A 56,655-nucleotide genomic window follows, 5' to 3' on the forward strand; every position below is an offset into this window, starting at 1 on the left:
ATCGCGCTTTATTTTGTGTCGAAAATCGCGAGCGAATACGTCAAAGTGGTTCTTTCGGGCGAAGGCTCGGACGAGCTGTTCGGCGGCTACAACATCTACCACGAGCCGGACGATCTGGCGGCTTATCGCCGTTTGCCGCTCGGGCTGAGGAAGGCGCTCGCCTCATTTGTACAAAAGCTGCCGTTTTCTTTTAAGGGAAAGAATTTTCTGATCCGCGGCTCTAAAACCACCGAGGAAACCTTTATCGGCAACAACAGCCTGTTCACCATGGCGGAAAAGCGCCGGCTGCTGAAGGACGGCATTCCCGCGACCCGCCCGCAGAAGCTGACCCGCCCGTGGTACGACCGGGTGCAGGGCAAGGATGATGTGACGAAGATGCAGTATCTGGACATCAACGTCTGGATGGTCGGGGACATCCTGTTAAAGGCCGACCGCATGAGCATGGCGAACTCCCTTGAGCTGCGCGTGCCGTTTCTGGACCGCAAGGTCTTCGCCGTCGCCTCCCGCGTTCCGCGCAGGCTGAAGGTTAACCCGCAGAATACCAAATACGCTCTGCGCAAAGCAGCGCTGCGCCATCTGCCGGAAGCGACCGCCCAAAAGAAAAAGCTCGGTTTCCCGGTGCCGATCCGCGTTTGGCTGCGGGAGGAAAAGTACGGCGGGATCGTGCGGCAGGCATTTACCTCCGAAACGGCGGGGAAGTTTTTCAATACCGACTTTCTGACCGGCCTGCTTGACAGCCACATGCAGGGCAAGTGCGACAACAGCCGCAAAATCTGGACGGTTTTTATCTTTCTTGTCTGGTACGATATTTATTTTAACGGAGCGTCCCATGAGCCGGGCGAGCTGCCGGTCGTAAAATAGATCGATTTTGGACTCTTCGGAACTTCCGGAGAGTCTTGTTTTTTTCATCGGGGCGGGATATAATAAAACAAGAATTGTTATTATATATTAGAAAGAGAGGGATTTTCATGAATTTATTCGATCTGACCGGGAAGATCGCCGTCGTCACGGGGGCTTCCAGCGGGCTGGGGGCCGACGCGGCGAGAGCTTACGCCGCGCAGGGCGCCGATGTCGCGCTGCTGGCCCGGCGCAAGGAAAAGCTGGACGCCGTGGTGAAGGAAATCGAGGCAACGGGCCGGAAGGCGCTCGCGGTGCCGTGCGACGTTTCCAAAGAAGACAGCGTCAGGGCCGCCGTGGAGCAGGTGCTCGGCGCGTTCGGGAAAATCGATATTCTTTTGAACGACGCGGGAATCGCGCAGGGCGGGTCCGTCGAAACGCTGACCGAAGACCAGTGGGACCGCTCCATGGATGTCAATGTGAAGGGCATCTATCTGATGTGCAAATATGTGGTTCCCGGCATGAGGGAGCGCAAATACGGCAGAATCGTCAATATCGCCTCCGTCAACGCGATTCTCGCGGATAAGGCGGACGCGCTGGTCCGCCATGTTTACAACACCTCGAAAGCCGCGGTGCTCGGCCTGACCAAAGGAATGGCGGCAAGCTACGCCAGGGACGGAATCACGGTCAACGCGCTCGGGCCCGGGCTGTTCGAGTCCGAAATGACCGAAAACACGCTGTTTAAGCACGAGGCGTTCATGAACATGTACAATTCCCTCTGCCCGGCTTCCCGGCCGGGAGCAAGGGGCGAGCTGAACGGGCCGGTGCTGTTCTTTTCCTCCGATGCGTGCAGCTACACAACGGGCCAGTTTATTGTGGTGGACGGCGGATTTTCCATCACATAATGAATGCGCAAACACAAAAACGGCGGCTTCGAAAAGCCGTCGTTTTTGTTTGCCGGTTTTGCGGAAAGTCCGCGCGGTTTTTCTGAAAAGACCCTTTTTACAAAGGTCTGCAAGACCGTCCCGGTCCATCGGCACGCCGGGGGCAATCGGTGCGCTTGGCGAGGGAAGAGTCCCCGGAGCCGCTTTGAAAGGCTAAATCAGCTCCAGATGTTTTAAACCCCGCTCGATTCCGTCCTCAAAAATCGGGGAGGTCACATAATCGGCCTTTTCCTTGACCTCGGCGACGGCGTTGCCCATCGCGACGGCGCAGCCGACCGCGCCCATCATCGTGATGTCGTTGTAGCCGTCCCCGAACGCGACCGTGTCCTTTTTCGGAATGCCGGCGTGGGAAAGAAACGCTTCGATCCCGTTCGCCTTGTCCCATTCCGGAAAGCTCAGGTCGCTGGTCAGCCCGCCCGGGTGCCGGTTTACAATCATGCCGCCGGTGAACGCGCCGGCGCACCGTTCAAAGTCCTCGTCCGTTTCGAAGATGAAGTCCATCATACCCGCTTCCACCTGCTCGGGTTCCCAGTCCGCAACCAGAAAATCGGGCAGGCCGTAAATCTCTTCCATCCGGCTGAAAAATCTGTTTGGCACATTGCGCGCCCAGCCGTGGTGCTTGCCGACGAAAACGTAGCTGCACCCGAACGAGTCAAAATGGGAGATCAGGCCGCGGATTCGCTCGGTCGGCAGCAGACGGTCCACTACGGTTTCGCCGTCAAAGACCACATGCGCTCCGTTTTGCGCGACATAGCTTTGAAACAGACCGGGGAAAAATTTGTGGATAAATGCCTCCTGCCGGCCGGAGCAAATCGCGATGCGGTGACCGTTTTTACGAAGCGCGTCCAGGGCGCGCAGGGCGCTTTCCGGAACCTGAAAACGCCGGCCGTTTCTGTCTCCGAGCAGAGTGCCGTCAATATCGAAAAACACGGTTTTTTTGTTCATTTTTTCCTCCTGATATGTATACAATCCGCGCCGCGGGCGAAACTAGACCCGAGGTGTTTTTCAATGGATTTTGTTTGGGCGTTTCTCATCGGCGGCGCGATTTGCGTCGTGGGGCAGATTCTGATTGATTTTACCAAAATGACGCCGGCGAGGATTCTGGTCACGTTCGTGACCGCGGGCGTCGTGCTGGGCGCGCTGGGCGTCTATGAGCCTCTGGTGGATTTCGCCGGCTGCGGGGCGAGTGTTCCACTGACAGGCTTTGGGTATCTGATGGCGAAAGGCACGCTGGAAGCCGTCAGGGAACACGGCCTGTTGGGCGCGTTCTCCGGCGGAGTGACGGCGGGGGCGGCCGGAATCGCGGCCGCGGTGTTCTTCGGCTATCTGGCCGCTTTGTTTTCAAAATCGGGGGATAAAAGCTAGCCCCGCGTTCCAGTACGCGAAGGCGGGGTACCGCTACGCGAGCCTTGCGTGGAGGATTTTCCGGGTCGTCAGCGGAAGCTTTTTGTTTACCGTTCTTTGGCAAACGGCAAAATATGTGTACCGCCTTGTCAAACGATATGCACAACGGAAAAGAAAAAGGCGGGCGCGGATGCAGCAGGCCGGCAGGCGGCCGTAAAACGCAAAACGGACAGGCCTCTAAAACCTGTCCGCATGAACGCAGTGCCGCACCGGATTCTTACTGGATGGAACAGTCAAGATAATGCTCAAGCTCTTCCTCGTCTTTCTTTTTCTTTTCGAAAAAAAGAACGACGGCAACCGCCACGGCGACCATTGCGGCGATCGAGGACAAAATGGTAAGCAGCAGATTCAGCTTTCCTGTATTCTTCAAAACGAGCACCTCCGTATGCACGATGGCTTTCAAATCCGTCCGTATTCATGATAATCAAAAACCGGGAAAATGTCAACTTGTCCGGCAGGGAAACGAACGGATAATAAAAAAGCAGGGCATGCCGCTCTGCTTTTGCTTTACGCGATGGGAAAGGCTTATGCCTTCGCCGCGTTCAGTTTGCCGGCAAGCGCCGATTTCTTCCTTGCCGCGCTGTTTTTGTGCAGAATTCCCTTGGCCACGGCCTTGTCGATCTTTTTCACAGCGACTTTCACCGCTTCCGCACTGTTTGCGTCGCCGTTTTCCACAGCGAGAACGGCCTTCTTTATATCCGTCTTCAGTTCCGCGGTCGCGGACTTGTTAATCAGAGTTTTTGTGGCGATGACTCTCACACGCTTTTTGGCTGATTTGATATTTGGCATCGTTCTACCTCCTTTGTGCATAGTTTTACAATTCATCTTATCATTGATACAAAGAAAAAGCAAGTAATTTTTTGAAAGAAGGGAAGATTGGAATGAACTTCCGCACAGACCTTGCTCTGGAATCCACAGAACCCGCAAAACAGGTAAGAACGGAACAGGACGGCTGCGTCCTGACCCGGATCGACGAAGACGGGGGCACTTATGTCACGATGGAGGTCCAGGCGATCTCCGACCACATCGATTCCAACGACTCGCTGCTGAAGCTGGTTGCCTCCGAGCTGGAGGCGCTTCTGCCAAAGGAGGGGATGATCCTTGCGGCGGGGCTCGGCAACCGCAGCGTGACGCCGGATGCGCTCGGTCCGCTCGTCGCGGAGGAGGTGCTCGCAACGCGCTATATTAAAGGCGAGCTGGCCCGCGTCACGGGGCTGGAAGGACTGCGGCCGGTCGCGGTCATCAGCCCGGGGGTGCTCGGCTGTACCGGCATGGAGGCGTTTGAGGTGCTGCGGGCCGTCGTCGGGGAAATCAAGCCTGCGGCGGTCGTCGCGGTTGACGCTCTTGCCGCGCGCAGCCCGTCGCGCCTGGGGTGCACGGTGCAGCTCAGCTCCGCCGGAATCTCGCCCGGCTCCGGGGTCGGAAACTCCCGCCCGCGCATCGACAGGAAGACGCTGGGCGTCCCGGTCGTCAGCATGGGCATTCCGACCGTGGTGGACGCCGCGACCCTCGCGGCGGACCTGCTGGGCCGGGAGGGCCCGCAGGACAAAATCGCCCCGCGCGGCGCGTCCATGATGGTGACCCCGCGCGAAGTCGACCTGATCATCAAGCGGGGCGCGCGGCTGATCGCCATGGGAATCAACCGCGCGGTGAATCCTTCGCTGAGCGTGGAGGAGTTTGAAGAGCTGACCTAGGCAGGCTGAGCCTGCACGCAAGCCCCGCCGTTTTGCCCGGCTTTTATTCGCGCCTTTGTTAGGCGGGAGAGAGGTTGGCAGCTCCCGAAGTCCGCACGCAAACCGGAGGAAAAAGCGTCTTGCCCGCAGCCGGCGCAAACGCTTTGCGTCCGTCCAGCGCGGAGGTCTGAATCCGGCGTTCGCCGCATAAAAATGATTGATAACATGCGGAGGACGAATATGAAAAAGGGTAAAGAAAAATTAATGGGAATGGCGTCGGTGCTGCTGGCCGCCCTGGCGGTCGCGTGCGTGGCCGTGCGCCTTCCCAGCGGATTCGGTCAAAACACGGCGGTTGCGGCGGCGGGCTTCATTCTGCCCTACGGCGCGGCGGATGGCTACCGGAGCGCGGACGAGACGGACGACACCGTCCCGTCCTCCGCCGAGCCTTCCTCGAAAGAATCAACCCCGCCGCCGTCGTCCGTCCCTTCGTCCTCGTACCCGGGCTCCTCTTCATCGGGAAAGGAAAGCGCCGCGCCGTCAGGAACGGATTCGGTCGAAAGCGGCGTTGAGGAGATGTGCATCAACACCGGAGGCAGCAAATATGAAAACTTTTATGTGAAGAATTCGAATCAGCATCATTCGATCGACATCGGCGAAGAACTGAAAAAACAGCCGGACGTTAAAATTAAGAAAAACGCCGGGCCGCAGGTGCTGATTTACCACACGCACACGACCGAAGCCTTTGACGGAGTGACGAGGTCGACGGATAAATCGCTGAGCGTCTGCGCCGTGGGAGACGCGATTGCGAAACAGCTGGAGGACGCGGGAATCGGCGTGATTCACGACACGACCTATCACGATTATCCGGCCTACAACGGTTCCTACGGCCGGTCGATCGTCACCATGGAGAACGACCTGAAAAAATACCCGAGCATTCAGGTGACGCTGGATATTCACCGCGACGCGATGACCCGTTCCGACGGGACGCGGTTAAAACCGACGGCGATTGTGAACGGGAAAAAAGCCGCGCAGGTGATGATTATCTCCGGCTGCGACGACACCGGCGACCTTGGCTTCCCGGACTGGGAGTACAATATGAGGCTTGCCGTCAGGCTCCAGAAATCCATGGCGGATCTGTATCCGAATCTGGCGCGCCCGCTGAATTTCTGTGCGCGGCGGTACAACGAAAACGTGACCCACGGATCCCTGCTGGTTGAAATCGGCACGGACGCGAACAAGCTGGACGAAGCGGTCTACGGCGGAGAACTGTTTGGCAAAGCGCTTGCCGCGACTTTGTCCCAACTGACCTAGGCAGCGTACCGCTGCATCCACGCCCCGCCGTTTCGCACAGAGTGAATCGGGCGCTGAGCTTGGCGGGAGAGAGGAAAAAATCTCCCGAAAACGTACCGCTGCATCCACGCCCCGCCGTTTCGCACAGAGTGAATCGGGCGCTGAGCTTGGCGGGAGAGAGGAAAAAATCTCCCGAAAACGTACCGCTGCATCCTCGCCCCGCCGTTTCGCACGGAGTGAATCGGGCGCTGAGCTTGGCGGGAGAGAGGAAAAAATCTCCCGAAAACGTACCGCTGCATCCACGCCCCGCCGTCTAGCGCAGAGCGGATTGGGCGCTGGGTTTGGCGGGAGAGAGGAAAAAATCTCCCGAAAACGTACCGCTGCATCCTCGCACCGCCGTTTCGCACGGAGTGAATCGGGCGCTGGGTTTGGCGGGAGAGAGGGAAGAATCTCCCGAAAACGTACCGCTGCATCCTCGCCCCGCCGTTTCGCACAGAGTGAATCGGGCGCTGAGCTTGGCGGGAGAGAGGGAAGAATCTCCCGGTGGTTGCATGCCGCGGGCGCAAAAGCGCGGCTTTGTCAGACGGGAGAGAGAAAAGCGGCTCCCTGTGAAAGACTGGGCCGGTTCCCTTGGGTTTTGCCGGAAAGAGTAAGGAATGAAAAAGGACGAAAGGAAAAAGCAGGAATGAGGCATAACCGCAATCTCAGGATTTTCATGGCTTCCATGCTTGGCACGCTCTGCGTAATCGGGCTTTTGCTGGGCTTGGCGGAGGTGGACACGCAGTGCCGCAGAATCGGATTCGGCGACAGTAAAACCCTGATTTATCAAATTACCGGCAAAAATCTGAACCTTACTTGCATTAACGGTCAGATATGCTATAATGTTTCCGTATAAAGCAAATTAATTGTGATGTATCAGTGGAGGACTTTTGATGAGCCGACAGGAGAAAGTACTGTCCATTTTTATCATATTGACGATGTTGACCCTTTGGAGCTCGCTGAGCGTGTTTGCCCAGTCGGGCCAGAGCGAGCCGTATTTCCCGGACCTGGATTCCTCGCAGGCGGAGTCCGTTCCGCCCTCCAGCGCGGCTCCTCCGTCCTCCAAACCCTCCGCGCCGGAGTCAAAAGCGCCCGGCTCTTCGATGGCTTCTTCTTCAAAACCCGTGAAACAAACCGGGAAGCGGGCGTCGTCCTCCGCGTCTTTCTCCTCCGGCGCGTCGTCCGGCCCTGCGTCGGGCGTGGATTCGGGAGACGCGCTGGGCGGAATTTCCAGTCTGCCGGTTTCCAGTGAAATTTCGCTGCCGAGCGTGGGCAGCGTTTCGGAAAACGATCCGCTGAATTCGGTCGTGACGAACACGGAATCTTCCCGCAGGCTGAACTGGATCGGCATCCTGTCCTGGGCCTGCATCGCGCTCGGCGTTCTTGTCGTCCTGATTGTTGTGTTCAGCAACCGGCGCCCGCCGCGCGGAATGGGACGCAAGCGTTACCGCAGACCGAAGCGCTCCCGCAAAAAAAGACTGTTAAACGACAAATATTACCGGCATATCAATCGATATTGAAAGCGGTTCAGGGAAGACGAAGGTCTTCCCTTTTTTGTTATCAGCCGGACCGTTTGCTCCGGCTGACAGCCGACGAAAGGAGAAATCAAAATGACGGACTGGAATTCTTCACAGTATTTGAAATTCAGCGCGGAGCGGACGCAGCCGGCAATCGATCTGGCAAACCGGATCCGCGTGGAAACGCCGGGAAAAATCGCAGACATTGGCTGCGGGCCCGGAAACAGCACCGAAGTTCTGCTTCGGCGCTTTCCGGGCGCGGAGGTTCTGGGCGCGGACAGTTCGCAGGAAATGATCGAGGCGGCGAAACGGAACCTTCCGGGCCTTGAGTTCCGGCTGTGCGACGCGGGGAGGGAGCTTTCGGCGCTGGGCGGAGATTTCGGCATCGTGTTCTCCAACGCCTGTATTCAGTGGATCCCCAATCATCAAAAGCTGCTGCGCGGCATGATGAATCTGCTTCGGCCCGGAGGGGTTCTGGCGGTCCAGACGCCGATGAATCAGGAGGAGCCGATCCATCGGATTATCGGCGAGGTTGTAGGGAGCGAAAAATGGACGTCCCGTTTCCCGAATCCGCGAATCTTCCATAACCTGACGCAGGGGGAATACTTCGATCTGCTCAGCGAGTTGTCGTCCGATTTCACAATGTGGCAGACAACGTATTTCCACAGGCTGAAAAGCCTTCGGGATATTATGGAATGGTACCGCGGCACGGGACTGCGCCCCTATCTGGCGGCGCTGCCCGAAGCGGAACGGGCGGAATTTGAACGGGATGTTTTCGAACGCCTGGAGGCGAGCTATCCCGAACAGAAAAACGGAGAAATTATTTTCCGGTTTCCGCGCTTCTTCTTTTTGGCGGTAAAATAACCCCCGCGGCTTTCGCCGGCGGGGGTTATTTTACCGGCCGCCTTCCCCGGGATTCTTATGCTTGCTTTTCCGGAGCGCGGGGGCTGCTTTTGACACGGTAGATTACAAAGTGAAAGATCAGCGCGAGGGTCATCATTCCGCCGCCGACCAGACAGACGCCGTTCCAGCCCATCCATCCCCAGAAGAGAGAGGAAAGGGACGACCCGGCGGCTCCGCCTAAAAAGAAGGACACCATGAAAACCGTGTTGATCCGGCTTCTCATTTCATCGGAGAGCGCCTGAATCCTCGCCTGGTTGGAGACCTGCCCGGACTGGTTGCCGAGGTCCAGCAGAATCACGCCGGCAATCAGTCCGGCCAGCGTTTTGCCGGCGAGAAGGAAAATCAGGTAGGAGGAGAAAGAGAGCAGAACGCCGATGCCGACGGAAAAACGCGCCCCTTTCCGGTCGGCAAGCCGGCCGACGGCGGGGGCGATCAGCGCGCCGCCGGCCCCGGCCAGACCAAACAGCCCGGCTTCGCGGCTGCCCATTCCGAAGACGGGCGTGCTGAGAAGAAACACCAGGCTGGTCCAGAACGCGCTGAACGCCCCGAACATCAGAAATCCGTTCACGGCGGCTTCCCGCAGCACGGGCTGGGTTTTAAAAAGAGGCCAAAGGGAGGCCAGCAGCTTTCGGTAAGGCTCCCGCGTCCGGGCGGGCGAAACGGGCAGCAGGGCGCGAAGCAGAATCGCCAGCCCCAGCATGAGCGCCGCGGTCAGGCGGAATACAAACCGCCACCCGAACGCTTCCCCCAAAAACCCGCTGAGCGTGCGGGAGAGCAAAATCCCGATCAGCAGCCCGCTCATCACGGTGCCGATGTTCCCGCCGCGGTCCTGAGGCGCGGAAATGTGGGCGGTCAGCGGAACGATCAGCTGCGGCACGACGGTTGCAGCGCCGAGAGCGCAGCAGACAACGAGAAGCACCGGCAGGTTGGGGGAAAATCCGACCGCCAGCAGGAACAGGCCGGATAAAACGGTCATCTTTACAATCAGGCCCCGCTGTTCGGTCCGGTCGCCCAGCGGGACAAAAAAGAACAGCCCCAGCGCGTAGCCGAGCTGTGTGGCCGTCGCGGCAATGCCCGCTTTCGCGTCAGGGATGCCGAAGTCAGCCGCCACTTGAGAAAGCAGCGGCTGAATGTAATACAGGTTGGCGACGGTCGCGGCGCAGGCCGCGGCCAGCAGAAACAGCAGCGGCCTGGTCGCTTTCAGTTCCTTTTCGTCGGCCCCCGGTTGATTCTCCATTTTGTGATGACTCCTTTTGTATAGATACTAAACATAAATACGGATCTATTCCGATCCGGCGATGAAAGCGCGGCTCAAAGAAGATTTTTTCGCAGCTGTTCCAGAAACCCCTGCAGAAAATCCAGCCGTGGTTCATCCTCGTTTTCCAGAATACCGGCGATCAGCTGCTCGTACCGCCGATGCTGCTCTTCATGATTCCCGCACGCGGTAAGGCCCTTCTCCGTCAGGGAGAGCAGCACGCAGCGGCAGCACTCCGGGTCCTGCCGTTTCCGGATAAACCCCTTGGCTTCCAGCCGCGCCAGCGTTTGAGAAACCGCCCCGCGCGTCAGGCTCAGCGACCGCGCGATTTCCGCCGGGTGAAAGTCGGGGTGGTCTTTGAGAAACGCGAGCAGGTGGATTTCCGAATGGTATAGCAGGGTATCCGTGCCGAACCGGCGCGACTGCGCGTCCCGCTCGTTAAACTCCGTCATCAGGTTCAAAAGCTGTTTTGCGATTGTCTCGCGTTCCGTCTTCATAGCATAATTGTATAGTATCTATACAATTCTGTCAACAATATTTTTTTGTAATTTTGCGTTTCTTTTCATATTAATTTCTAAGAAGAATGACCGATCTTAGAATTAGAAGATAAAGATAGAGGGCGTTGCCATTGCAGAATATTCTTTGGCGAATACTTGAAAATTCTGCGAAACAGGAAAGGATGCTAAAAGTATGAAGAGACTTTGGGGCATAGCGGCTTTTATTTGTCCTCCTGATAAAAATATCGCTGAAGCAAATCAAAGGATATCTACAAAATTAAAATTCTCTCCTGCCAGAAGCTAAAGTGGAATGGAGCTGTTGCAAAACAGCCTCACCGTAAAAGAATGCACAAAAAATGCGCTTTGACGGGGTTTCTAAAGCCGTTTCAAGACGCATTTTTTTGCTTTCAGGGCTGTCTGTTTGTACAGTTTGCTATCGCAAATTCATTTTGCAACAGCCCCATTCCTGATTTATAAATGGATGATAAGAAAGGTGAAAAAACGACAAGTATACGCTCGGCATTTCAGGGGCCGGGGTGCTTTCGGCAAAAACAGCGTACGGTGGGAAAACGCACCGGCGCTGTTGTTTTCTTTTCGGCTTTCCTATGATATAATACGATACAGATTCGTATCAGAAGGCAGAGCGGCCCCGGGTTCGGGAAAAAGATACGACAGAAAAGTCAGGAACGGTGATTGGATTGGCAATTCCACGCGACAGAATTCGAAATTTCTGCATTATCGCTCATATCGACCACGGCAAAAGCACCCTGGCCGACCGCATCCTCGAGCAGACACAATCCGTGGCGCTGCGCGAGATGGAGGACCAGATTCTTGACGATATGGATCTGGAACGCGAGCGCGGCATTACGATTAAGGCTCACGCCGTCACGCTTGTTTACAACGCGGAGGATGGGCAGGACTATGTTTTTAACCTGATCGACACGCCCGGCCACGTCGATTTCAACTATGAGGTTTCCCGTTCGCTTGCCGCGTGCGAGGGGGCCGTGCTGGTCGTCGACGCTTCGCAGGGCATCGAGGCGCAGACGCTGGCGAACACCTACCTTGCGGTGGACGCGGGGCTGGAAATCATCCCGGTTATCAACAAGATCGACCTGCCCTCCGCGCGACCGGAAGAAGTCCGGAAAGAAATTGAGGACGTGATCGGCATTCCCGCCGATGAAGCGCCGTGCATCTCCGCGAAGATGGGCACGAATATTCAGGCGGTCATGGAACAGATCGTCAAAAACGTGCCGCCGCCCGGCGGCGACGAGAACGCCCCGCTGCGCGCGCTGATCTTCGATTCCTACTACGACCCGTACAAGGGCGTGGTTGTGCATGTGCGGATCAAGGACGGGCAGGTGAAACCGGGCGACGTGATCCGGATGATGTCGGTCGGCAGCGAATTCACCGTTGTGGACTGCGGCTATATGCGCGCCACAAAATTCGAATCGAGCGACTGCCTGAAAGCCGGGGAGGTCGGGGTCATTTCCGCTTCGATTAAAGCGGTGCGCGAAGCGCGCGTCGGCGACACCGTCACGCTGGCCGACCGGCCCGCAAAGGAACCGCTGCCCGGTTATCATCCGGTGCAGCCGATGGTGTTCTGCGGCGTGTACCCCGCCGACGGCGCGAAGTATCCGGATCTACGCGACGCGCTGGAAAAGCTGCGGCTGAACGACGCGGCGCTCTCGTTTGAGCCGGAAACCTCCGCCGCGCTGGGCTTTGGGTTCCGCTGCGGATTTCTGGGCCTTTTGCATATGGAAATCATTCAGGAGCGGCTCGAGCGCGAGTATGATCTGGATTTGATCACCACCGCGCCGAGCGTCGTTTACCATATTGTGAAAACCGGAGGCGAAATGATCTCGATCGACAATCCGACCAATTATCCGGACCCCGCGCTGATTGCGGAAGCGCAGGAGCCGATTACCAACGCGCATATCTACACGCCGAAGGAATACGTCGGGAATATCATGGATTTGTGCCAGGAGCGCCGCGGCGTCTTCATCGACATGAAGTATGTGGACGCGGACCGCGTGGATATCCACTACGAGCTGCCGCTCAACGAGATCATCTACGACTTTTTCGACGCGCTGAAGAGCCGCACCCGCGGGTACGCGTCGTTCGATTACGAGGTAAAGGGATATCGGAAGAGCAGGTTGGTCAAGCTGGACATCATGCTCAACGGCGAAACCGTCGACGCGCTTTCGTTTATTATTCACGAGGACAAGGCGTACACCCGCGCGCGCAAAATGGCGGAAAAGCTCAAGGACAAAATCCCGCGCCAAATGTTCGAGGTGCCGATCCAGGCGTGCATCGGCGGCAGGATCATCGCGCGCGAAACGGTCAAGGCGCTGCGCAAGGACGTTCTGGCCAAGTGCTACGGCGGCGACATCTCGCGGAAGAAGAAACTTCTGGAAAAACAGAAGGAAGGCAAAAAGCGCATGCGTCAGCTCGGCACGGTCGAGGTGCCGCAGGAAGCGTTTATGAGCGTCCTCAAGCTGGACGAATAGGCAGCGTGCCGCCGCATCTGCGCCCCGCCGTATAGCGCGGAGCTAACCGTGAGCAGAGTTTGGCGGGAGTGTTTAGAGAATCTCCCGCGGCGTGCCGCGCCTGTGCACCAGCTGCCCGTTTCCTGAGAAAGGGTAAACATGCAAAAACCGATCGGATTATACGTTCACGTCCCGTTCTGCGACGGGAAATGCCCTTACTGCGATTTTTATTCGATCCGGGGAACCGGAGTACGAATGGATGAATATACAGATTGTATCATTGATAATATAAAATACGAATCGGAGCGAACTGGCCGAACAGCGGACACGCTGTATTTCGGCGGCGGAACGCCGAGCCTGCTCGGCGCGAAGCGGATCATCCGGATCGTGGAAGCCGCGCGTGCAGGGTTTGGGCTGGAGCGCGCGGAAATCACCGTGGAAGCGAATCCGGGAGAAGAGCTCTCCGGCTTTTTCAGGGAAATCCGCGCGGCGGGCGTGAACCGCCTGTCGCTGGGGCTCCAGTCGGCGGATGACGGGGAGCTTCGGCTGTTGGGGCGTCGGCACACGGCGGAGCAGGCAGCCCGCTGTGCTGCGGATGCGCGGGAAGCCGGATTAGAGAACATCTCGCTTGACCTGATGCTCGCGGTACAGGGGCAGACGGAAGAAAGCCTGCGCCGGTCGGTGGAGTTCTGCGCCCGCGCGGGGGCGCGGCACGTTTCGGCGTATCTATTGAAAATCGAGCCGGGAACGGCTTACTATAAAGACAAAGAAAATTTGAAGCTTCCGGATGAAGATGCGACAGCCGAGCTCTATCTTTCAGCGTGTGAAATATTGGAACAAAGCGGATACCATCAATATGAAATTTCAAATTTTGCGAAGAACGGAATGAAAAGCCGCCATAATCTGAAATACTGGCACTGCGAGGAATATCTGGGATTCGGCCCCGCCGCGCATTCGTTTCTGGACGGAAAAAGGTTCTCGGTTCCGAGGAGCATCGGCGCGTTTCTGCGGGGCGAACCGGCGGAGCCGCAGGGGGACGGCGGCGAGTTTGAGGAATTCGCCATGCTGGCCCTGCGCCTGACGGAGGGCCTGACCGACGAGCGGTGCATGGAGCGCTTCGGATTTTCGGTTCCGCACCGGATGAAGGACGCCGCCCGGCGATTTCAGCCCGGAGGACTGACCGTTTGCGGCGAGAGCGGATTTCATTTTACGCCGAGGGGGTTTCTGCTTTCCAATCCGCTGACGGTGGAAATTTTATCTGTTTAAACGAGAGCAGGCCGTCCGGGAATCATTCCCGGACGGCCTGCTCTCGGCTGGCCCATCTCTGTAACGGCTGGGCTGTCTTTGGTCGGTCTGGCTGCTACTTCTTTTCACGCTTGCTTTGCACTCAAACCCATTTGGAAAGAGAATGGGCGCCGTCGACGCTTGGCGGAGCCTTCGACCGTCAAACGGTCGTAAGGCATCCCCCCGGCACGTGCGGGCACAAAAAAGCGCCGGCCCGGAATGTTCCATTCCATACACCGGCGCGCGTGAAAAGCAGGAACCTTTCCCCCGCTCCCCTGTACAAGAAGAGACGGAAGGAGTATAATATTTCCAGCAATGCGCGGGTTTCCGCTGTGTATGGAGGGGTGTTCTCCGTATGCAGGGGGCGGGGTGTTGGCGCGCCCTGTCCCTGCTTTGCACTTTTTATTGTGCCTACTCTTACAGTATAAGCCGGTTGCTTTCAAAATTCAACCATTTTTTACAGGCTGAACCTTTTTGAGCGGGTCGATGGCGACGCCCGCGCGGGAAGAAAAGCGGAATTTATTTTTTAAAAAGAACAAATTTTTTAAATGGAAAAAGAATATTGCAGGGAAGCGAACGCAAACTGATTAATGCCGCGCACGCCCGGAAAACGGCCTGATTTCATAATTAGTTTACAATTAACATATTGACAACGGGGTAAACTAATGGTACTCTATTACATAGAGTTAGCACTCTGACACACCGAGTGCTAAACGCCTTGAGAAACGGGGGGAAAGGGATGGAACTGACACAGAGACAGCAGAAAATACTGGCGGCTGTGATTGAACTGTATATCGCGACCGGCGAACCCGTCGGTTCCAAATCGCTGTGCGAAACCCTTGACTTCAACGTTTCTTCCGCGACGGTTCGCAATGAGATGAGCAATTTAAGCGAAATGGGGCTTCTGGAACAGCCCCATACCTCCGCGGGACGCATTCCGACCGAAAAGGGCTACCGGGTGTATATCGACCGGCTGATGAAGCGGCCCGGAATCACGGGCGACGAAAAGAGATATATCGACAGCCTGATTCTGCCGAGCGCCTACGACCCGGAAAAGCTGCTGGACGGCGTCGCGAAAATCCTCGCGTCCATGACGAAATTCGCGGCGGTTTCCACAACGCCGAGCGGCGAATCCGCCGTCATCCGCGCGGTGCAGCTGGTGCAGACCAGCCGCCGCACGGCGATGGTGATCCTGATGACCTCCGCCGGGACGATGAAAAGCCGCGTGTTCCACTGCGACTTCGACATCACGCCGGAAATTCTGCGGGTCTTCTTCCGCATGCTGAACGAAAAGCTGATCGGCGTTCCGGTTTCCAGCGTGACGCCGGCATATATCCAGTCGCTGGCGGCTTCCATGGGCGACATGGCGATGATGATCAGCTCCGCTTTAATGGCGGTCGCGGACGCGGCGCAGGAATCCATGCAGTCGGAGGTTTGCCTGAACGGCGAAATCAATCTGCTGTTTTACCCGGAATTCGGCCAGGAGGAAATTCGGCGCATTATGGACTTCCTGTCCCGCCCGGCGGACCTGTGCCGGCTTCTTTCAAAGCAGAAGGACGACGTGAGGGTCATCATCGGGCAGGAGAGCCGCCGCCCGGAGCTGAGCGACTCGAGCGTGATCGTCTCCCGCTACAATGTGGGCGGCAGGGACGCGGGCGCCATTGCCATTATCGGGCCGATGCGGATGAATTACGGCAGAATTATCTCAAGTGTTGAATACCTTTCCGGTTCGGTCGGCAGGATGCTGACGGAACTGATGGATTTGGAATAAAGAAAGGGGCGCCAGTTTTGGAGAAAAAAGAAAGTCAGCGGCAGACAGCCGAAGCCGAGGAGAAGGATCCAAAGACCGCCGGGGAACCGTCCCCGCAGACACAGGAGCAGGGCGGCCAGGCCGAGAAAATCGAAAGTGAAACGCCGAAGCCCGGCGAGGAGCTGCAAAAAAAGCTGGAGGAAACAAGCCGGGAGCTGGAAAAGCAGAAGGATCTTCTGTTGAGAACCGCGGCGGAATACGATAATTTCCGCAAGCGCACGGCGCGGGAAAAGGCCTCCCTTTACAGCGAGGCCACGGCGGCGGCCGTACTGGAAATTCTGACGGTGGCTGACAGCCTGGAACGCGCGCTGGAGCAGCCCGACTGCACCGCGGAAGACATGCGCAAGGGCGTCGAGCTGGTGCAGAGGCAGATGAAGTCGGCTCTTGAAAAACTCGGCGTGGAAGAAATGGGAGCGCAGGGCGATCCTTTCGACCCGGAGCTGCACAACGCGATTTCCCATGTGGAAGACGGGGAAAGCGGAGACAATACCGTAGTCAAGGTGTTCCAAAAGGGGTATAAGATTGGCGACCGGGTGATCCGGCATGCGATGGTGCAGGTAGCCAACTAACCTTTTTCTTCATATAGAGTATAAATTAAAATTGATCAAACGTATTGGAGGTAAATCAATATGTCAAAAACCATAGGCATTGACCTTGGCACCACCAATTCCTGCGTCGCGGTGATCGAAGGCGGCAAACCCGTAGTAATCCCGAACGCGGAGGGCGAACGAACAACTCCGTCCGTGGTTGCGTTTAAAAAGACGGGCGAGCGCATTGTGGGCCAGCTGGCGAAGCGCCAGGCCATCACCAACCCGGACCGTACCATCAGCTCGATTAAAAGGGAAATGGGCAGCGATTATAAAGTTAAGATAGATGACAAGAACTACACCCCGCAGGAGATTTCGGCCATGATTCTGCAAAAGCTGAAGGGGGACGCGGAAGCGTACCTCGGCGAGGCGGTTCATTCGGCGGTTATCACCGTTCCGGCCTATTTCACCGACGCCCAGCGCCAGGCGACCAAGGACGCCGGCAAAATCGCGGGGCTCGACGTCAAGCGCATCATCAACGAGCCGACGGCGGCGGCGCTGTCCTATGGCATCGACAAGGATAAGGAACAGAAAATCATGGTTTATGACCTCGGCGGCGGCACATTCGACGTTTCCATCATCGAAATGGGCGACGGCGTGCAGGAGGTCCTCGCCACGGCGGGCAACAACCGCCTGGGCGGCGACGACTTCGACAAGCGCGTCATGGACTGGATGGTTTCCGAATTCACAAAGGAGACGGGAATCGATCTTTCCGGCGACAAGGCAACCATGCAGCGCCTCAAGGACGCGGCGGAAAAGGCGAAGATCGAGCTTTCCGGCGTGACCTCCACCAATATCAACCTGCCGTTCATCACGGCGGACGCGAACGGCCCGAAGCACCTCGACATGACCCTGACCCGCGCGAAATACGACGAGCTGACCGCCGACCTGGTGGAAAAGACCGTCGGCCCGGTGAAACAGGCTCTGTCCGACGCGTCCCTTTCATGGAACGAGATTTCAAAGGTTCTGCTGGTCGGCGGTTCCACCCGCATGCTCTCCGTACAGGATAAGGTCAAACAGCTCTCCGGAAAGGATCCGTTCAAGGGTATCAACCCGGATGAATGCGTCGCGATCGGCGCTTCGCTGCAGGCCGGAGTTCTGGGCGGCGAGGTCGAAGGTCTTCTGCTGCTCGACGTCACCCCGCTTTCGCTCGGCGTTGAAACCATGGGCGGCGTGATGACGAAAATCATCGAGCGCAACACCACCATTCCGACCAAAAAGAGCCAGATCTTCTCCACGGCGGCGGACGGTCAGACCCAGGTGGAAGTCAACGTGCTGCAGGGCGAGCGCGAATTTGCCCGCGACAACAAGCAGCTCGGCCTGTTCCGTCTGGACGGCATCGCGCCGGCTCCGCGCGGAATTCCCCAGATCGAGGTTACGTTCGACATCGACGCCAACGGCATCGTGAACGTTTCCGCAAAGGATATGGGAACCGGGAAAGAACAGAAGATCACAATTACCTCCAGCTCCAACATGAGCAAGGACGATATCGACAAGGCAGTGAAGGACGCTGAAAAATTCGAAGCGGAGGATAAAAAGCGCCGCGAGGAAATCGACCGGAAGAACGAGGCCGAAAACCTTTGCTATTCCGTTGAAAAGCTGATTAAGGACGGCGGAGACAAGATCCCGCAGTCCGATCAAGACGATCTGAACGCAAAAGTGGCGGCGCTGCGCAGCGAAATTTCCGCGAACAACGCCGACGGCATCAAAGAAAAGAGCGAAGAGCTGCAAAAGGCCATGTACGCGGCAAGCGAGAAGCTTTACAAGAACGCCGCGCCCCAGCAGAGTGCCGGCGGCCCGGTCCCGCCCACGCAGGACGGCGGCGCCGCGCCGCAGGGCGGAGACGGCGGCAATGTTTACAACGCGGAATACAGGGATGTCGATGACAAGGATCAGAAATAATTTCAAATCCGACCGCAGGCCGCCGCAAGAAAGAGAAAACCGGCGGCGCGCGGCGTTGACATAAACTGCGGGTCAGGGCAGCCCTATTCGGCTGCCCTCAACGCGTATTCTCGGGAGTGATTCAGTTTGGCTGAAAAAAGGGATTATTATGAGGTGATGGGCGTCCCCAAAAACGCCACGGATGCCGAAATCAAACAGGCGTACCGCAAACTCGCGAAAAAGTACCACCCGGACCTGAACCCCGGCGACAAGGAAGCCGAGGCAAAGTTCAAGGAGGTCAACGAGGCTTACGAGGTGCTGTCCGACAAGGATAAAAAGGCCCGCTACGACCAGTTCGGCCAGGCGGGGGTGGACCCCAGCTTCGGCGGCGGGGCGGCGGGCGGCAGCCCGTTCACCGGCGGAATCAATATAGACGATATTTTCAACAGCGTGTTCGACGGCTTTGATTTCGGCGGTTTCGGGTTCGGCGGCGGGCGCAGGGCCAACCCGAATACTCCGCGCCGCGGCGGCGACAGCGAAGCCACGGTGAGCATCGGCTTTGAAGAGGCCGCGAAAGGCTGCAAAAAAACCGTCAATTATCAGAAAGTGGACGCCTGCCCGGACTGTCACGGAACAGGTGCTAAAAACGGCACCGAACCGAAGACCTGCCCGCAGTGCGGCGGCAGCGGCCAGGTGCGCGTCAGCCAGCGCACGCCGTTCGGCGTGGTGCAGACGGCGCGCACCTGCGACCGCTGCGGCGGGACCGGCAAGGTAATCGACGACCCTTGCCGCACCTGCAATGGCTCCGGCCGCGTGAAGCGGGAAAAAACGATTGAAATCAGCATCCCGGCGGGCATCGACAACGAGCAGGTCCTCAATGTGGGCGGCCGAGGCAACGCGGGGGTCAACGGCGGGCCGAGCGGGGACCTGCACGTTTATGTCAGCGTGCGGCCCCACCCGATCTTTGAACGCCGCGGAAACGACGTCTGGTGTGAAATGCCGATCACCTTTCCGCAGGCTGCTCTGGGCGCGGAGGTCGTTGTGCCGACGATCGACGGAAAAGTCGAATATCAGGTTCATGCCGGAACCCAGCCGGGAGACGTGTTTAAGCTGAAGGGGAAGGGAATCCCCAAGCTGGGCGGGCGCGGGCGCGGCGACCAGTATGTGCGCATGACGATCGAGGTGCCGAAGAACCTGTCGCAGAGACAGAAGGATCTTCTGACGGAGTTCGATTCCGGAGCGGATGACAAAAATTACCAAAAGCGCAAAACTTTCTTTGATAAAATCAAAGATATGTTTGGCGAGTAGCAGACTGAACCTGCATTTTTTCAGAAAGCAGAGAGCCCTGTTTACGGGGGCTCTCTTTTTGTTTGCCGCAGGTATTGTTGACGGGATCGGAAAACTGCACTATAATAAATAATACAATTAATACGGACAGGGCAGGACTCCTTGAATAGAAGCGACGTGAAACAGAACGCCGATAGAATTGCAAAACTTCGTGCGTATAGAAAAGGGGACAACTTTCGTGAAATTTCCGCTGTTCCGCGAGGAGGATTAACATCGTGAAAACCTATCAATATGGCGATGCAAACGACAGCTACGGGTATGACGACGAATATGAATATGAATTCGATAACGGGTATGACGAGAAACCCCGCAGAAAAAGAAGGCGGAGGAAAAGGCGTCATCCGCTGCGGTGGCTGATTCTGATTGTGCTTGCGGCGGTGTGCGTCTGGAAGCTCCCCTTTTTCAAACAGGGGATTCGGAGCCTGACGGCTCCGGCGTCCGGAATCTACGAACAGCACGGCGACAGCGCGACCGCCGATGACGGGCTGAAAAGCGGTACGGTGTCCGCCGACACGGCGGAAGCTTTGGAGGCTATGGCAGAAGCGGACCCGAAGGCGCTGCCCATTGTGCAAAACCCGGGACAGTACCCGCAGCGCCTGCTGGAATCCCTGGGGAGAAATTCCGAATTGCTGGATTTTACGCTGGATTACCCGAAAAAGAAGGGAACCTATTCTAAGAACATCGATCTTTCAAAGCAATCTGAAAAGGGACAAGTCCCTCTGTTCATCCAGTGGGATGAACAATGGGGGTATGCGCCTTACGGCGACGGAATCATCGCGCTGGACGGCTGCGGCCCGACCTGCCTTTCCATGGTTGCCGTCAACCTGACGGGCGACACGTCGAAAAATCCGAAAGCAGTCGCCGATTACAGCGCGAAAAACGGTTATCTGGACCGGAAAAGCAACAGCACGCTCTGGACTCTGATGTCGGACGGGGCGGAAAATCTGGGGCTGAGCTCCCGGGAAATTCCGCTGAGCGAAAGCAGGATCACGGAAGAACTGTCGCAGGGAAGGCCGATTATCTGCTGCATGGGACCGGGGGATTTCACCACGCAGGGGCATTTCATTGTGCTTTGCGGGGTTCAAAGCGGAAAATTTACCGTACACGACCCGAACAGCAGGAAGCGGAGCGAAGAAACCTGGAGTTATGACACGCTGAAACCTCAGATTCGCAATTTGTGGGCGTTTTCGGCTCCGCGCTGATTTTTCGCGAACGGTGCCGATCAAAACAGAATTATTTCACGCCGGAAGAGAGCTGCATCCGTCTTCCGGCCTTTTTCATTTGAAGCTTTGCATTCCGGCTTTCCCGTGCTAAAATAAGGAAAAAGGGATGGAAAGCGGATGAAAACCATGAAAATCATCATTACCGCCGGCGGGATATCCGAGAAAATCGACGGGGTCCGTAAAATCACAAATTCGGGCACCGGCAGACTCGGCAGCCTGACGGCGGAAGAACTGGTCCGCCGGGGCGGGGACCGCATTGAAAAAATCTATTATGTCTGCGCGCCGGGCTCCGCCGTTCCGAGGGCCGATGCGGAAGTGATCCCCGTGCAGGGCGCGGAGGAGGCGAATACCGTTTTGGAAAGGCTGCTGACGCGGGAAAACATCGGCGCCGTCATCCATTCCATGGCGGTCAGCGACTACGCGGTCGACCGCGTGACGACGGCGGAAAATTTGGCAGGGTTTCTCGCGGACAGGCTGTCTTCCGCTGACCGGCAGGAATTCCGGAGCACGCGGGCGCTGGCTGAATTTCTGCTCGAATGCATCAATCGGAACGACCGGCTGCTGGACCGGAGCCGGAAGGTAAGCTCCGAGCTGGATCATATGCTGCTGATGATGAGGCGGACGCCAAAGCTGATCGGGCTGGTCAAGACCCTGCGTCCTTCAGCCGTTCTGGTCGGATTCAAGCTGCTGAAGGGCGTCGACCGACAGACGCTGCTCAACGCCGGACATGAGGTAATGAAAAAGAATTCCTGCGATCTGGTGCTCGCCAACGACCAGACCGAAATCAGCGGCGACCGGCACGTGGGATATCTGCTCTCCCCGGACGGAAGCTTTGAGCGCTATGAAACGAAAGCGGAGATTTCGGCGGGCATCGCGGGCAGGGTGCTGAGCTTGTTGGAGAAGAGGGAAAGACAGTGAAAAACATTCTTTTGGGCGTGACGGGAAGCATCGCCGCGTATAAGGGGGCCGATCTCGCGAGTATCCTGACCGCGCAGGGATACCGGGTCGACGTGATTATGACAAAGGGTGCGTCGGCGTTCATTACGCCGCTGACGCTTCAGGCCCTTTCGAAAAACAGGGTTTACACGGATGTGTTTCAGGAAGAGGACCCAAGTGAGATCAAGCATATTTCGCTTGCGAAAAAAGCCGACCTGCTGCTTGTGGCGCCGGCTTCCGCGGACGTGATCGGGAAAATGGCAAACGGGCTCGCGGACGACATGCTGACCGCCGCGGTGCTGGCGGTCCGGGGAATTCCGCGCTGCGTTGCGCCCGCAATGAACACCAGGATGTACGAAAACCCGATTGTTCAGGAAAACCTTGAAAAGCTTCGCCGGCACGGCTTTGAAATCATCCCGCCGAAAGAAGCCGTTCTCGCGTGCGGCGAGGTCGGCAGGGGGGCTTTGGCCGACGTCGGCACGATCGTGAAGAAAGTGAAGGAATTCCTTCGGGAGGATGGGGGGATTTCATGAAACAGGCGGAGTTCTGCGAAATCGAAGGAATGAAAGTCGGGCACGCGCAGGATTTTAAGGCCGCGACGGGGTGTACGGTGGTGCTCTGCGAGGAAGGGGCCGTCGCCGGGGTCGACGTGCGCGGCGGGTCCCCCGGAACAAGGGAAACGGACGCGCTGAATCCGGTGAACCTGAGGGCCGCGATTCACGCCGTTCTGCTTGCGGGCGGCAGCGCGTTCGGGCTGGACGCGGCCGCCGGCGTGATGCAATATCTGGAGGAACGCGGGGTCGGCCGGGATGTGAAGGTTGCGAAAATCCCCATCGTCTGCGGCGCGATTCTTTTTGATTTAAAATGCGGGGATTCCGGGGTAAGGCCGGACAAAAAAATGGGATACGAGGCTTGCCGAAACGCTTCCGCGGGGCCGGTTCCCGTCGGCAGCGTCGGCGCCGGCACGGGGGCGACGATCGGGAAGGTCCGGGGCCCCGGCCACGCGATGAAGGGGGGAATCGGCTCGTTCTGCCTTCAGGCGGGGGACCTGAAGGTCGGCGCCGTCATGGCGGTAAACTGCGTGGGCGACATTTTCGACGAGCGGGAGAACGGACTCATAGCGGGCGTACTGAACGACGACCGGACGGTCGGAGACAGCGAAGCGCTGATGCTCGAAAATTATCGGGACGACACCGACATTTTCAGCGGAAACACCGTGATCGGCGTCGTTGCCACCAACGCGGACTTCACGAAAGCCCAGGCAAACAAGCTTGCGTCCGTTTCACAGAACGGGATTGCCCGAACCGTCCGGCCCGCGCACACGACTTTCGACGGAGACACAATCTTCACGATGGCGACCGGCCGGGTAAAGGCCGACCCCAACGCGGCCGGCATTTTGGCGGTCCGCGCGGTTGAAAACGCCATCCTGCGCGCGGTAAAAAGCGCGGAATCGCTGGGCGGCTATCCCGCGTACCGCGATTTGATCAAGTGACCGGAGGTTCGGGCAGGGAATCGGCGATAAAATGCTGAAAATGAGGGGGCATTCATTTGCAAAACGCGGAGAAACTGCGGCGGCTTCGAATTCCGGCTATGCTGCTGGCAGCATTAGCCGTGGGGGCGGCTCTCGGAATTTGTTTCGAGCAGAATGTCGGCGTGAGCCTTTCCGACCGGCTGGCGCGCCGCATCGGGACGGCGAACGCGCAGGTCGTTTCGTGCGCGCGGTCGGGTTCTGCGATGACGCTCACGCTGGACCTCGGCAACGCTCCGCAGGAACAGGAATCCGCTTCGGCGGCTTCCTTTCCTGCGTTCCAGCAGGGAATGGATTTGGCGAACTACCGCACGGTCATCGGGGCCGTTCAGGAAGAACTGACTTCCAATCCGCTGGAACGCGGCGTTGAACGCGTGACCGTCGTCTGCCGATACCAGGGGAAAACGGCGGTGACTCTAACGGGAGACCGCGCGCCAAAGAATGTCGGCGCAAGAGACGGGTCCGGAAAAACAGTTTCACCGGCGCCGTTTTCGAGCTTTGAAGCGTGTTACGCGGACGGGTCCACGGCGGGCATTTCCTTAATGGAGAGCGATTCCTCTGCGTCCGCGCCGTAAAATGGGCCGCGGGCTACCGGGGAATTATTTTCGCCCGGTTCATAAAATCACACGTCCTTAAAGAGATTCTTGGGGGTGTTGCAAAACGAAAATTTTGCAGCACCCCCCCTTTTTTATTTTCTTTCACAGGCAAAAAGCCGGAGCTGCCAATACCTTTTCGTATGGTTGCTCCGACTCTTTTTCGGGCCGCTTGCAACGGCCCCTTTTTATTTTTCAATGGTATACGACATTCCGGCGCCAAACTGGTCGGACGGGTGTCGAACAAATCCCTGCTTTTCGTAGAAAGGTTCCCGGCCGACCGCGGCCATCAGGTTGACGCGAACCATTTCACCGTCTTCCAGCATGGCGCGCACCTGCGCCAGAATCATCGAAACCATCGTCTTGCCGACACCGCCGCCCTGATACGCCGGGTCGACCATCACGTCCGCGATGTAAAATACGGTGCCGCCGTCGCTGACCAGCCGCGCGGAGGCGACCGCTCTGCCGTCCGCTTCGGCCGAAACCAGATAGTCGGAGTGCTCAACCGCGGCGCGGGCCTGCCGCTCCGAGACGGATTTCCACCCCACGGCCTTGCGAAGGCGGAGATAATCCGCGACGGAAAGGGAATACTGATATCGAAAGTTCATTGTGGTTCCTCCAAGTATGATTTTCCCCATTGTAGCACGATTGGGGAAAAGATGGGAAGACCATTTAACCTGTTCTTAACATAAAAATAACACGATAATAAAATTAGCCTAACTTTCCCTTAACGCGAAGCCTTTAAGATGGAAAGCAGAACAGAGAGAAAAGAAAAAATGATAAGGAGATCGTATATGAAAAAGTACCTGTCGATTCTGATGGTTGCAGCTATGCTGATCGGAACAACCGCCTGCTCCTCCGGCACCAACGCGTCCTCCCAGACTCCGTCTTCCCAGGCGGGATCCTCCGAAGCGGCCTCTTCCGCAGCGTCATCCTCCGAAGCGGGCGTTACCGGCAGCTGCACAATTTCCGGTTCCTCGGCGCTGTATCCGCTGGTAAAGAACGCGCTTGACGCGTTTAAACAGACAAATCCGGACGCTTCCGTAACGCTCAATGCCGGCGGTTCCGGAACAGGCCTGAAACAGTCCGCGGACGGCACGGTGGATATCGGGATGTCCGATGTGTTCGCGGATGAAAAGCTGACGGAAGATCAGGCGAAAACACTGGTCGATCACAAGGTTTGCGTCATTACCATGGCGCCGATCGTCAACGCTGACGTTGCCGAAAAGGTCACAAGCCTGACGACTCAGCAGTTAATCGATATTTTTACCGCAAAGACGAAAAACTGGAAAGAAGTCGGCGGACCGGACGAACCCATTACTCTGGTAACACGCCCCTCCACCTCCGGAACACGCTCCCTGTTTAAGAGCTATGCGCTCAACGGCGCGGAGGAAGCCTCGAACAAATCACTGGAAACGGACGATTCCGGCACCCTGCTTCAGACGGTATCCCAGCATAAGGGAGCAATCGGCTATGTCGCTCTTTCCTACCTGATTCAGCCGAACGAAAACATCAAAACAATGGCGATTGACGGCGTGGAACCCACACTGGAGAACACCTATGCCGGCAAATACAAGGTCTGGGGTTACGAGCACATGTACACAAAGGGCGATGCGGCGGGCGTCGCAAAGGCGCTGATTGACTACATGCAGTCCGACGAATACGGCAAGATCATGGAAGGCCTCGGCTACAATGTCGCCTCCAAGATGACGGTTGAAAGACAGGATCCGGGCCCGAAAAAATAAGATACGGAAAATTTTCACGATAGAACCGACATAACGGCTGGACCGGCGGGCGAAACCCGTCCGGTCTTTTGCCGGTTTCAAGAAGGAAGGAGAAAGAATATGGCAAAAAAAGAAACCGTGTGGAGGGGCTTGATTGCGGCCTGCGGTTTGTTCCTGATTCTGCTGACCGTTTCCATCGGAGTCTTCCTGTGCTACAAAGGACTCGGAACCTTTACCCTTTACAAGCATTCGGTATGGGAGTTTTTGTTTTCCAGCAACTGGAACCCCGCGGATGACTTTCAGGGAGGGGGACAGGTCGGGGCGGCCATCTTTATCGTCGGCTCCGTCAGCATCTGCCTGCTCGCGCTGCTGATCGCGACGCCGTTCAGCCTCGCCGCCGCGATTTTCATGGCGGTCATTTCCCCGCGCGTCAGCAATCGGCTGCTCCAGCCCGCGGTTGAGATTTTTGTCGGGATTCCGTCCGTCGTGTACGGCTGGGTCGGACTGACGGTTCTGGTTCCGCTGATTCAGAAGATCTTCAACCTGCAGTACGGGTATTCCGTGCTGGCCGGCGGAATCGTGCTGGCGGTCATGATTTTTCCGACCATTACGAGCGTGTCCGCCGATTCCATCCGGAATATTCCGCTGCAGTACCAGGAGGCGGCCTACGGCCTTGGCTCCACCCGCTGGCAGGTGATCCGCCGCGTGCTGGTCCCGGCGGCCCGGCCGGGGATTCTGACCGGCGTGATTCTGGGCCTTGCCCGGGCGTTTGGGGAAGCGCTCGCGGTAGCCATGGTAATCGGCAAAATGAAGGCGTTTCCCACCGGCATTCTGTCGCCCACCAACAACCTGACGGCGGCCATCGCGTCCGACATGGGAGGCGCGGCGGACGGCGGCGAGTATAACATCGCTTTGTGGACCATGGCGCTTCTGCTGCTGGTCATTTCCTTTGCCTTTATACTGATTGTCCGGAAAATATCCTCCAAGGGGGTACGCGAAAGATGAACCAGAGGCACCGCAACGCAATTCTGACGGACCGGGTAATGACGGTCGTCCTGTACGGGGTGGCGGGCTTTTTTCTGCTGCTGCTCGCGGCTTTTACCGTTTATATCCTGGGCAAGGGCGTCATGGAGTTCGACGGTTCGCTGCTTGCCTTTAACGCGGAGGGAATCGGGAACCAATTTTTCAACACCGTATATCTGGTCTTTCTCGCCCTGCTGATCAGCGTGCCGATCGGCGTCGCCGCGGGGATCTATATGGCGGAATACGCCAAAAACGGCAGGCTGACCGGTTTTATCCGCACCTGTATTGAAACCCTGTCCTCACTGCCGTCCATTGTGGTAGGCTTGTTCGGTTACCTTGTTTTCGTCGTGATGGTTCACGGCAAATGGAGCCTGATGGCGGGCGCGCTCTCGGTCTCGATTCTGAGCCTTCCGCTGATTACCACAACGACGGAGGACGCGCTGCGCGCGATTCCGAAGAGCTGGAAGGAAGGCAGCTTCGGTCTGGGCGCGACGCACCGCCAGACGATTCTGCGCGTGATGCTGCCCGGCTGCGTGCCGCGCATCATCACCGGCGTAATTCTCGCGGCGGGGCGCGGATTCGGCGAGGCCGCCGCGCTGCTGTACACGGCCGGCATGAGTACGGATATCAACTGGTCCCGCTGGTGGAAGCTTTCTTCGCCCGTCTGCCCGTTTAACCCGTTTCGCCCGGGCGAGACGCTGGCGCTGCAAATCTGGGCGTCCCGTACGGAAGCGGTTGCCCCGAACGCGGCTCAGGTGGCGGACATGTCCGCGGCGGTGCTGATCATCATGGTGTTCGTTTTCAGCATCGGGGCGCGCGCGATCGGCAACCGCCTGGACCGCAAAATGACCGGCGGAAAAGACTGAGTTCAAGGCTGAGCTTCGTTCAGACGTACCATATGGATATGATCCTCCCGGACGCCGTTGATTTTCAGGTAGCGCCTGGCAACTCCTTCTTCCCGGTAGCCCGCCTTTTCCAGAACACGCAGCGAGGCTTTGTTGCGCGGCATCACATTTGCTTCGATCCGGTGCAGACCCAGTTCGCGGAACGCGTAGCCGGTCACGGCTTCAACCGCTTCCGTCATATAGCCGCGGCACTGGTTCTTTTCGTCCAGCCGGTAGCCGAGAAAGCACGACTGAAAACAGCCCCGAACAATACCGTTCAGCGCGGCGCTGCCGAGCACGGTCTCCGGCTGTTCGCGGGCAAACATGTTGTTTTTCTTCCCGGAGCCGGCGGGGTCTTTTGCGCCGTATTTTGAAAATAAAACGCTGTGAAAAAGGCGGACAGGCAGACGACGGCAGCGAGAACCGCGAAAACTGCGGAAAGAAAGCCGAGCTTTTGCCGGGCGGTGCAGCCGCGCCATCCCGTACGCAAAGAATCAAATATTCTTGTGTCCTCCTTATTTCTCAATTCTCAATTCATGATAGCATCCGCTTTTTAAAATGTCAAATCATAGAAAAAACAGCCGTCCGGAAAAACCGGACAACTGTTTATCAGGTGCGTTTATTTTTCCAGGCTTTCCCCCAGTGCGTGAAACCCCAGCACCGTAAGGACCATCATCAGGCCGGCGGAAAGCGTTTCCCACGGTGCATGGAACAGATAGGTCTGCCCCTCGAACAGCATGCGGCCCCAGCTGGGGGTCGGCGGCTGAATGCCCAAACCGAGGTAGCTCATGCCGGATTCCGCCAGAATCGCGTTGGAAAGGCCGACGACCACCGCCGGGATCAGCGTCGGAAGCAGGTTCGGCAGAAGGTGCCGGAACATGATCCGCGCGGTCGACGCGCCGGAAACATATGCCGCCTGAATGTAATCCAGATTTTTCAGCCGCATCGCGCCGCTGCGGGTCAGCCGGATAAAGCTGGGCAGGAACGCGATCGCCAGCGCGGGGATGATGGCGAATTTGCCGCCGCTGAATACGGTGACGGCCACCAGCGCCGTCAGTACGGCGGGAAAGGACGAGAGCGCGTCCGTCAGCCGCAGAATGATCTCATCCGCGATTCCGCCCGCAAAGCCGGAAAGCAGGCCGAGAACAACGCCGAAAAAGCAGCTGAGCGCCACCGTGACGGAGGCGACGAACAGGGAATACCGCGCGCCCGTCACGGCGCGGGAAAAATTGTCCCGGCCGAAATTGTCGGTCCCGAACCAGTGGTGGAGGGACGGCGGCAGAAAGCGCTGCGCCGCGTCGATGGCATAGGGATCGCAGGGCGTGTAAAAAAGGCTGATCAGGGCCGCGGAGCAGACAAGGAAGATCAGCACGGCCCCGACGCGGAGTGAAAACCGGCGATCGTTGTTCATGGCTTCACCCGGATGCGCGGGTCGGCGGCCTGCAGCAGAAGATCCGCCGCGAAATTCGCGAGGACGACCAGAAACGCAAGGTAGACGACGAGAGATTCCAGAAGCGGAAAATCGCGTGAAAGAATGGAGGAAATCAGCAGCCGCCCGACTCCCGGAATGCCGAAAACCTGCTCGATCAGGATGCTGCCGGAAAAGATTTCGGCGACCATCATTCCGGAAAGGGTCAGAAACGGGATCAGCGCGTTTTTCAGCATATGCCGGTACAGGACGATATGTTTGGAAAGGCCCTTGCTCACCGCCGTGCGGACATAGTCGGCGCCGGATTCCTCCACAAGCGCGGAACGCAGGAATTTCGATGCGACCGCGATGTTCGGCAGCGCGACGGCAAGCGCCGGGAAGATCATGTAACGGAGAAAGCCAGCGGGGCTTTCCCGCCAGCCGACGTAGCCTCCGGGCGAAAAGAAGTGCAGAACCAGGCCGAAAATCCAGATAAACAGGATCCCGAGAAAAAATCCCGGCATGGAGATGTTCAGCATGGTGACGGAATCCAGCAGCCGCCCGACCGGCGAGCCGCGCTTCTGCGCGGAAAAGACGCCGACGGGTACGGAGACCGTGAAAATCAGCAGAAGAGCCATCAGGGCAAGCGCCGCCGTAACCGGAAGCCGGCTGCCAATCAGCTCCGAAACCGGGCGGGAATACTGAAGCGAAGTGCCCATGTTGCCGTGAAGCAGGCCCAAAAGCCACCCGGCGTAGCGCTCCGGCATGCTTTTGTCAAGCCCCAGCTTTTGGTGCAGCTCGGCAAGCGCCTCGGGCGTTGCCTGCGTGCCCAGAATCAGCTGCGCCGGGTCGCCCGGGATCAGGTTGAAAGCCGCGAAAGCCATCACGGAGACCAGCAGCAGAGTCAAAAGCAGCGACAGCAGTTTTTTCAGGTAAAACTTCATAACCGTACCTGTCTTCCTGTGAAAAACATTGGAATCGTTTTACGCGTTTGTCCCGGGACGCATTCAGACGGACCCGCGGCGGACGCGCACGCAGGGCGGGGCCTGCTATTTGGCGCGATAGATGGTGGAAGCGTCGAAGACGTACAGCGGATAGGGCGTAAAACCGGAGAACTCGTCGCGGAGCACGTTCAGGTTGGCGATATCCTGAATATAGACGCTCGCGGCGTCTTTGGAGAGAATCTCCTGCGCCTGTTTGTAAAGCTCCACACGCTTGTCCTCATCCGGCTCGTTTTCCGCCTGCTTGTAGACGGAATCGAATTCCGGGCTCTTATAGTTCACAAAATTGTTCGATGCGTCCGACAGATAGCGGCCGAGGTAACTGCGGGGCGAAAGAGTGGTGCCGTCGACCGAAATGACGGTCGCTTCGTAATTGCGCTGAGTATAAACCCCGCTGAGCCATGTGGCAAAATCCACCTGCTTGATGGTTGCCGTGACGCCCGCCTTTTTCAGCTCGCTGACCATCACCTGTGCGGTGTCGACATGGACGGTGTAGTTCGACGGAACCGTGATGGCCATGGAGAAGCCGTTCGGGTATCCGGCTTCGGAAAGAAGCTGTTTTGCCTTCTGCGTGTTCTGGTCGTAGGCGTGGGTCAGGCTGTCGTCAAAATACTTTTTCAGGCCGGGAATGACCGGAGTCCCCGCGCGGACCGCCTTGCCGAAATTGACCGTGCTGATGATTTCGTCGGGATTGAGGGCGCAGCTGACCGCCCGGCGGACTTTCACGTCGTCGAAGGGCTTCCGGCTGTTGTTGAGCCCGAGCATTTGGACCGAGTTGGAGTTTGCCTGAATCAGCTGGAACCCGCTGCCGATCTGCGAGGCGACGTTGTTCGCGATGCTGGCGCCGTCCACGCTGCCGCCCTGAAGATCCATTAAGAGGGCGTTGGAGTCGCTTTCCAGCTTGAACGTGACCTTGTCGAGCTTCGGCAGGTCTTTCTGCCAGTAATCCGGGTTCTTTTTCAGAACCAGCGACTGCTGGGGGGAGTAGGATTCGAATTCAAACGGGCCCGTGCCGATGGGGTGCGTGTCCTGCTCCGTGTAGCCTTTCGGGACAATCGCGCTCGTAAGGTAGGGCAGAAACTCATAGTCCGCCTGTTTCAGATGCACGACGACGGTCGAGGCGTCCTTGATTTCCACCGATTTCATTTTGGCGAGGTCCGCGACCAGCACTTTGCCGCCGGAAAGGCCCGCGGCGGTGTCGAGCGAATATTTTACGTCGTCCGCGGTCACGGGGTTCCCGTTTTGGAACTGAATCCCCTTGCGGATGTGAAACGTGTAGCTGGTCGCGTCCTTGGACATTTCGTAGCTTTGGGCGACGGCGGGAATCAAATTGCCGTCTTTATCCGGCTTGACCAGACCCTCGAAAATATTGAACAGAATGCTGCGGGTATCCGCAGTAGCGGCAAGGAACGGGTCCAGGTGGTCGGGCTGGGTCTGCATGCCGAATACAAATTCTCCGCCGGAGGCCTGCGAGGACTGCGCCGAAGAAGAGGTCGGCGCGGCGGAAGAGGAGGACGAGGAAGCCTCGCCGCCCGGGCCGCAGGCCGCAAGCGGCAGCAGAACGGCCGCCGCGAGCACGGCGGATGCAATCTTCCGGATGAAATTCTTTTTCATATCTGTCTCCTTATAGAACGGAATTGGCCGTATTCAAATCTTGTACGAAAAACGGCGGAACATTCCTCCGCTTTGAAATTTGCGCGGACTTGCTTTTTCGTTCCGCAGTCTGCGGATTCCAAAACGCCGGACCCGGAACAGCCCCCGCCGCATAAAAAAAACCACACCCCGGGTGGCATATGCCCCGGCGAACACGGCGAAATCCGCTCGAAGCAACGCAAAAACCCGGACTGCGGTCATATTATGGCAAACTAAAAAAAGGATAGTAATCCTGAGGAGGGTCCCGGTGCCGTAACCATATCCGGAAGATCCCGCGGGACGGAGGAGCGCCATTTTGCACGCAATCCTGTTGCGTACCCTTTTTCTCCTTCTTCGATGCACCGCCGGATGGTTCCGTCATTTTGATACTATGATAAACGCCGGTTAAAACTTTGTCAATAAAAATCGGTCATTTTCTAAGAAAAATTAACGCAAAGAGCGGCTCTTTTCACTGCGCGGAATGAAACCGTTGCCCGAAAAGCGGACTGGGTGTATAATAAACCCAAACTGATTTTAATGGAGGCTTTTCGCTTTGAGCGAGCTATATTTCGACAATTCCTCCACGACCCGCGTGTGCCGCGAGGCCGCAGAAAAGGTCATGGAGACCATGACGGAAAACTACGGCAACCCGTCTTCCCTGCATTCGCTCGGCTTTCGGGCGGAGCGTGCGATGGACGAGGCGCGCGCTGCGGTGGCCGCGCGGCTCGGCGCGGAAAAAGAGGAAATCTATTTTACCTCCGGCGGGACGGAGAGCAACAACATCGCGCTGTTCGGCGCGGCGCATGCCCTTAAAAAACGCGGGAACCATATTGTAACGACGCAAATCGAACACCCCTCTGTTTTAAACGTGATGAAACGGCTGGAGCAGGAGGGCTTCCGGGTTACCTATTTAAAGCCCGATTCGTTCGGGCATATCACCGCCGAACAGATTACCGGCGCGGTGAACGGTGAGACGATTCTGGTCAGCCTGATGTGCGTGAACAACGAGGTGGGCAGCATCCTGCCCGTGGAGGCGGCCGCTCAGGCGGTGCGCGCGGCGGGGAGCCCCGCGCTTGTCCATGTGGACGCGGTGCAGGCGTTCGGCAAGCTGCCGCTTCGCCCCCGCCAGGCGGGAATTGACCTGATGAGCGTGAGCGCCCACAAGATCCACGGGCCGAAAGGGGTCGGCGCTTTGTATGTGCGCCGGGGCGTCCACTTGGAGCCGCATGTTTTCGGCGGGGGTCAGGAAAAGAACCTCCGCCCCGGAACCGAGGGGATGCCGCTCATCGCCGGATTCGGCGCGGCGGTCGGCGCTTTGCCGGAGGCCCGCGCGGAGCTTCGCACGATGGAAGAGCTGAACGCGTACTGCCGGGGAAAGCTTGAAACGATTCCGGAAGTCACATTCAATTCCGCGCCGGACGCGCTGCCCTATATTTTGAATTTCTCCGCCGTGGGCGTGCGGGCGGAGACCATGCTCCATTTTCTTTCCGACCGGGGAATTTACCTTTCGTCGGGTTCCGCCTGTTCCCGCGGAAGGGAAAGCCATGTGCTTTCCGCCATGGGTCTTGCGAGGGAACGCATCGCTTCCGCTCTTCGGCTGAGCTTTTCGCGCTATAACACAAAGGAGGAAATCGACGTTTTTGCCGGCGCGCTCCGGGAGGGCCTTTCCGGCCTGACCCGCCGCCCGCTCTGACGCGAATCAACGTATGAAAGAAATTATTCTGCTCAAGCTCGGCGAGGTCGTGCTCAAGGGGCTGAACCGCCGCAGCTTTGAGGAAACGCTGCTGAAAAATATCCGGCGCAGGCTCGACGGACTCGGTTCCTTCGAGGTTCACGAGCGCCAGTCCACCATCTATGTGACGCCGAGGGACGAGGACGCGGACCTTTTCACCGCGCAGGAGCGGCTTTCCAAAGTGTTTGGAATCGCCTCGCTGACCCGCGCGTGCGAAGTCGGGAAAAAGATGGAAACGATTCTGGACGCCGCCGCGGAGTATCTGCGCGGGCCGCTTTCCGCGGTAAAAACCTTTAAGGTGGAAAGCAAACGCTCCGACAAGCAATTTCCGCTGAATTCGCCGCAGATCTGCAAGGAAGCCGGCGGATACCTTCTGTCGAAGTTCCCGAATCTGAGGGTGGACGTCAATCATCCGGACTACACCGTCCGGATTGAAGTGAGGGACGCCGCCGCGTATGTTCACGGCAACGCGGAGCGCGGAGCGGGGGGCATCCCGGTCGGCACGGGCGGAAAGGCCGCGATCCTGATCAGCGGAGGAATCGACAGCCCGGTCGCCGCGTGGATGATGGCGCGGCGCGGCGTCGAGCTGACCGCCGTCCACTTTGCCAGCCCGCCCTACACCAGCGAGCGCGCGGAGCAGAAGGTCCGCGATCTGCTCACGAAAGTCGGGGCCTACGCGGGCCGCATGACGATGTTTACCGTGCCGTTCGCGAAGGTGCAGGAGCAGATCATGGCGAACTGCCCGGAGGAGCTTTTCACTGTTATCATGCGCCGCCTGATGATGCGCTGCGCTGAGAAAATCGCCCGGAACGAGGGCTGCGGGGCGCTGATTACCGGCGAAAGCCTGGGGCAGGTCGCAAGCCAGACGCTGGAAGCGATCGTCTGCACCGACGCGGCGGCGAACATGCCGGTTTTTCGTCCTTTGATCGGGATGGACAAACGGGAAATCGTTGAAATCTCGTCCCGCATCGACACCTACGAGCTGTCCATTCAGCCTTATGAGGACTGCTGCACGGTGTTCACGCCGAAGCATCCCAGAACCAAGCCGGCGCTCAAATATGTGGAAAAGGCGGAGGAAGCGCTCGACTGCGCCGCGCTGGTTGACGAGTGCGTTGCGAACGTCAAAAAAACGCCGATTACGCCGTTGGGATAAAAGGAGAAGCAAAAAGAATGAACGCTGAAATTATATCCGTCGGGACCGAGCTGCTGCTCGGGCATACCATTAACACGGACACGGCATTTGTTGCGCGGGAACTGTCGTCGGCCGGCGTCGGCCTGCTGTATTCCTGCACGGTCGGCGATAACCCGGAGCGCCTGAAAGCCGCCGTCGAGCTTGCCCTTTCGCGCAGCGACGTCCTCATTACCACGGGAGGGCTCGGGCCGACGGGCGACGACCTGACCAAAGAGACGGTTGCGGCCGCCGCGGGCAAAAAGCTGGTCCTGCACGAAGAAAGCCTTCGCCGGATCGAGGAGTATTTCAAAGGCCGCGTTCTGGGGGAAACGCAGAAAAAGCAGGCGATGCTGCCCGAGGGCTGCACCGTTTTCCGGAACGACTGCGGAACCGCGCCGGGCTGCGGCTTTACGACGGATGCGGGGAAAAGGGTCGTCATGCTGCCCGGCCCGCCGTTCGAATTGATCCCGATGCTGAAAAACTACGCGATCCCCTACCTGACGCAGGCGGAGAATGCCGCGATCGTGTCGCGCATCGTCCGGGTATTCGGGCTGGGCGAGGGGTATGTGGCGGAGTTGATCGACGATCTGTGCGCCTGCCCGAACCCGACGGCGGCCACCTATGCCAAGGAAGGGGAAATGTTCGTGCGCGTGACCGCGCGCGCCGCGGATGAGGCGGCTGCCGAAGCGATGTGCGAACCGGTTGTCAGGGAGCTGCAAAAGCGCCTTGGCGGCTTTGTTTACGGCCTTGACGTCGAAAGCCTGGAGGAGACCGTCGTGAAAGAGCTTGCCGCGCGGGGAAAGACGGTCGCGACGGCAGAATCCTGCACGGGCGGGCTCCTCGCGAAACGGATTACGGATATTCCCGGCGCGTCCGACGTGTTTCACATGGGCTGCGTCACCTATGCGAATGAGATCAAGACCATGCTGCTGGGCGTGCCGGAAGAGACCCTGCGGCAATACGGCGCGGTCAGCCCGCAGACGGCGGAGGCGATGGCGCGCGGGATCAAAGAAAGGTCCGGCGCGGATTACGGAATCGGCATCACCGGCGTGGCCGGACCGGGCGGCGGAACGGAAGAAAAGCCGGTCGGGCTTGTCTATCTTGCCCTGTGTGACGGCGACGGCGTGAAAATCCGCGAGATGCGCCCGGCGGGGCGTTACCGCGGGCGCGGGTACCTGCGCGGTATGGCGGCTTCCAACGCGCTCGACATGATCCGCCGCAGCCTGCAGGGGCTGGGCGGCGTGGAGCAGGCCGCATATAGTCAAATGAAAAAGGGCGGCTGAAGAACAGGCGGGAGGAATGGGAAATGGACGCGGGGCTTTTGTTTTACTGTTCCAGACGGACTTCCGTCTGTGAAAAGCTCATCCGGCGCTCGGCCGGATGGTTTCAGCTGCCGCTTGTTCAGGTGAGAGTCTGCACGCGGGAAGAACGGCTGAATCCGAATATGGCGGCGCTTTTGAAAGACGCAGCCGCGGTCTTTGTCGTCAGCGAGGCCGTCGCGGGCCGTCCGCTTTGTTCGGCAGCCCTGTTCCGCACGCTCCACGTGCCGATCGGCGGGGACGGCGAGCCGGCCGGGGTGCTGAAACTGGCCGGAAGGGAAACAACCGGATATCTGGTGGAGAGCCAAGACCGCGCGATCCTGATTCTTCCGGACGACCCCAGCGAGATTTTGGAAATGCTGCCCGCGGCGTTTGAGCGGCTGAAAATGAAATTCGGGCTCAGCGGCGAAATTCCGAAACAAAAAGAAATACGCTTTGTGATTCCGACTGATGAAGAGGACGCTTCGCCAGAGCAGCCGGCAACGCTTCCGGAACCGGGATGACGGCGATGCGGACGCGGAAGGCGGCAAAGAAAGATGAAAATCTGCGAAAAAAACGGCTCAATACGAATTCTTGAGGAGGCGCTGCTCAATTCGATTCCGGCCCGCCAAACAATTCTGCTGGACGGGTGGGTTCTGCGGATGAACCGGGGCTACACCTACCGGGCCAACTGCGTCTGCCCGCTGGAAGGGGAAGGTTCCGCCGGGAAAATTGAAGCGTGCGAAAAGCTGTTTGAACAAAACAGGCTTCCCTCTGTCTTTAAAGTGACTCCGGTTTGTCAGCCGGAGCTGGCGGAACAGCTGGAACGGCGAGGCTACCGGAAAATCAAAACCGTAAACGTAATGTCTGCCGAGCTCGGGCAGTGTGCCGGGGAGTCCCGCGCGGAGATAAGGTGCGAGGCTGTGCCGGACCGAGAGTGGCTGGCCGCATCGGCGCGGCTGACCGGCGTCTCAAGTCCGGGTTTGGTGGAAACGCACTGCCGCGGGCTGGAAAATATCGCGGTTCCAGGCGTTTTCGTGAAAGCGGTGCGGCAGGGGAAAATCATCGGCTGCGGTTACGGCACGGCGGAGCGCGGATACGTCGGCATTTACGATCTGCATGTGGAACCGGAGTTCCGCCGCGGGGGAATCGGAACGGCGGTCTGCGGCGCGATTCTGCGGTTCGGGGCCGAAAACGGCGCGCGGGCCGCTTACCTGATTGTCCACAGCAGAAATCAAAACGCGATCCGTCTTTATTCAAGTATGGGCTTTCAGACGCAGTATGAATACGGATTTTATGAGAAAGCCGGGAGCGCATACCAAGTTTTCGACGCTTGAAATGCGGGCTGACTCCTCAAAAACAGCTCTGAGCGAAATTTCGCTCAGAGCTGTTTTTGATATTGGGCTAAATCGCGGACCTTAACGGCGCCTCTCGGTTTTGAAGATTTATTTACCGGTTGCCTGTAAAAGCTTGACGGTCGCCGTGAAGGTCTGGCCGGTCAAAGCGCGCTCAACGGTGAGCGTGACCGTTTCGCCTGGCTTTTTCTTAGCGATTTCCCCTGAAATTACGTTCAGGCTGGTGACGTCGGTTCCGTCGATCTTTGTGATGACGTCGCCTTTCTGGATGCCCGCGCTGGTGACCTCCGTACTGGTGACGGAAGAGACGTACATGCCGGACGGCAGGCCGTAGAGACGGGCAGTCATGCTGTCGATATATTGGCCGGAAATACCGAGCACCGCGCGGTCTTTCACATAGCCGTACTGCTTCAGGTCGCTGATAATCGGCTGAGCCTCGTTGATCGGGATGGAAAAGCCGAGTCCCTCATAGCCGGTGGCAACGATCTTGGAGGAGTTGATTCCAACGACCTGCCCCTTCATGTTGACCAGCGCGCCGCCGGAGTTGCCGGGGTTGATGGCAGCGTCGGTCTGGATGCACTTCATGGTGTAGCCGGTTTCGGAGTTCGTGATTTCACGGTTCAGAGCGGAAACATAACCGACGGTGACGGTAGAGTTGAATTCCAGGCCGCCCGGATTGCCGATTGCCATGACCTGATCCGCCACCTGCAGGTCGCTGCTGGAACCGAATTCCGCGGCCGTCAGGCCGGTTGCGTCTATTTTAATGACAGCGAGGTCCGTGACGCTGTCGCTGCCGATCAGCTTCGCCTGATAGGTCTTGCCGGTGGAAAGAATTACTTTCAGGGAAGACGCGCTGTCCACTACGTGGGCGTTTGTGATAATGTAGCCGTCGCTGGTTGCGATGATTCCGCTGCCTTCGCTCGTCGGCGAAACCTCGTTGTTATTATCGCTTGATCCAAAACCGCCGACGGTAAGGCTGTTTTTTTGGTTGACCTGATAATTCTGAATGCACACGACCGACGGAACCACTTTACTCGCGACCTGTTCCAAAGTCATGCTGCCGGAGGTTCCCGTATTCGTTGTGCTGACATTGCCGGAGGAGCTTCCGTCTTTCATGATGGTAAACGCCGGAGTCGTGCTGCCGGAATTCAGCTTGACCGTGCCGTTTTTAATCAGATAGGCAAACCCGGCGACGGAGCTTGCGGAAACGACAAGGCATGCCGTCAGTCCGGCAACAATATTCCGAACCGTATGCTTTTTCCGTTGATTCGGAACTGCCTCCGAGGGGTAAACCACGGGGGAGGACGGCTCGGCGTAATGATCCTGCGGGGTCGGTGTGCCTGGGGAACGATAGGAGTGATAGCAGTCGCCCTGCCATACGGTCTGGTTAGGCTGTTCGGAAGAATCCCTCCAGTCACTGCGATAATCTGCGCCATAATTCTTGACAGAAATACCGGATTTGTCTTCGCGGTCCTTTCTGAATGGATTCCTCATGACGATCATCCTTTCTTGTTTGTTTGATTTCATTATCGCGGATGACTGTGAAAAAGATATGATAAGCAATTAATATTTTTATGAATAAAAAAATAAATTTATGTTAAGACGGACACCCTCGATCGTTGACGGCCTGTCTTTTTGGAGTATAATAAAAATACGCCGCATCCGGGTGAAACGGAGGAATTTTAAATGGGATACAATCAGATTTTTGACTTGTTTCTGGGCCTTTCGGGGATTTACATGCTGTACTGCGGATTTACGGGGAGAGGGTCGCTTTACAGGACCGACCATGTGAAAAAGGGGATGGAGGAAAAGTATACGCGGGTGATCCGCTGGTTTTGCCTGCCGGGCGGCTTTTTCGCCATTGCGGCCGGGGTCCTGGATAATTGGCGGATTACGCCTTATGATAAAATCCTTATAATCGTATTCGCTGTTTTTGTGATCGCGTTCGCCGTGTTGATGATCAGGCTCACCGAACGGAACACGGGCCGATAAAACTGCCCGGCGGGGGGAACCCCACGCGCAACCGCAGGTTGACAAATTTTAAGCCGCATTTGGCGGAAACCGGCGGCTCTTTCCTTTATAATCACTGCGAGGTGATACGATGGAGTTCACAGATCGGCTGCAAAAGCTGAGAAAAAGCCGGGGATTGTCGCAGGAGATGGGTGTGTCGAGACCCGCGGTTGTTTCCAGCTTATGAGTGGAATTTTGTTTCTGGCTTTGGAGTAATATTTTGCTGCATTTATACGGTGAGTATTTAGCTTTGCTAAAGCCTTTTATGAAAATTAATTCATTTTAATGATGGATCCTTCCAGGACTCAGAAAGTGGAACGCGGGATTCGTTAAAAGACGTGGGCTATATGATCCGGCTTCCAATGCCATCAATAATTGGAAGTCCGGATCGCTTCATAGGATCGGAGAGTTTTTCATGCGGAAAAAAATCATTCTGTCGCTGACCGGGGTACTGCTTCTGGCATCCGTACTGCTTGTCTGGCATCATTTTTCAACAAAGCCGGATCAGAGAGTCCTCGATTTTCAAAATGACCTTCTGTTTCAACTGCCGGGCGAACCGAAAATCGTGTTCAGCGAGAAGGATTACGGTTTCACGGACGGCGATCTGTTTTATCTGTTTCAGCTGTCCTCCGATGAAATGAAGACGGCGCTCGGCGAAAACAATATGGCAGTTTGGTCACGGCTTCCGATGAAGCAGTATTTGGCCGACGGGCTGTTGGATGAACTGGCCGGAAGCACCGACGAAGCAGCACGGGCTTATTATCGTCAATTCCTTTCCGCCAAAAGCGGTTATTATCGAATCCAGAATGACAAAAAACTGCCGGTCGCGCCGCCGTCCTTTTGGGATGAAGCATATGACCATATTTCGGGTGCGGTCATCGATACGAAAGAAAACCGGATTTGTTATTTCCGCTGGGACAATTAGAGGAAAAGGATGGTTTCGGCAGCATCCGGGCCGACCGGCTATTTTTCAGGGTTTTTGCATAATCACTCCGCTTCCGGTTAGGCTACGAATGAGGTGGAGCAATGATGAAGGTAAAAGATATTATGACCAAGGATGTTGCCTGCGTCGGTTCCGAAGATACCGTCGAGCAGGCGGCGAAGCTGATGAAACAGTACCATGTGGGGTCAATTCCGGTTTGCAGGCAAAAAGAAGTGATCGGCATCGTGACCGACAGGGACATTACCCTGCGGGCGACTGCTCAGGGACAGGACACCGCGGACCGCAAGGTAACGGATGTCATGAGCACTCACCCGGTGGTAGGAACCCCTGAGATGGATGTTCACGAGGCAGCCCGGCTCATGAGCGACCAGCAAATCCGCAGGTTGCCGATCGTCGACCACAACAGCCTTGTCGGAATTGTGGCGCTCGGGGACATCTCCATCGATCCCTCCTTCCAGAACAGCGCGGGAGAGGCTCTCAGCGGGATCTCACAGCCCGGAGACAGTCGAATGTAACCGAAAGTCTTTCATTTTCAGCGCAAAAAGCCCCCGTACGAAAACCGTACGGGGGCTGATTTTGTGAAACGGAGATTACATCTTCGAGAGCTTCTCGAGGTGCTCGTAATCCTCTTTTGCAACTTTCTCGGCTTTCTGGAACAACTTCTCGGCACGCTCCGGGAAGGCGCGGGTCAGGGAGTTGTAACGGACTTCGCCCATGATGAAGTCGCGGTAGGATTCCGTCGGGGCCTTGCTGTCGAGCTGGAACGGGTTCTTGCCCTGCTCGGCCAGACGGGGATCATAGCGGAAGTTCTTCCAGTAGCCGGAAGCGACGGCTTTCTTCTCTTCCAGCTGGGAGATGCCCATGCCGCCCTTGATGCCCTGGTTGATGCAGGGAGCGTAAGCGACAATCAGGGACGGGCCGTTGTAGTTTTCGGCTTCCGTGATCGCTTTGATGGTCTGGTTGTAGTCGGCGCCCATCGCAATGTGAGCGACATAGACATAGCCGTAGGTCATGGCCATGCCCGGCAGATCCTTTTTCTTCGTGGATTTACCGGTCGCGGCAAACTGCGCGACGGAACCGATCGGGGTGGATTTGGAAGCCTGCCCGCCGGTGTTGGAGTACACCTCGGTGTCGAATACCAGAACATTGACGTTCTCGCCGGAAGCGAGGACGTGATCCAGTCCGCCGTATCCGATATCGTAGGCCCAGCCGTCGCCGCCGAAGATCCACATGGACTTCTTCGCGAGGTAATCCTTATCGGCAAGCGTCTTCTTGGCAAGAGATGCAAGCTCGCCGCTGCCGGAAGCGGCTTTTTCCAGTTCGGCAATCAGCTTGTCGGCCGGCTCGCGGTTTTCAAGGCTGCTGTCGAATGAATCAAAATAGGCCTTGCAGGCGTTTTTGAGGGATTCGGACGCTTCGCCGGATGCCTCGATGGCCTTAATATAATCGGATAGTCTTCCGCGAATGGCTTTGTTGGCAAGCGCCATGCCGTAGCCGAACTCCGCGTTGTCTTCAAACAGGGAGTTGTTCCACGCGGGGCCGAAGCCTTTTTCGTTCTTGGTGTACGGAGTCGCCGGTGCGGAGCCGCCCCAGATGGAGGAGCATCCGGTTGCGTTGGCGATGTACATCCTGTCGCCGAACAGCTGTGTGACCAGCTTCGCGTAAGGAGTTTCGCCGCAGCCCGCGCATGCTCCGGAATATTCAAGCAGCGGTTTCTTGAACTGGCTGCCCTTGACGGTAGTGGGCTTGAATTTGGCGGTGATTTCCGGCTTTTCGGAAAGGGTCAGCCCGAAATCGTAGTATTTCTGGCTGTCCAGCTGGGTGTCCATCGGCTTCATGACAAGAGCCTTGCTGCCCTTCATGCCGGGGCAGATTGTTGCGCAGGAGCCGCAGCCCGTGCAGTCCAGCGTGGAGATCGTAATGCCGAATTTGTAACCCGGCATCAGGGTCATGTCCTTCATCTTCATGTCTTCCGGAGCCTTGGCGGCTTCTTCGGCCGTCATGACGGCCGGGCGGATGACCGCGTGCGGGCACACATAGGAACACTGGTTGCACTGGATGCAGTTTTCCGGAATCCACTCCGGAACATCGATCGCGATGCCGCGCTTCTCATAAGCGGAGGAGCCGGAAGGAACGGTGCCGTCCGCCATCTTCATGACGTCGGAAACCGGAATCTCGTTGCCCTTGTAACGGTTTGCCGGAATCAGAACCTTGTTTACGTACTCGACAAGATCCTTGTCGTCGCCGGTTGCCTTCGGCATGACGGAATCGTCGACCGCGTTCTTCCAGGAGGCGGGAACCTCTACTTTTGTGAAGTCGGAAGAGCCGCGCTCAATCGCCGCGTGGTTCATTGCGACAACCTTTTCGCCCTTTTTGCCGTAGCTCTTTGTGGCTGCGTCCTTCAGGTACTGAATGGCCTGGTCCTTCGGGATGATGTTGGCAATTGCGAAGAACGCGGACTGCAGAACCGTGTTGATGCGGGCGCCGAGGCCCAGCTCCTTGCCAAGCTTTACGCCGTTGATGGTATAGAAGTTGATGTTGTTGTCGGCAATATATTTCTTCATCTTGCCGGGCAGATGCTTGTCAAGCTCTTCGACGGTTTCCCATTCGCAGTTGAGCAGGAAGCTTCCGCCGGGCTTGATATCCTGAACCATGTCGAAAGACTCGACATAGGATGGCTTGTGGCACGCAACGAAGTCAGCCTTCGTAACATAGTAGGTGGATTTGATCGGCTTGCTGCCGAAACGCAGATGGGAAACCGTCAGGCCGCCGGATTTTTTGGAATCGTAGGCGAAGTAGCCCTGCGCATACATGTCGGTGTGATCGCCGATAATCTTAATGGAGTTCTTGTTTGCGCCGACGGTGCCGTCCGCACCCAGACCCCAGAATTTGCAGGAATGAGTCCCCTTTGCGGTGGTGTCCGGGTTTTCCTTGACGTCAAGCGACAGGTTGGTCACATCGTCGTTGATGCCGATCGTGAAGCGCTTCTTCGGGGAAGCGGACTGCATGTTGCGGTAAACGGCGACGATCTGGCCCGGGTTTGTATCCTTGGAGCCGAGACCGTAACGGCCGGTGAAAACCGGGGTCGTTTCAAATTCGGAGCCCTTCAGGCCGGCCACGATGTCGAGGTACAGCGGTTCGCCGATGGAGCCGCGCTCTTTCGTGCGGTCGAGCACGCTGATCTTCTTGACGGTTTTCGGCAGGACGTCGAGCAGATATTTTGAAACAAACGGACGGTACAGGTGAACCTTGACAAGGCCGACCTTTTCGCCCGCGGCGTTTAGGTAATCGACGACTTCTTCCGCGCACTCGCAGACGGAGCCCATGGCGATGATGACTTCCGTCGCGTCCGGCGCGCCGTAGTAGTTGAACGGCTTGTAGTCGGTGCCGAGTTTCGCGTTGACCTGATTCATATAGTCCACGACGACTTCGGGGAACTCGTCATAGTGGCTGTTGCTGGCTTCGTTGACCTGGAAGAAAAGGTCGTCGTTTTCGCTTGTGCCCTTTGTTACCGGATGTTCCGGGTTCATTGCGCTGCGGCGGAATCTTTCAACAGCATCCCAGTCGAGCATTCCCGCAAGGTCCTTGTCGTCCCAGATGTGAATCTTCTGGATTTCGTGAGAGGTGCGGAAACCGTCAAAGAAATGCATGATGGGCATGCTGCCCTTGATGGCGGAAAGATGGGCGACGGCGCCGAGGTCCATGCACTCCTGCGGGCTGTTGGAGCAGATCATGGCAAACCCGGTCTGGCGGCACGCGTAAATATCGGAATGGTCGCCGAAAATGCACAGAGCCTGCGTCGAAAGGGAACGCGCCGAAACATGCATCACGGCCGGAAGGAATTCGCCGGCGATCTTGTACATGTTCGGGATCATCAGCAGAAGGCCCTGGGAAGCGGTGTAGGTGGTGGTCAGCGCGCCCGCGGCCAGAGAGCCGTGAACCGCGCCGGATGCGCCGCCCTCCGACTGCATTTCTGTAATCTGGACCTGACGGCCGAACAGGTTTTTCTTTCCTGCGGCTGCGTACTTGTCCGTCTCATCCGCCATTACGGAAGAAGGCGTGATCGGGTAGATGGCGGCAACGTCGGTGAAGGCGTAAGACACATACGCGGCGGCGTTGTTGCCATCCATGGTTTTCATTTTTCTTGAATCCATAGTCCTTATTTTCCTCCTTACGGATAATTGATTCCGTTTGGCACAGCACAAAAGTCTGTACTTGTTTAGAGTTTAACATCTTTTACATTCCATGTAAAGGAAAATTATGAAAAAGCGCACGGAAACCAGTAAAAAAAATATAGTAAAAATAACACAATGCCCAAAATTTACTTTTGTAATTCAATTTATGCCGTTCAGGCGCCGCTCATGAAAAGAAAGTGTGAGCGTCGCCCTGTTTCACCCCGCAGCTCGGTCCCTCTGCCCCGGCTCCGCATTGACAGCGGAGGCCGGAAACGATACAATGACAATCAAATAGAATTGTTTGAAAGGGGTAAATTCATGTCACCGGACCCTGGCGATCCTACAATACCGATACGGTTGTCCTTTACGGGCGCGGCCGCCCCGGAGAATCTCGCGGCCACGGCGGCGGTTCTGCTGCTTCTGTTTCTTGCCGGCGCCTTTTTTGCGGCGGGAAAAACCGCCGTTTTGTCGCTGAATAAGGCGGAAATAAAAAAACTGGCGGAGGCAGGCGATGAAAAGGCCGAAAAGCTGCTGGCCCTATATGACGAAACCGCGCGCTTTCTTTCAGCCGCACGCGCCGGGGAGGCCGCTGCGGGCATGGCCGCGGCGGCGGTTGCCGCGGCGGGGTTTACGGCGGGCGCGGCCCGGCTTCTTGCCTTTCTGCCCATCCCGCCGCCGGCCGTGCGTGGAATTTCGCTTTTTCTCATCACGCTTCTTTTTCTGATTTTCTGGGCCGTGTTCGCAGATATGATGCCAAAAAAAATCGCCCTCAGCCGCAGCGGCGTTTTGCCGTTCCGTTTCGCCGTCATTCTTTCCGCGCTGATCCGCCTGTTCGGACCGGCCGCGGCGATTCTGGCGCGGTGCGCCGCCGTTTTTGCCCGCCTTGCCGGCGGCGGGCCGCAGGCGCCCGGTCGGGCCGTCACGGAGGAGGAAATTCTTCTGATGATGGAGGCGGGCCGCCGGAGCGGCTTTCTGGATGAGAAGGAAAAGGATATGATCTCCAATATCTTCGAATTCAGCGACACGACCGCGGACGAGGCGATGACGCACCGGACCGACGTCGTCGCGGCGGAGGACACGGACACCGTGGAGGATGTTGTTGCTGCGTCCATGGAAAACGGATATTCGCGCATCCCGGTTTACCATGAGGATCTGGACCACGTCGTCGGTATTATATATGTAAAGGATCTGCTTCCTTACGTGGGCAGGTCTGTGTCGCCGGAGATGAGACTTGAACGCCTGATGCGCCCGGCCTATTTTGTTCCGAAAAGCAAACCGTGCGGCGAGCTTTTCGGGGAAATGAGGCTGCGGCGGGTCCAGATCGCCGTCGTTGTCGACGAATACGGCGGAACGGAGGGAATCATCACGATGGAGGACCTTCTGGAATCGATTGTCGGCAGCATTCAGGACGAATACGACAACGAAGAGGAGGAAATCCACCGGGACGGCGAAAACCGCTTCGATGTGGAGGGCACCGCGCCGGTGGACGAGGTTTCCGATATGCTGGGCGTGGACCTTCCGGAGGGGGACTACGACACCATCGCCGGACTGATGATGGAACACCTGGGGCGTCTGCCGCGCGAAAACGAGCATCCGCAGGTCAGGCTCTGCGGCATGACGCTCACCGTGGCCGCGATGGAGGAGCGCAGGATCGCGAAAATCCTGATCGAAAAGGACGCGCTTCCGGCACAGGGGCAGCTGCAGCCGGGAAAAAGCAAGGAATAAAGCGATTGGGAAATATTGCAAACATTGCGTAAATTGCGTAATAAGGATTGCAATTTTTAGAATTTTGTAGTATGTTATTAGAACCGCTGTGAAAAGGCGGGGTCAGTCGCAACATCCTGACCTTAAACAAAACTACGGGGGTATCAAAAAATGCAACGTCAAACAGGCCGCGCGCATTCGATCGCGCTCGCGGCAATGATCGCCGCGCTTTACACGGTGCTGACCCTTCTGGCGGCCCTTTGGGGGCTGGCCTACGGCCCGGTGCAGTTCCGGTTTTCAGAGGCGCTCACCATTCTTCCGGTCTTCACGTTTTCGGCGGTTCCGGGGCTTACGGTCGGGTGTTTTCTGTCGAACCTGTTCAGCGGTTACAGCACCGATCTGGTCGTCGGCACGCTCGCAACGCTGATTTCCGCCGTGGGCACGCGCCTGCTGCGCGGGGTGCGCTGGCACGGTCTGCCGGTTCTGGCGCCGCTGCCGCCTGTGATCGTCAACGCGGTTTTTGTCGGGGCCGAAATTGTCATCCTGTCGCCGGGGGGCTTTGCGTGGGCGGAATTTTTCGCGCAGGCGCTATCCATCGGGCTTGACGAGCTGGTCGTGTGTTATGGGCTGGGACTGCCGCTTGCCGCGTGGATCAATTCCAGCAGGGCGATGAAAAAGCTGTTTTAGATTTCTCATGGCATTGAGGTGAATGGAATGGGAGAAGAGATTCCTTCCCTGAAAAAGAAGCTGAAGGGCACGCCGCCTGTGCGGCTGATTGTGGTAAGCTTTCTTCTGGTAATTCTGACGGGCGCGGTTCTTCTGTCTCTGCCGGTCACGGCGCGGGCGGGCGCGCCGACTCCGGTTCTGGACGCGCTGTTCACGTCGACCTCGGCGGTCTGCGTCACGGGCCTGGTGCTGTTCGACACGTGGAGCCACTGGAACCTTTTCGGCCAGGTGGTCATTCTGCTTCTGATTCAGATCGGCGGACTTGGCCTTGTGACGTTCACGACCGGGTTTTCCATGCTGCTGCGGCGCAAGCTGGGTTTTCGCGGAATGCTGCTTGCCGCGGAGAACACCGCCGGAAGCGTGATTCACGTCAAACGCCTGATTAAGATCGTTCTGTTTTTCACCTTTTCCTGCGAGACCGTCGGCGCGTTCCTTCTGATGCTGCGGTTCGTGCCGCGGTACGGGCTTCACGGGGTGTGGATTTCCCTTTTTACGGCGGTTTCGGCCTACTGCAACGCGGGATTCGATGTGATGGGGTTTACCGCGCCGGGCAGCAGCCTGACGGGATATGTGAACGATCCGCTCGTCACGCTGACCGTCGCCGCGCTGATCGTGACCGGCGGCCTGGGCTTCGTCGTTATCAACGATATTTTTTCCGCCAAAATCCGCACAAGGCTGGACAGACAGCGTCCGCGGGTACTGCAGTTCCATTCCCAGATCGTCCTGCGCACAACGCTGCTGCTCCTTGTTGCCGGTACGGGTCTGTTTTTAATCTGTGAAAATGACAATACGCTGAATCATATGGACCTTGGCGAGAAGCTGAACGCGGCTTTTTTCCAATCCGTCACGACGCGCACGGCTGGCTTTAATACGGTCGACACGGCCTCCGAGCGCGACCTGACCAAGCTGATCATGGTGTTTTTCATGTTCATCGGCGCATCCCCCGCCTCGACCGGCGGCGGAATCAAAACGACGACCTTTGTCGTGCTGGTGACCGCGGTGACCAGCGTCATGCGCGGCAGCGACGACGCCGTCGTGCTCAAGCGCCGGCTGGACAAGTTTACGGTTTACCGCTCCCTTGCCATTCTGACCATCGGCGTGCTGGTCGTCATCATGACCGCCGGCATCATCATGACGACGAACTCGGCGACGAACGGCGTGGACGCCCTGTTTGAGGCGACCAGCGCGTTCGGCACGGTCGGTCTGACGGCAAACGTGACTCCGACGCTGACCACCGTCGCGAAAATGGCGGTCATCTGCGCCATGTACATCGGCCGGGTCGGCCCGGTTTCCCTCGGGCTTGCGTTCACCCTGCGCAAGGGGCGCTCCTCTTCCGGTACCATTCTGCCGGAGGGTAAGATAGTAGTCGGCTAAAGAGAATAAATTTTATATTACTTTGCAGCGGGCCTTTCGGAAAAACCGAAAGGCCCGCTGTTTTCGAGCGATTACCTGTTTTTGCGGAGCCGGGCGTACAAAATGAAACAGAGAATGCAGGCGGCAAGAAAAAAGCCGAACAAAAGCCAGAGCAGCGGATTTGGCTGGGAAGCGACAAAAATGGCCGTCGGACCGTCCGCGCCTCCGATGACCGTTTGTCCGCTTTCGGCGGCGTCCCGTCCGTTCAGCCACATCTGAATCCGGAACGCAAAATCGAAAATGACGGCCAGATACAGGCCGGCCGCCGCGGTTAGAACTGCGGAGAGGACGCCGCAGATCAAAAGCGCCTTTTCGGCGGGCGTCCGAACTTTTACGCCGCCGTTTTCCGCGATGAATTCGGCGGCCAGATTTTCCGGTGCGCCCATGGAACGGACAATTTCCCCGGCGGTTTCCCCGCGCTCCAGCCGGGCGCTGAAATCGGAGGCAAGGTCCGCCTCCAGCCGCTTTCTGATTTTTCCGGGCATTCCGGAGCGACGCAGAACCACGGACACCTCTGCTAAATATTGTTTTTCCGTCATTGAGATAAATCCTCCTCGAAAAGTAGTTCGTTTACACTTTCTGAAAACTGTTTCCACACCTCGCAAAGCTGCTCCAGCGTCTCTTCCCCGCGGGGCGTGATGGTGTAGATTTTTTTCGGGCTGCTTCTGTTTTCCCCCCGGCTCCATTTGGAGCGGATCAGGCCGTCGTCCTCCAGCCGGTAAAGAATCGGGTACAGGGTTCCTTCCCTCAGGGTAAAAAAGCGCCCGCTTTTCTGTTCCAGCTCCGTCAGCAGCTCGTAACCGTAAGAAGGACGCCGCTTCATCAGACGGAGAATGATGATTTCCAGCGCGCCTTTTTTCAGTTGGCGCTCATAGCGGTCGTTGATGCAAACCGCCTCCTCATTCCTAAGTGTTTAGTATAACTAAATATAATTATAGAGGATCGTGGCGCCGCTGTCAACGAAAAAATGGCCGCGCCGCATATTCACCCTTGATTCAGACAGAATAAAAGTAATTGAAACGAAAGGGGCAAAGAACATTGACGGTTTCGAAAAAAGAATATAAAACGATGGCGGACAAAGCTTCCCCGCCGACAAAATGGGGTAAAAACATGGTCATGGCCTTTCTGGTCGGCGGCGGCATCTGCGCGCTGGGTCAGGCGTTTCTTCACCTTTACCTGTACTTCGGGCTGGATAAGAAGGGAGCGAGCACCTTCGTTTCCATCACTCTGATTTTCCTCAGCGCGCTGCTGACCGCCCTGCGGATCTACGACAACATCGGCAAGCACGCCGGGGCCGGATCGCTGGTGCCGATCACCGGGTTCGCAAACTCGATCGTTTCGCCCGCGATGGAGTTCAAAAATGAAGGGTATGTGCTGGGCATCGGCGGCAAGATGTTCGTCATAGCCGGGCCGGTGCTGGTTTACGGGATCGCGGCGTCGATTCTGTACGGGCTGATCCTGTGGTTCTTCCACTTATATTAACGGGGAGTTGAGCGTATGCCGCAGAAAAAAGGAAAATACACGTTCGAGCTGACGACGACCCCGGCGGTGCTGGGGTACGCGGCGGTCGTCGGAAAAAAAGAGGGCGAGGGCCCCTATGGAAAATACTACGACCAGTGCCACAACGACACGACCTTGGGGGAATCCAGCTGGGAAAAGGCGGAAAGCCGCATGCAGAACGAGGCGGTGAATATCGCGCTGAGAAAGTCAAACCTGAAAAACACGGACATCGACTGTATTTTTGCCGGCGACCTTTTAAATCAGTGCATCTCCTCCACATTCGGGCTGAAAAGCCTGGATATTCCGTTTCTGGGGCAGTTCGGGGCCTGCTCCACCATGGCGCAGACGCTCGGAATCGCCTCGCTGTTTGTCGAGTCCGGCGCGGCCGGACGCGCGGCGGCGGTGACCTCCTCCCACTTCTGCTCGGCGGAGCGCCAGTACCGCTTTCCGCTGGAATACGGCGGCCAGCGCACGCCGACCGCGCAGTGGACCGCGACGGCGGCCGGGTGCGTCCTGCTCGGCAAGCGGCAGGATAATCCCGGGGCCAAAATCGGGCTGAAGGCGGTTACGTTCGGCAGAATCGCCGATTTCGGCATCAAGGACGCGAACAACATGGGCGCGGCGATGGCCCCCGCCGCCGCGCAGACGCTGATGGACTTTTTCAAGGATTCGGAATCGTCGCCGCAGGAATTCGACCTGATTCTGACCGGAGACCTCGGTTTTATCGGCAGCGAGCTTCTCGAGGAGATCCTCGGGAAGGAGGGAATCGACATCAAGCCGGTGCATAACGACTGCGGAATGATGATTTACGACCGGGAAAAGCAGGACGTCCACGCGGGCGGCTCTGGCTGCGGATGCAGCGCGGCAATTCTGTGCTCCGCCATCCTGCAGCAGATGGAGCAGGGCCAGCTTCACAACGTGCTGTTTGTCGGTACCGGCGCGCTGATGTCGCCGACTTCCTCCCAGCAGGGGGAGAGCATCCCGAGCGTCGCGCATCTGGTCTATCTGACGGCGACGTGACGCGGACCCTGCGCAACAAAAGCGGCCGCCCGGCCTGGTTCCAGGCGGGCGGCCGCTTCAAAAGTGAGAGTTAAAGGCTCTTGTTCAAAGACGAGAGATCCAGGCCGTCGCAGCCGTTCAGATAAACGGAAAGCTGCTCCAGAATCCGCTTGACTCCGCCTTTTTGGTCGCTTTCAACATTCAGCGGCATGATCGGGTCGTGGACGCTCAGGCGCAGCAGGAACCATCCGTCCCCGTGTTCGCTGTCCAGCGAGACCCGGATGCCCTCGTAATTGTTCGGGGCCTCGGTCCAGCCGGGCTGCCCGAGGGTGTATTTCCGCAGCCCGGAGATCACGGCCTCGCCGCATTCGCGGAAGTTTTCCTTCCGGATCGGGAAGCGAAGCTCCAGCGCCTCCGCGGGCTCCCGCAGCGGTTCCAGAAGATCGCCGATGGTTTTGCCCTGCGCGCGCAGGCGGGCGGACAAAATGATGATCTTCGTCACCAGATACGCGCCGTCGTCGAGAAAATAATTCTCCCGCATGGCCGCGTGTCCGGAGGTTTCAATCGCGAGCGGGCAGTCGACCCCCTCCGCGTTCAGGCGGACGGCTTCGTTGATGACGTTGCGGTAGCCGCGCTTAAAACGGTGGTGTTTTCCGCCCAGCGTTTTTTCAATGTATTCCGTCAGGCCGCTGGAGGTGACGGAATCGGTGACGACCGTCCCGCCGGGGCAGTTTTCCAGCGCGATGTGGGAGGCGAGCGCCACAAGCCGGTTGCGGTTGATTTCTTCGCCCGCCGCGTCGACGGCCCCGCCGCGGTCCACGTCCGTGTCGAAAATGACGCCGAGGTCCGCCTTCGCGCGAATCACCGCGCCGCAGACGGAACGCATCGCCGTTTCGTTTTCGGGGTTCGGGATATGGTTGGGGAACATGCCGTCGGGTTCCAGAAACTGGCTGCCGGAAACGTCCGCGCCCAGCGGCTCCAGCACGTCGCGCGCGTAAAAGCCGCCCGCGCCGTTTCCGGCGTCGACGACGATGTGAAAGCCGGAAAGGGGCCTGTCGTAGTCGGGGGCGTTCACGCCTTTGCGAATCATGTCGCAAAGATCGGCGCAGTAGCGGCTCATATAATCCGCAGATTCCAGCGCGCCTTTTCCGGGGGCCGGTTTGTCCCCGTTTTGAGCGTGCAGAAGAATCTGTTCAATATCAGGGCCGTCCAGACCGCCGTCCGGCGTAAAAAATTTCAGCCCGTTGCGGTTCCAGGGGTGGTGGCTCGCGGTAATCTGCACGGAGCCGTCGCAGGACAGGCCGCGTGTCACATGGAACATGGACGGCGTGGAGGCAAGCCCGCAGTCCAGCACGTTTACGCCAAAGTCGGTCAGCGCGCCGGAGACGGCGGAGAAAATTCGCTCCGCCGATACGCGGCTGTCGTGTCCGACGGCGACGCGGAGCTCTTTGACCGGTTTGCCCGCGCGCGCGGACAGCCACAGCGCAAAGCCGCCGGCCAGCTTTCCAAGTGTTTCGTCGGTCAGGTTTACCGCCTCGCCGTCAACGCCCTCGCTAGCCACGCCTCGGATGTCCGTTCCGCTTTTCAGCTGTTTCCAGTAGGAATTTAACAAGGTTTTGGCCCCTTTCGTCGGGCCCTGCGCAGCAAGACCCGGGTTCATTTGCTCTCATTATAGAGCCTGCGCGGATATTTGTAAACGGGGTGAAAGAATGGAACAATTAATCTCGGTGACGGATCTGACAAAAATTTATCGGATGGGCGACAGCGAGGTGTACGCGCTCGCCGGGGTCACGCTCCGCGTGAACCGGGGCGAATTTCTCGCGATCGTCGGACGGTCCGGCAGCGGAAAGTCGACCCTGATGAATATCATCGGATGCCTGGACACGCCCTCTTCCGGGGAATATTATCTCGAGGGCGAAAACGTCGCGGGGCTGAGCGAAAAAAAGCTGACGCGGATTCGCAACCGACGCATCGGGTTCATCTTTCAGAGTTTCAACCTGATCAGCGGGCAGGACGCTCTGGAAAACGTCGAGCTTCCTCTAATTTACCGCGGAATTCCCAGAGCGGAGCGGCGCGCGCTGGCGCAGGAGGCGCTGATCGAGGTCGGGCTGGGCGGCAGAATGCACCACCGCCCGGCGCAGATGAGCGGCGGGCAGCAGCAGCGGGTCGCCATCGCCCGCGCCATCGCGGCAAGGCCGCCGATCCTTCTCGCGGACGAGCCGACCGGCAATCTGGATTCGCGCTCCGGCGGTGAGGTGATGGAGATCCTGCATTCGCTGCACCGAATGGGGCGCACCGTCGTGCTGATCACGCACGACGACCGGATCGCGGAGACAGCCGACCGCGTGGTCCGCATTCAGGACGGGAAAATCGCGTCGGAGGAAAAACGGAATTGACAAACCGCGCCGCCGGGTATAATATGGAAATCAGAAAATTTATATCCGCTCTAGGCGGCGAAAGGAGGCTCGCTCATGTCTTCTCCGGTACAACTGCACGACGTCGATGTAAATTCTTTTTTAAAGGTCCTTGACGACTGCAAGGGCAAAGTGTTCCTGGTAACTGACGAAGGAGACCGGCTCAACCTGAAGAGCAAACTCAGCCAGCTTGTCGGTCTGACAAGACTGATTGAAGGCGGCAAGATTGCCGAGGCCTTTGTCATGTGCGACGATCCCGAGGATGAGTCAAAGCTGTTTCGTTTCAACCTGTTTGGAAGCGAAGGAAAAGAACCGAAGTAATAAACAAAACAGCCGGGGCGAAAGCCCCGGCTGTTTTTCCGCAGGATGCGGGATTAAATATCGTCGTTGAAAAATTTATCCCAGTCGAAATTCTTTTTTTCCCCGTCGACCGCGCGCGCCTGGGAACGGGAAGAGTCGTAATCCTTCCGCCGCGCATCCTCGGCGCGCGCCTGCGGAGGAATGGGCCTTGTGTCGTCCGAATCCGATCCGGCGCTTCTGGCCCGCGGCTCGGGCTCCGGTTCTTCCGGCGCGGCATAGGGGCCGGTGCTGTTGGAGCTGATGTCGGTGAATTCCAGGTCGTCAAACTCCTCCGTACCGGCGCCGGATTTTGGGCCGCGCGGGCCCGGGCCGCTGAAAAACTGAAGATAGAGAAAGGCCCCGATGCCGCAGGCGGACAGGACGATCAGCGCGATTCCCACCGGGAACAGCCAGGAGCCGCCACCGCCCTGCGAGGCAGCCGATGATGCCTGGGAAGACGCGGTCCCCGCGGCGGACGCCGCCTGCGAGCCGGTCGAAAGGATGGAATTCCAGTCCTCGGAAGAGAGCACGCCGGGGTCGCTGACGGCCTCTTCCGCACGGGACGCCGCCTGCTCCACTTCCCGCTGATGCGTGTCCACGCTCGCGTAGCTGGAGGGCTTCCGGCTGGATTCGGCGCTCGCCTCCCATTTAGCGGTCAGCGAGATTTCCGAATAGATCTCGAAGGAAGAGGAAACCTTCGCGCCGTTCATGGTCCAGTAGTCGAACAGGTAGCCTTTGCGCGTTGGCACGGCCAGATTCTTTACCTGCGTTCCGGGCTTCACATTGACGACCCTGACCGCGCTGCCGTCGTTGTAATCCAGCTTGACCATAACGGTTTCTTCCTGCGGAGGGACGTCCACGTTCCCGGTCCCGTCCGCGTTAGACGTGACCTGCGATTCGCCGGAAGACGGCGAAGAGGAGGATTCCTGAGACGAGGAAACGGACGACGATTTGTTCACAGCCGACGAAACCGGAGTGGAAGAGTCGTTTTCCGGCGTGATGCCGGCCTGGGCGAACGCGGTCACAGTGAAAAAAACCGCGCTGAAAAGAACGGTAAAAAGGACAATTATGTATTTTTTTGCTCTTTGATTCATATCATGCAAATCCTCTCAACAAAAACTCTTTTCATATTATCATATCCGGGTGTTAAAATACAACTGGAACCGTACAGAAAGAAACAACATTTTTTTCCGGCAGCTCTGAAAAGTTTGAAAAACAGGCCCCGCGGTGTTATAATGACATTTAATTACAAGCATTTGGAGGAGATTATTTCATGGCCGTTTTGATCAGCGCCGACAGCGCCTGCGATTTGTTTCCCGACTTGTACAAACAGCGCGGGATTACGATTGTTCCACTTTCGATCAATATCGGCGAGGCGTCCTACAAGGATGTTTTTGAAATCGGGCCGGACGAACTTTTCAAGGACTATGAGCGAACCAAACGGCTGCCAAAAACCGCCGCGCCCCCGCCGGTCGATTTCTTTGAGGTGTTCCGAAAAGCCGCCGAAAACGGCGACAGCGTGGTCCACCTTGCCATGAACTCTAAATTTTCCTCGTCCTATCAGAACGCCTGCATTGCGGCCGCAGAATTCGACAACGTCTATGTCGTTAACACCTATACGTTAAGCTCCGCGCAGGGATTATTGGTTCTGCGCGCGGCGGATATGCGCGACGCGGGATGCTCCGCGAAAGAAATTTATGAGCAGATGGAAAAGGATAAACAGCGCGTGAGGACCTATGTTCTTCTGGACACGCTGGAATTTGCCTACCGGGGAGGGCGGGCGACCATGCTGCAGATGTTCGGCGCGAATCTTTTAAAGCTGCGCCCCTGCCTGCTCCTTGACAATCAGGGCGTTTTGTCCGTCTGTAAAAAATTCCGGGGCAATTTTCAGCAGGTGTGCCGGGAATACGCCCGGTTTGTTCTGTCGCAGCCGAATCCGGACGGCGAGCGCGCGTTTGTTTCCACCACCGGAATGGACCGCAAGCTGTTCGATGAAATCGTGGGGATCGTGAAGGACAGCGGCAAATTCCGGGAAGTCATGACTTCCCGGGCCGGCTGCTCCATGACGACCCACACCGGGCCGAATACGCTCGTGATTTTCTATCTGGAAAAATAAAGGCCGCGGCCGCAAGAGGGGATGAACCGCATGAAACCGATGCAGACCCGCAGGCTTTTGCTGCGGCCCTGGTGCATGGAAGACCTTGAGGATTTTTACGCGTATGCGAAGGACCCCGAAATCGGGCCGAACGCGGGCTGGAAACCCCATTCCTCGCTCGACGAAAGCCGTGAAATCCTGAAAAGCTTTGTGGGCAACGAGGAAGTCAACGCGATCGTTCTGCGGGAAAACGGAAGGGTGGTCGGCTCGCTGGGACTGCACCCCGACCGCCTTTCGCATGAGGGCATGGGCCCCTGCCGGGAGGTCGGTTATGTGCTGGCGCGGGATTGCTGGGGCCGGGGACTGATGACGGAGGCCGTGAAACGGGCACAGCGGTACGCGTTTGAGGAAATAGGGCTTGCGCTGCTTTCGGTGGCGCATTTTCCGTTCAATACCCGGTCGGGCCGTGTGATTGCAAAAAGCGGATTCCGCTACGAAAAGACGCTTCAGGGCTCTTACATAGATTACCGCGGCGTGAAGATGGACGAAGTCTGCTACCTGATGACGCGGGAAGAGTATTTTACCCGCCGGGACCGGGCGAACGGCCTTTTCTGCCGCCCAGGCCTGACGGAGGAGGAGGCGAGGGCCGTCTGCTCCTGGCGTTACGCGGGCGAGTACGCCCGCTACGATATGCCGGAGTGGGACGCCGCCGTCGCCGGCGGATGGGCGATTACCAAACCGGAAGTCCGGGAATCCCAATACTGGGCGGTTCTGGATTCCGCCGGGGAGCTGTACGCCTTTTTCCGCTTCCGGGAAACCGAATCCGGCATGACGGTCGGTCTTGGCGTGAACCCGGAGTCCTGCGGAAACGGGAGCGGGCGGCAAGTCATGGAGCTGATTCTGGACAGCTTCCGGCAGAAGTACCCCGGCATGCCGCTGGAGCTGGACGTGCAGGACTGGAACCGGCGCGCCGTCTCCTGCTATGAAAGCGCCGGATTTGTCATTGCGGACCACCATTTCATGAAGACGCATCTGGGCGAGGCGATGTATTACCGCATGCGGTATACGCCGGGCG

At 57.7% G+C, this 56,655-nt stretch carries 55 protein-coding genes (2 of these 55 only partly in view); 39 read left to right on the plus strand and 16 right to left on the minus strand.

What is annotated here, in order from left to right; translation table 11 throughout:
- On the plus strand, positions 1–861 hold the 3' end of the coding sequence (asnB, locus tag CAFE_RS14560) for an asparagine synthase (glutamine-hydrolyzing) (protein ID WP_066646911.1). It extends 1,005 nt beyond the left edge of the window; the window shows 861 of its 1,866 coding nt (coding positions 1,006–1,866); the start codon falls outside the window, past its left edge; it ends in the stop codon at positions 859–861.
- A gap of 107 nt (positions 862–968) precedes the next feature.
- Positions 969–1,742, plus strand: coding sequence for an SDR family NAD(P)-dependent oxidoreductase (locus tag CAFE_RS14565; protein ID WP_066646907.1), 774 nt, complete (start codon positions 969–971; stop codon positions 1,740–1,742).
- Between the two features lie 192 nt (positions 1,743–1,934).
- Here CAFE_RS14565 and CAFE_RS14570 read toward each other — a convergent pair whose 3' ends face one another.
- Complete coding sequence (locus CAFE_RS14570) at positions 1,935–2,726, minus strand: HAD hydrolase family protein (protein WP_066646896.1); 792 nt, start codon at positions 2,724–2,726, stop codon at positions 1,935–1,937.
- A gap of 63 nt (positions 2,727–2,789) precedes the next feature.
- Between CAFE_RS14570 and spoVAE the strand changes: the two genes are divergently transcribed.
- The gene (gene spoVAE, locus CAFE_RS14575; RefSeq protein WP_066646893.1) at positions 2,790–3,146 is read left to right on the plus strand and encodes a stage V sporulation protein AE; all 357 of its coding nucleotides are present in this window, start codon (positions 2,790–2,792) and stop codon (positions 3,144–3,146) included.
- A 256-nt stretch (positions 3,147–3,402) separates the two neighbouring features.
- Here spoVAE and CAFE_RS14580 read toward each other — a convergent pair whose 3' ends face one another.
- Both CAFE_RS14580 and rpsT read right to left on the minus strand, forming a co-directional pair.
- Entirely contained in the window at positions 3,403–3,555 is a 153-nt protein-coding gene (locus CAFE_RS14580) for a hypothetical protein (protein WP_156991025.1), read from the minus strand.
- A gap of 155 nt (positions 3,556–3,710) precedes the next feature.
- Positions 3,711–3,974, minus strand: a complete 264-nt coding sequence (rpsT, locus tag CAFE_RS14585) for a 30S ribosomal protein S20 (protein WP_066646890.1) — start codon at positions 3,972–3,974, stop codon at positions 3,711–3,713.
- 92 nt (positions 3,975–4,066) lie between these two features.
- On the opposite strand from rpsT, the gene gpr reads away from it, so the two are divergent.
- From gpr to CAFE_RS14610, 5 genes are all read left to right on the plus strand, one after another.
- A complete protein-coding gene (gene gpr, locus CAFE_RS14590) occupies positions 4,067–4,879 on the plus strand; it encodes a GPR endopeptidase (RefSeq protein WP_156991026.1) in 813 nt (270 codons plus the stop codon).
- A gap of 219 nt (positions 4,880–5,098) precedes the next feature.
- The gene (spoIIP, locus tag CAFE_RS14595; protein WP_228724962.1) at positions 5,099–6,169 is read left to right on the plus strand and encodes a stage II sporulation protein P; all 1,071 of its coding nucleotides are present in this window, start codon (positions 5,099–5,101) and stop codon (positions 6,167–6,169) included.
- Positions 6,170–6,833: 664 nt separating this feature from the next.
- On the plus strand, positions 6,834–7,043 hold the full coding sequence (locus tag CAFE_RS14600) for a hypothetical protein (protein WP_139104108.1): 210 nt from the start codon (positions 6,834–6,836) through the stop codon (positions 7,041–7,043).
- A gap of 37 nt (positions 7,044–7,080) precedes the next feature.
- A complete protein-coding gene (locus tag CAFE_RS14605) occupies positions 7,081–7,707 on the plus strand; it encodes a hypothetical protein (protein ID WP_066646884.1) in 627 nt (208 codons plus the stop codon).
- Between the two features lie 90 nt (positions 7,708–7,797).
- Entirely contained in the window at positions 7,798–8,568 is a 771-nt protein-coding gene (locus CAFE_RS14610; protein WP_156991028.1) for a methyltransferase domain-containing protein, read from the plus strand.
- A gap of 55 nt (positions 8,569–8,623) precedes the next feature.
- Here CAFE_RS14610 and CAFE_RS14615 read toward each other — a convergent pair whose 3' ends face one another.
- Both CAFE_RS14615 and CAFE_RS14620 read right to left on the minus strand, forming a co-directional pair.
- Positions 8,624–9,844 (minus strand): MFS transporter, encoded by a 1,221-nt coding sequence (locus CAFE_RS14615; RefSeq protein ID WP_156991029.1) that lies wholly within the window; start codon positions 9,842–9,844, stop codon positions 8,624–8,626.
- Positions 9,845–9,918: 74 nt separating this feature from the next.
- Complete coding sequence (locus tag CAFE_RS14620; protein WP_066646876.1) at positions 9,919–10,359, minus strand: MarR family winged helix-turn-helix transcriptional regulator; 441 nt, start codon at positions 10,357–10,359, stop codon at positions 9,919–9,921.
- A 698-nt stretch (positions 10,360–11,057) separates the two neighbouring features.
- Here CAFE_RS14620 and lepA point away from each other — a divergent pair.
- The 11 genes from lepA to CAFE_RS14675 all read left to right on the plus strand — a co-directional run bounded on the left by lepA (position 11,058) and on the right by CAFE_RS14675 (position 24,016).
- Entirely contained in the window at positions 11,058–12,866 is a 1,809-nt protein-coding gene (gene lepA / locus CAFE_RS14625) for a translation elongation factor 4 (protein ID WP_066646873.1), read from the plus strand.
- A gap of 138 nt (positions 12,867–13,004) precedes the next feature.
- A complete protein-coding gene (gene hemW, locus CAFE_RS14630; protein ID WP_156991030.1) occupies positions 13,005–14,111 on the plus strand; it encodes a radical SAM family heme chaperone HemW in 1,107 nt (368 codons plus the stop codon).
- 757 nt (positions 14,112–14,868) lie between these two features.
- Positions 14,869–15,900 carry a heat-inducible transcriptional repressor HrcA gene (gene hrcA / locus CAFE_RS14635; RefSeq protein ID WP_066646869.1) on the plus strand — a complete coding sequence of 344 codons (1,032 nt, stop codon included), beginning with the start codon at positions 14,869–14,871 and terminating at the stop codon, positions 15,898–15,900.
- 17 nt (positions 15,901–15,917) lie between these two features.
- A complete protein-coding gene (grpE, locus tag CAFE_RS14640; RefSeq protein ID WP_156991031.1) occupies positions 15,918–16,508 on the plus strand; it encodes a nucleotide exchange factor GrpE in 591 nt (196 codons plus the stop codon).
- A 60-nt stretch (positions 16,509–16,568) separates the two neighbouring features.
- The gene (dnaK, locus tag CAFE_RS14645; RefSeq protein ID WP_156991032.1) at positions 16,569–18,428 is read left to right on the plus strand and encodes a molecular chaperone DnaK; all 1,860 of its coding nucleotides are present in this window, start codon (positions 16,569–16,571) and stop codon (positions 18,426–18,428) included.
- Positions 18,429–18,554: 126 nt separating this feature from the next.
- The gene (dnaJ, locus tag CAFE_RS14650; protein ID WP_066646863.1) at positions 18,555–19,715 is read left to right on the plus strand and encodes a molecular chaperone DnaJ; all 1,161 of its coding nucleotides are present in this window, start codon (positions 18,555–18,557) and stop codon (positions 19,713–19,715) included.
- A gap of 254 nt (positions 19,716–19,969) precedes the next feature.
- Positions 19,970–20,956 (plus strand): C39 family peptidase, encoded by a 987-nt coding sequence (locus tag CAFE_RS14655; protein WP_083210147.1) that lies wholly within the window; start codon positions 19,970–19,972, stop codon positions 20,954–20,956.
- Between the two features lie 138 nt (positions 20,957–21,094).
- A complete protein-coding gene (locus tag CAFE_RS14660) occupies positions 21,095–21,895 on the plus strand; it encodes a phosphopantothenoylcysteine decarboxylase domain-containing protein (protein WP_156991033.1) in 801 nt (266 codons plus the stop codon).
- On the plus strand, positions 21,892–22,446 hold the full coding sequence (locus CAFE_RS14665) for a phosphopantothenoylcysteine decarboxylase (protein WP_330594026.1): 555 nt from the start codon (positions 21,892–21,894) through the stop codon (positions 22,444–22,446). The genes CAFE_RS14660 and CAFE_RS14665 overlap by 4 nt, the downstream gene beginning before the upstream one ends.
- The gene (locus CAFE_RS14670; protein ID WP_156991034.1) at positions 22,443–23,405 is read left to right on the plus strand and encodes a P1 family peptidase; all 963 of its coding nucleotides are present in this window, start codon (positions 22,443–22,445) and stop codon (positions 23,403–23,405) included. Before CAFE_RS14665 ends, CAFE_RS14670 begins: the two co-directional genes overlap by 4 nt.
- A 56-nt stretch (positions 23,406–23,461) precedes the next feature.
- Positions 23,462–24,016 (plus strand): hypothetical protein, encoded by a 555-nt coding sequence (locus tag CAFE_RS14675; protein WP_156991035.1) that lies wholly within the window; start codon positions 23,462–23,464, stop codon positions 24,014–24,016.
- A gap of 206 nt (positions 24,017–24,222) precedes the next feature.
- Here CAFE_RS14675 and CAFE_RS14680 read toward each other — a convergent pair whose 3' ends face one another.
- A complete protein-coding gene (locus tag CAFE_RS14680) occupies positions 24,223–24,642 on the minus strand; it encodes a GNAT family N-acetyltransferase (protein WP_166525150.1) in 420 nt (139 codons plus the stop codon).
- A gap of 186 nt (positions 24,643–24,828) precedes the next feature.
- Here CAFE_RS14680 and CAFE_RS14685 point away from each other — a divergent pair, with 186 nt between their 5' ends.
- The 3 genes from CAFE_RS14685 (at position 24,829) to pstA (ending at position 27,647) form a co-directional block, all read left to right on the plus strand.
- Positions 24,829–25,779: a phosphate ABC transporter substrate-binding protein gene (locus CAFE_RS14685; RefSeq protein WP_166525151.1), complete on the plus strand. Its 951-nt coding sequence runs from the start codon at positions 24,829–24,831 to the stop codon at positions 25,777–25,779.
- Between the two features lie 99 nt (positions 25,780–25,878).
- Complete coding sequence (gene pstC / locus CAFE_RS14690) at positions 25,879–26,763, plus strand: phosphate ABC transporter permease subunit PstC (RefSeq protein ID WP_066646836.1); 885 nt, start codon at positions 25,879–25,881, stop codon at positions 26,761–26,763.
- Positions 26,760–27,647 (plus strand): phosphate ABC transporter permease PstA, encoded by an 888-nt coding sequence (gene pstA / locus CAFE_RS14695; RefSeq protein WP_156991038.1) that lies wholly within the window; start codon positions 26,760–26,762, stop codon positions 27,645–27,647. Before pstC ends, pstA begins: the two co-directional genes overlap by 4 nt.
- Positions 27,648–27,649: 2 nt before the next feature.
- Here the strand turns inward: pstA and CAFE_RS14700 are convergent, their stop codons facing one another.
- The 4 genes from CAFE_RS14700 to CAFE_RS14715 form a co-directional block, all read right to left on the minus strand.
- The gene (locus CAFE_RS14700) at positions 27,650–27,991 is read right to left on the minus strand and encodes a GNAT family N-acetyltransferase (protein ID WP_233452829.1); all 342 of its coding nucleotides are present in this window, start codon (positions 27,989–27,991) and stop codon (positions 27,650–27,652) included.
- A 293-nt stretch (positions 27,992–28,284) separates the two neighbouring features.
- A complete protein-coding gene (locus CAFE_RS14705) occupies positions 28,285–29,076 on the minus strand; it encodes an ABC transporter permease (RefSeq protein ID WP_156991040.1) in 792 nt (263 codons plus the stop codon).
- The gene (locus tag CAFE_RS14710; RefSeq protein ID WP_156991041.1) at positions 29,073–30,017 is read right to left on the minus strand and encodes an ABC transporter permease; all 945 of its coding nucleotides are present in this window, start codon (positions 30,015–30,017) and stop codon (positions 29,073–29,075) included. Before CAFE_RS14710 ends, CAFE_RS14705 begins: the two co-directional genes overlap by 4 nt.
- 105 nt (positions 30,018–30,122) lie before the next feature.
- Complete coding sequence (locus tag CAFE_RS14715; RefSeq protein WP_066646821.1) at positions 30,123–31,688, minus strand: ABC transporter substrate-binding protein; 1,566 nt, start codon at positions 31,686–31,688, stop codon at positions 30,123–30,125.
- 571 nt (positions 31,689–32,259) lie between these two features.
- Here CAFE_RS14715 and CAFE_RS14720 point away from each other — a divergent pair.
- The 5 genes from CAFE_RS14720 to CAFE_RS14740 are packed head-to-tail and all read left to right on the plus strand — an operon-like array spanning position 32,260 to position 37,244.
- On the plus strand, positions 32,260–33,399 hold the full coding sequence (locus CAFE_RS14720) for a cysteine desulfurase family protein (RefSeq protein WP_156991042.1): 1,140 nt from the start codon (positions 32,260–32,262) through the stop codon (positions 33,397–33,399).
- A 13-nt stretch (positions 33,400–33,412) separates the two neighbouring features.
- Entirely contained in the window at positions 33,413–34,591 is a 1,179-nt protein-coding gene (thiI, locus tag CAFE_RS14725) for a tRNA uracil 4-sulfurtransferase ThiI (RefSeq protein WP_066646816.1), read from the plus strand.
- 17 nt (positions 34,592–34,608) lie between these two features.
- Positions 34,609–35,892 carry a competence/damage-inducible protein A gene (locus tag CAFE_RS14730; RefSeq protein WP_156991043.1) on the plus strand — a complete coding sequence of 428 codons (1,284 nt, stop codon included), beginning with the start codon at positions 34,609–34,611 and terminating at the stop codon, positions 35,890–35,892.
- A gap of 23 nt (positions 35,893–35,915) precedes the next feature.
- Positions 35,916–36,431, plus strand: coding sequence for a hypothetical protein (locus CAFE_RS14735; RefSeq protein WP_156991044.1), 516 nt, complete (start codon positions 35,916–35,918; stop codon positions 36,429–36,431).
- Between the two features lie 33 nt (positions 36,432–36,464).
- Positions 36,465–37,244 carry a GNAT family N-acetyltransferase gene (locus CAFE_RS14740; RefSeq protein ID WP_156991045.1) on the plus strand — a complete coding sequence of 260 codons (780 nt, stop codon included), beginning with the start codon at positions 36,465–36,467 and terminating at the stop codon, positions 37,242–37,244.
- A 108-nt stretch (positions 37,245–37,352) separates the two neighbouring features.
- On the opposite strand, the gene CAFE_RS14745 is transcribed toward CAFE_RS14740, so the two are convergent.
- On the minus strand, positions 37,353–38,756 hold the full coding sequence (locus CAFE_RS14745) for a S1C family serine protease (RefSeq protein WP_156991046.1): 1,404 nt from the start codon (positions 38,754–38,756) through the stop codon (positions 37,353–37,355).
- A gap of 192 nt (positions 38,757–38,948) precedes the next feature.
- Between CAFE_RS14745 and CAFE_RS14750 the strand changes: the two genes are divergently transcribed.
- The 3 genes from CAFE_RS14750 to CAFE_RS14760 all read left to right on the plus strand — a co-directional run bounded on the left by CAFE_RS14750 (position 38,949) and on the right by CAFE_RS14760 (position 40,730).
- Positions 38,949–39,254, plus strand: a complete 306-nt coding sequence (locus tag CAFE_RS14750) for a hypothetical protein (RefSeq protein ID WP_066646807.1) — start codon at positions 38,949–38,951, stop codon at positions 39,252–39,254.
- A gap of 433 nt (positions 39,255–39,687) precedes the next feature.
- On the plus strand, positions 39,688–40,197 hold the full coding sequence (locus CAFE_RS14755; RefSeq protein ID WP_156991047.1) for a hypothetical protein: 510 nt from the start codon (positions 39,688–39,690) through the stop codon (positions 40,195–40,197).
- Positions 40,198–40,301: 104 nt separating this feature from the next.
- A complete protein-coding gene (locus CAFE_RS14760) occupies positions 40,302–40,730 on the plus strand; it encodes a CBS domain-containing protein (protein WP_066647106.1) in 429 nt (142 codons plus the stop codon).
- A gap of 75 nt (positions 40,731–40,805) precedes the next feature.
- Here CAFE_RS14760 and nifJ read toward each other — a convergent pair whose 3' ends face one another.
- Entirely contained in the window at positions 40,806–44,369 is a 3,564-nt protein-coding gene (gene nifJ, locus CAFE_RS14765; protein ID WP_156991048.1) for a pyruvate:ferredoxin (flavodoxin) oxidoreductase, read from the minus strand.
- A 339-nt stretch (positions 44,370–44,708) separates the two neighbouring features.
- On the opposite strand from nifJ, the gene CAFE_RS14770 reads away from it, so the two are divergent.
- The 3 genes from CAFE_RS14770 to CAFE_RS14780 all read left to right on the plus strand — a co-directional run bounded on the left by CAFE_RS14770 (position 44,709) and on the right by CAFE_RS14780 (position 48,194).
- Positions 44,709–46,115, plus strand: a complete 1,407-nt coding sequence (locus tag CAFE_RS14770; RefSeq protein ID WP_166525152.1) for a hemolysin family protein — start codon at positions 44,709–44,711, stop codon at positions 46,113–46,115.
- Between the two features lie 150 nt (positions 46,116–46,265).
- Positions 46,266–46,781: a QueT transporter family protein gene (locus tag CAFE_RS14775; protein WP_066646800.1), complete on the plus strand. Its 516-nt coding sequence runs from the start codon at positions 46,266–46,268 to the stop codon at positions 46,779–46,781.
- A gap of 27 nt (positions 46,782–46,808) precedes the next feature.
- Complete coding sequence (locus CAFE_RS14780) at positions 46,809–48,194, plus strand: TrkH family potassium uptake protein (RefSeq protein ID WP_156991050.1); 1,386 nt, start codon at positions 46,809–46,811, stop codon at positions 48,192–48,194.
- 71 nt (positions 48,195–48,265) lie between these two features.
- On the opposite strand, the gene CAFE_RS14785 is transcribed toward CAFE_RS14780, so the two are convergent.
- A complete protein-coding gene (locus tag CAFE_RS14785) occupies positions 48,266–48,772 on the minus strand; it encodes a DUF1700 domain-containing protein (protein ID WP_066646792.1) in 507 nt (168 codons plus the stop codon).
- Entirely contained in the window at positions 48,769–49,056 is a 288-nt protein-coding gene (locus CAFE_RS14790) for a PadR family transcriptional regulator (protein ID WP_156991051.1), read from the minus strand. The genes CAFE_RS14785 and CAFE_RS14790 overlap by 4 nt, the downstream gene beginning before the upstream one ends.
- Positions 49,057–49,271: 215 nt before the next feature.
- Here CAFE_RS14790 and spoVAC point away from each other — a divergent pair, with 215 nt between their 5' ends.
- Positions 49,272–49,715 (plus strand): stage V sporulation protein AC, encoded by a 444-nt coding sequence (gene spoVAC / locus CAFE_RS14795; protein WP_267901554.1) that lies wholly within the window; start codon positions 49,272–49,274, stop codon positions 49,713–49,715.
- 15 nt (positions 49,716–49,730) lie between these two features.
- A complete protein-coding gene (gene spoVAD, locus CAFE_RS14800) occupies positions 49,731–50,753 on the plus strand; it encodes a stage V sporulation protein AD (RefSeq protein ID WP_066646785.1) in 1,023 nt (340 codons plus the stop codon).
- Between the two features lie 70 nt (positions 50,754–50,823).
- Here the strand turns inward: spoVAD and CAFE_RS14805 are convergent, their stop codons facing one another.
- Positions 50,824–52,344 (minus strand): phosphohexomutase domain-containing protein, encoded by a 1,521-nt coding sequence (locus CAFE_RS14805; protein WP_156991052.1) that lies wholly within the window; start codon positions 52,342–52,344, stop codon positions 50,824–50,826.
- 97 nt (positions 52,345–52,441) lie between these two features.
- Between CAFE_RS14805 and CAFE_RS14810 the strand changes: the two genes are divergently transcribed.
- Both CAFE_RS14810 and CAFE_RS14815 read left to right on the plus strand, forming a co-directional pair.
- Positions 52,442–53,128 (plus strand): ABC transporter ATP-binding protein, encoded by a 687-nt coding sequence (locus CAFE_RS14810; protein WP_066646783.1) that lies wholly within the window; start codon positions 52,442–52,444, stop codon positions 53,126–53,128.
- 75 nt (positions 53,129–53,203) lie between these two features.
- The gene (locus tag CAFE_RS14815; protein ID WP_066646781.1) at positions 53,204–53,467 is read left to right on the plus strand and encodes a hypothetical protein; all 264 of its coding nucleotides are present in this window, start codon (positions 53,204–53,206) and stop codon (positions 53,465–53,467) included.
- Between the two features lie 53 nt (positions 53,468–53,520).
- Here CAFE_RS14815 and CAFE_RS14820 read toward each other — a convergent pair whose 3' ends face one another.
- Positions 53,521–54,579: an InlB B-repeat-containing protein gene (locus tag CAFE_RS14820; RefSeq protein ID WP_156991053.1), complete on the minus strand. Its 1,059-nt coding sequence runs from the start codon at positions 54,577–54,579 to the stop codon at positions 53,521–53,523.
- A gap of 179 nt (positions 54,580–54,758) precedes the next feature.
- Between CAFE_RS14820 and CAFE_RS14825 the strand changes: the two genes are divergently transcribed.
- The gene (locus CAFE_RS14825; RefSeq protein WP_066646776.1) at positions 54,759–55,601 is read left to right on the plus strand and encodes a DegV family protein; all 843 of its coding nucleotides are present in this window, start codon (positions 54,759–54,761) and stop codon (positions 55,599–55,601) included.
- Between the two features lie 30 nt (positions 55,602–55,631).
- Positions 55,632–56,655: the 5' portion of a GNAT family N-acetyltransferase gene (locus CAFE_RS14830; RefSeq protein ID WP_166525153.1), read on the plus strand. 8 nt of this gene lie beyond the right edge of the window; 1,024 of the gene's 1,032 nt are visible here — the first part of the coding sequence; its start codon is at positions 55,632–55,634; its stop codon lies beyond the right edge, outside the window.

The sequence above is a fragment of the Caproicibacter fermentans genome, assembly GCF_009746625.1.
Lineage (GTDB): Bacteria > Bacillota > Clostridia > Oscillospirales > Acutalibacteraceae > Caproicibacter > Caproicibacter fermentans.

Bases quoted from the DNA above. Each gene is read 5' to 3' on its own strand.
- CAFE_RS14820 (WP_156991053.1), bottom strand. From the start codon at position 54,579: ATGAATCAAAGAGCAAAAAAATACATAATTGTCCTTTTTACCGTTCTT.
- CAFE_RS14600 (WP_139104108.1), top strand. From the start codon at position 6,834: ATGAGGCATAACCGCAATCTCAGGATTTTCATGGCTTCCATGCTTGGC.
- CAFE_RS14825 (WP_066646776.1), top strand. From the start codon at position 54,759: ATGGCCGTTTTGATCAGCGCCGACAGCGCCTGCGATTTGTTTCCCGAC.
- CAFE_RS14785 (WP_066646792.1), bottom strand. From the start codon at position 48,772: ATGACGGAAAAACAATATTTAGCAGAGGTGTCCGTGGTTCTGCGTCGC.
- CAFE_RS14730 (WP_156991043.1), top strand. From the start codon at position 34,609: ATGAACGCTGAAATTATATCCGTCGGGACCGAGCTGCTGCTCGGGCAT.
- CAFE_RS14705 (WP_156991040.1), bottom strand. From the start codon at position 29,076: ATGAACAACGATCGCCGGTTTTCACTCCGCGTCGGGGCCGTGCTGATC.
- rpsT (WP_066646890.1), bottom strand. From the start codon at position 3,974: ATGCCAAATATCAAATCAGCCAAAAAGCGTGTGAGAGTCATCGCCACA.
- CAFE_RS14570 (WP_066646896.1), bottom strand. From the start codon at position 2,726: ATGAACAAAAAAACCGTGTTTTTCGATATTGACGGCACTCTGCTCGGA.
- CAFE_RS14710 (WP_156991041.1), bottom strand. From the start codon at position 30,017: ATGAAGTTTTACCTGAAAAAACTGCTGTCGCTGCTTTTGACTCTGCTG.
- CAFE_RS14810 (WP_066646783.1), top strand. From the start codon at position 52,442: ATGGAACAATTAATCTCGGTGACGGATCTGACAAAAATTTATCGGATG.
- CAFE_RS14780 (WP_156991050.1), top strand. From the start codon at position 46,809: ATGGGAGAAGAGATTCCTTCCCTGAAAAAGAAGCTGAAGGGCACGCCG.
- CAFE_RS14790 (WP_156991051.1), bottom strand. From the start codon at position 49,056: ATGAAGCGGCGTCCTTCTTACGGTTACGAGCTGCTGACGGAGCTGGAA.
- CAFE_RS14565 (WP_066646907.1), top strand. From the start codon at position 969: ATGAATTTATTCGATCTGACCGGGAAGATCGCCGTCGTCACGGGGGCT.
- CAFE_RS14685 (WP_166525151.1), top strand. From the start codon at position 24,829: ATGAAAAAGTACCTGTCGATTCTGATGGTTGCAGCTATGCTGATCGGA.
- CAFE_RS14815 (WP_066646781.1), top strand. From the start codon at position 53,204: ATGTCTTCTCCGGTACAACTGCACGACGTCGATGTAAATTCTTTTTTA.
- CAFE_RS14775 (WP_066646800.1), top strand. From the start codon at position 46,266: ATGCAACGTCAAACAGGCCGCGCGCATTCGATCGCGCTCGCGGCAATG.
- CAFE_RS14615 (WP_156991029.1), bottom strand. From the start codon at position 9,844: ATGGAGAATCAACCGGGGGCCGACGAAAAGGAACTGAAAGCGACCAGG.
- dnaK (WP_156991032.1), top strand. From the start codon at position 16,569: ATGTCAAAAACCATAGGCATTGACCTTGGCACCACCAATTCCTGCGTC.
- pstC (WP_066646836.1), top strand. From the start codon at position 25,879: ATGGCAAAAAAAGAAACCGTGTGGAGGGGCTTGATTGCGGCCTGCGGT.
- CAFE_RS14755 (WP_156991047.1), top strand. From the start codon at position 39,688: ATGCGGAAAAAAATCATTCTGTCGCTGACCGGGGTACTGCTTCTGGCA.
- CAFE_RS14680 (WP_166525150.1), bottom strand. From the start codon at position 24,642: ATGAACTTTCGATATCAGTATTCCCTTTCCGTCGCGGATTATCTCCGC.
- CAFE_RS14740 (WP_156991045.1), top strand. From the start codon at position 36,465: ATGAAAATCTGCGAAAAAAACGGCTCAATACGAATTCTTGAGGAGGCG.
- CAFE_RS14715 (WP_066646821.1), bottom strand. From the start codon at position 31,688: ATGAAAAAGAATTTCATCCGGAAGATTGCATCCGCCGTGCTCGCGGCG.
- CAFE_RS14700 (WP_233452829.1), bottom strand. From the start codon at position 27,991: ATGTTTGCCCGCGAACAGCCGGAGACCGTGCTCGGCAGCGCCGCGCTG.
- CAFE_RS14610 (WP_156991028.1), top strand. From the start codon at position 7,798: ATGACGGACTGGAATTCTTCACAGTATTTGAAATTCAGCGCGGAGCGG.
- CAFE_RS14670 (WP_156991034.1), top strand. From the start codon at position 22,443: ATGAAACAGGCGGAGTTCTGCGAAATCGAAGGAATGAAAGTCGGGCAC.
- spoVAE (WP_066646893.1), top strand. From the start codon at position 2,790: ATGGATTTTGTTTGGGCGTTTCTCATCGGCGGCGCGATTTGCGTCGTG.
- hrcA (WP_066646869.1), top strand. From the start codon at position 14,869: ATGGAACTGACACAGAGACAGCAGAAAATACTGGCGGCTGTGATTGAA.
- CAFE_RS14770 (WP_166525152.1), top strand. From the start codon at position 44,709: ATGTCACCGGACCCTGGCGATCCTACAATACCGATACGGTTGTCCTTT.
- hemW (WP_156991030.1), top strand. From the start codon at position 13,005: ATGCAAAAACCGATCGGATTATACGTTCACGTCCCGTTCTGCGACGGG.
- CAFE_RS14760 (WP_066647106.1), top strand. From the start codon at position 40,302: ATGAAGGTAAAAGATATTATGACCAAGGATGTTGCCTGCGTCGGTTCC.
- nifJ (WP_156991048.1), bottom strand. From the start codon at position 44,369: ATGGATTCAAGAAAAATGAAAACCATGGATGGCAACAACGCCGCCGCG.
- spoIIP (WP_228724962.1), top strand. From the start codon at position 5,099: ATGAAAAAGGGTAAAGAAAAATTAATGGGAATGGCGTCGGTGCTGCTG.
- CAFE_RS14605 (WP_066646884.1), top strand. From the start codon at position 7,081: ATGAGCCGACAGGAGAAAGTACTGTCCATTTTTATCATATTGACGATG.
- CAFE_RS14735 (WP_156991044.1), top strand. From the start codon at position 35,916: ATGGACGCGGGGCTTTTGTTTTACTGTTCCAGACGGACTTCCGTCTGT.
- thiI (WP_066646816.1), top strand. From the start codon at position 33,413: ATGAAAGAAATTATTCTGCTCAAGCTCGGCGAGGTCGTGCTCAAGGGG.
- CAFE_RS14620 (WP_066646876.1), bottom strand. From the start codon at position 10,359: ATGAAGACGGAACGCGAGACAATCGCAAAACAGCTTTTGAACCTGATG.
- pstA (WP_156991038.1), top strand. From the start codon at position 26,760: ATGAACCAGAGGCACCGCAACGCAATTCTGACGGACCGGGTAATGACG.
- gpr (WP_156991026.1), top strand. From the start codon at position 4,067: ATGAACTTCCGCACAGACCTTGCTCTGGAATCCACAGAACCCGCAAAA.
- CAFE_RS14745 (WP_156991046.1), bottom strand. From the start codon at position 38,756: ATGAGGAATCCATTCAGAAAGGACCGCGAAGACAAATCCGGTATTTCT.
- spoVAD (WP_066646785.1), top strand. From the start codon at position 49,731: ATGCCGCAGAAAAAAGGAAAATACACGTTCGAGCTGACGACGACCCCG.
- CAFE_RS14750 (WP_066646807.1), top strand. From the start codon at position 38,949: ATGGGATACAATCAGATTTTTGACTTGTTTCTGGGCCTTTCGGGGATT.
- CAFE_RS14660 (WP_156991033.1), top strand. From the start codon at position 21,095: ATGAAAACCATGAAAATCATCATTACCGCCGGCGGGATATCCGAGAAA.